The sequence below is a fragment of the Pseudoalteromonas arctica genome (genome assembly GCF_012927645.1).
Taxonomy (GTDB): Bacteria; Pseudomonadota; Gammaproteobacteria; order Enterobacterales; family Alteromonadaceae; genus Pseudoalteromonas; species Pseudoalteromonas arctica_A.
The window spans coordinates 1-57,671 of the sequence record NZ_JABBMT010000022.1 but is presented as its reverse complement, the minus strand read 5'-3'; the positions used below and the strand labels follow the sequence as shown (position 1 = coordinate 57,671).

50 protein-coding genes (1 of these 50 running past the window's edge) are annotated in these 57,671 nt (G+C 39.8%); 25 read left to right on the top strand and 25 right to left on the bottom strand.

What is annotated here, in order from left to right; all coding sequences use genetic code 11:
- The 4 genes from HHO47_RS13500 to HHO47_RS13485 form a co-directional block, all read left to right on the top strand.
- A protein-coding gene (locus HHO47_RS13500; protein ID WP_248291008.1) for a DUF5690 family protein crosses the window boundary here: on the top strand, positions 1–680 show its 3' portion. It extends 652 nt beyond the left edge of the window; the window shows 680 of its 1,332 coding nt (coding positions 653–1,332); its start codon lies beyond the left edge, outside the window; its stop codon occupies positions 678–680.
- Positions 677–1,486, top strand: coding sequence for a phosphonoacetaldehyde hydrolase (gene phnX, locus HHO47_RS13495; protein WP_169020765.1), 810 nt, complete (start codon positions 677–679; stop codon positions 1,484–1,486). Before HHO47_RS13500 ends, phnX begins: the two co-directional genes overlap by 4 nt.
- A complete protein-coding gene (locus HHO47_RS13490) occupies positions 1,486–2,880 on the top strand; it encodes an FAD-dependent oxidoreductase (protein WP_169020764.1) in 1,395 nt (464 codons plus the stop codon). The genes phnX and HHO47_RS13490 overlap by 1 nt, the downstream gene beginning before the upstream one ends.
- Positions 2,881–3,210: 330 nt before the next feature.
- Complete coding sequence (locus HHO47_RS13485; RefSeq protein ID WP_169020763.1) at positions 3,211–3,894, top strand: GntR family transcriptional regulator; 684 nt, start codon at positions 3,211–3,213, stop codon at positions 3,892–3,894.
- A 34-nt stretch (positions 3,895–3,928) separates the two neighbouring features.
- On the opposite strand, the gene phnW is transcribed toward HHO47_RS13485, so the two are convergent.
- The 5 genes from phnW to HHO47_RS13460 all read right to left on the bottom strand — a co-directional run bounded on the left by phnW (position 3,929) and on the right by HHO47_RS13460 (position 12,179).
- Entirely contained in the window at positions 3,929–5,026 is a 1,098-nt protein-coding gene (gene phnW / locus HHO47_RS13480) for a 2-aminoethylphosphonate--pyruvate transaminase (protein WP_169020762.1), read from the bottom strand.
- A 233-nt stretch (positions 5,027–5,259) separates the two neighbouring features.
- Positions 5,260–7,329 carry an alkaline phosphatase family protein gene (locus HHO47_RS13475; protein WP_169020761.1) on the bottom strand — a complete coding sequence of 690 codons (2,070 nt, stop codon included), beginning with the start codon at positions 7,327–7,329 and terminating at the stop codon, positions 5,260–5,262.
- Positions 7,330–7,519: 190 nt separating this feature from the next.
- Positions 7,520–10,339: a TonB-dependent receptor plug domain-containing protein gene (locus HHO47_RS13470; RefSeq protein WP_432651937.1), complete on the bottom strand. Its 2,820-nt coding sequence runs from the start codon at positions 10,337–10,339 to the stop codon at positions 7,520–7,522.
- A gap of 221 nt (positions 10,340–10,560) precedes the next feature.
- Complete coding sequence (locus tag HHO47_RS13465; protein WP_169020760.1) at positions 10,561–11,637, bottom strand: FecR family protein; 1,077 nt, start codon at positions 11,635–11,637, stop codon at positions 10,561–10,563.
- On the bottom strand, positions 11,634–12,179 hold the full coding sequence (locus tag HHO47_RS13460) for an RNA polymerase sigma factor (protein WP_169020759.1): 546 nt from the start codon (positions 12,177–12,179) through the stop codon (positions 11,634–11,636). Before HHO47_RS13460 ends, HHO47_RS13465 begins: the two co-directional genes overlap by 4 nt.
- A 553-nt stretch (positions 12,180–12,732) precedes the next feature.
- Here HHO47_RS13460 and HHO47_RS13455 point away from each other — a divergent pair.
- The 6 genes from HHO47_RS13455 (at position 12,733) to HHO47_RS13430 (ending at position 20,023) form a co-directional block, all read left to right on the top strand.
- Positions 12,733–13,365, top strand: coding sequence for a PilZ domain-containing protein (locus tag HHO47_RS13455; protein ID WP_169020758.1), 633 nt, complete (start codon positions 12,733–12,735; stop codon positions 13,363–13,365).
- A gap of 87 nt (positions 13,366–13,452) precedes the next feature.
- Positions 13,453–14,508, top strand: coding sequence for an agmatine deiminase family protein (locus HHO47_RS13450; protein ID WP_169020757.1), 1,056 nt, complete (start codon positions 13,453–13,455; stop codon positions 14,506–14,508).
- A complete protein-coding gene (locus HHO47_RS13445; RefSeq protein ID WP_169020756.1) occupies positions 14,505–15,398 on the top strand; it encodes a carbon-nitrogen hydrolase in 894 nt (297 codons plus the stop codon). Before HHO47_RS13450 ends, HHO47_RS13445 begins: the two co-directional genes overlap by 4 nt.
- A gap of 44 nt (positions 15,399–15,442) precedes the next feature.
- Complete coding sequence (gene mfd, locus HHO47_RS13440; RefSeq protein WP_169020755.1) at positions 15,443–18,916, top strand: transcription-repair coupling factor; 3,474 nt, start codon at positions 15,443–15,445, stop codon at positions 18,914–18,916.
- On the top strand, positions 18,916–19,752 hold the full coding sequence (locus HHO47_RS13435; RefSeq protein WP_169020754.1) for a peptidoglycan binding protein CsiV: 837 nt from the start codon (positions 18,916–18,918) through the stop codon (positions 19,750–19,752). Before mfd ends, HHO47_RS13435 begins: the two co-directional genes overlap by 1 nt.
- A 19-nt stretch (positions 19,753–19,771) precedes the next feature.
- Complete coding sequence (locus HHO47_RS13430) at positions 19,772–20,023, top strand: DUF3862 domain-containing protein (RefSeq protein WP_169020753.1); 252 nt, start codon at positions 19,772–19,774, stop codon at positions 20,021–20,023.
- Positions 20,024–20,076: 53 nt separating this feature from the next.
- Here HHO47_RS13430 and HHO47_RS13425 read toward each other — a convergent pair whose 3' ends face one another.
- The 4 genes from HHO47_RS13425 to HHO47_RS13410 form a co-directional block, all read right to left on the bottom strand.
- Positions 20,077–20,625, bottom strand: coding sequence for an HPP family protein (locus HHO47_RS13425; protein ID WP_169020752.1), 549 nt, complete (start codon positions 20,623–20,625; stop codon positions 20,077–20,079).
- A gap of 71 nt (positions 20,626–20,696) precedes the next feature.
- Positions 20,697–22,052, bottom strand: a complete 1,356-nt coding sequence (locus tag HHO47_RS13420) for a hypothetical protein (protein WP_169020751.1) — start codon at positions 22,050–22,052, stop codon at positions 20,697–20,699.
- 116 nt (positions 22,053–22,168) lie between these two features.
- The gene (locus tag HHO47_RS13415) at positions 22,169–24,760 is read right to left on the bottom strand and encodes a TonB-dependent receptor plug domain-containing protein (RefSeq protein WP_169020750.1); all 2,592 of its coding nucleotides are present in this window, start codon (positions 24,758–24,760) and stop codon (positions 22,169–22,171) included.
- Between the two features lie 656 nt (positions 24,761–25,416).
- Positions 25,417–25,839, bottom strand: coding sequence for a hypothetical protein (locus tag HHO47_RS13410; protein WP_169020749.1), 423 nt, complete (start codon positions 25,837–25,839; stop codon positions 25,417–25,419).
- A 339-nt stretch (positions 25,840–26,178) separates the two neighbouring features.
- Between HHO47_RS13410 and ccoN the strand changes: the two genes are divergently transcribed.
- The 11 genes from ccoN to ttcA all read left to right on the top strand — a co-directional run bounded on the left by ccoN (position 26,179) and on the right by ttcA (position 36,082).
- Positions 26,179–27,612, top strand: a complete 1,434-nt coding sequence (gene ccoN / locus HHO47_RS13405) for a cytochrome-c oxidase, cbb3-type subunit I (RefSeq protein WP_169020748.1) — start codon at positions 26,179–26,181, stop codon at positions 27,610–27,612.
- 12 nt (positions 27,613–27,624) lie between these two features.
- On the top strand, positions 27,625–28,299 hold the full coding sequence (ccoO, locus tag HHO47_RS13400; RefSeq protein WP_169020767.1) for a cytochrome-c oxidase, cbb3-type subunit II: 675 nt from the start codon (positions 27,625–27,627) through the stop codon (positions 28,297–28,299).
- A gap of 6 nt (positions 28,300–28,305) precedes the next feature.
- A complete protein-coding gene (locus HHO47_RS13395) occupies positions 28,306–28,491 on the top strand; it encodes a cbb3-type cytochrome oxidase subunit 3 (protein WP_169020747.1) in 186 nt (61 codons plus the stop codon).
- A complete protein-coding gene (ccoP, locus tag HHO47_RS13390; RefSeq protein WP_169020746.1) occupies positions 28,488–29,453 on the top strand; it encodes a cytochrome-c oxidase, cbb3-type subunit III in 966 nt (321 codons plus the stop codon). Before HHO47_RS13395 ends, ccoP begins: the two co-directional genes overlap by 4 nt.
- A gap of 148 nt (positions 29,454–29,601) precedes the next feature.
- On the top strand, positions 29,602–30,093 hold the full coding sequence (locus HHO47_RS13385; RefSeq protein ID WP_169020745.1) for a FixH family protein: 492 nt from the start codon (positions 29,602–29,604) through the stop codon (positions 30,091–30,093).
- Positions 30,094–30,103: 10 nt separating this feature from the next.
- On the top strand, positions 30,104–32,479 hold the full coding sequence (locus HHO47_RS13380) for a heavy metal translocating P-type ATPase (protein WP_169020744.1): 2,376 nt from the start codon (positions 30,104–30,106) through the stop codon (positions 32,477–32,479).
- Complete coding sequence (ccoS, locus tag HHO47_RS13375; RefSeq protein WP_169020743.1) at positions 32,476–32,643, top strand: cbb3-type cytochrome oxidase assembly protein CcoS; 168 nt, start codon at positions 32,476–32,478, stop codon at positions 32,641–32,643. The genes HHO47_RS13380 and ccoS overlap by 4 nt, the downstream gene beginning before the upstream one ends.
- Positions 32,636–33,307, top strand: coding sequence for a sulfite exporter TauE/SafE family protein (locus HHO47_RS13370; RefSeq protein ID WP_169020742.1), 672 nt, complete (start codon positions 32,636–32,638; stop codon positions 33,305–33,307). The genes ccoS and HHO47_RS13370 overlap by 8 nt, the downstream gene beginning before the upstream one ends.
- Positions 33,308–33,348: 41 nt before the next feature.
- Entirely contained in the window at positions 33,349–34,083 is a 735-nt protein-coding gene (locus tag HHO47_RS13365) for an FNR family transcription factor (RefSeq protein WP_169020741.1), read from the top strand.
- A gap of 92 nt (positions 34,084–34,175) precedes the next feature.
- A complete protein-coding gene (uspE, locus tag HHO47_RS13360; protein WP_169020740.1) occupies positions 34,176–35,102 on the top strand; it encodes a universal stress protein UspE in 927 nt (308 codons plus the stop codon).
- Between the two features lie 74 nt (positions 35,103–35,176).
- Entirely contained in the window at positions 35,177–36,082 is a 906-nt protein-coding gene (ttcA, locus tag HHO47_RS13355) for a tRNA 2-thiocytidine(32) synthetase TtcA (protein ID WP_169020739.1), read from the top strand.
- Between the two features lie 72 nt (positions 36,083–36,154).
- Here the strand turns inward: ttcA and secF are convergent, their stop codons facing one another.
- From secF to HHO47_RS13340, 3 genes are all read right to left on the bottom strand, one after another.
- Positions 36,155–37,081, bottom strand: coding sequence for a protein translocase subunit SecF (gene secF / locus HHO47_RS13350; RefSeq protein ID WP_169020738.1), 927 nt, complete (start codon positions 37,079–37,081; stop codon positions 36,155–36,157).
- On the bottom strand, positions 37,078–38,931 hold the full coding sequence (secD, locus tag HHO47_RS13345) for a protein translocase subunit SecD (protein WP_169020737.1): 1,854 nt from the start codon (positions 38,929–38,931) through the stop codon (positions 37,078–37,080). The genes secF and secD overlap by 4 nt, the downstream gene beginning before the upstream one ends.
- Before the next feature lie 106 nt (positions 38,932–39,037).
- The gene (locus HHO47_RS13340) at positions 39,038–39,535 is read right to left on the bottom strand and encodes a hypothetical protein (RefSeq protein ID WP_169020736.1); all 498 of its coding nucleotides are present in this window, start codon (positions 39,533–39,535) and stop codon (positions 39,038–39,040) included.
- 197 nt (positions 39,536–39,732) lie between these two features.
- On the opposite strand from HHO47_RS13340, the gene HHO47_RS13335 reads away from it, so the two are divergent.
- Both HHO47_RS13335 and HHO47_RS13330 read left to right on the top strand, forming a co-directional pair.
- Positions 39,733–40,446: a YebC/PmpR family DNA-binding transcriptional regulator gene (locus HHO47_RS13335; protein ID WP_145233481.1), complete on the top strand. Its 714-nt coding sequence runs from the start codon at positions 39,733–39,735 to the stop codon at positions 40,444–40,446.
- Between the two features lie 84 nt (positions 40,447–40,530).
- Positions 40,531–41,805 (top strand): leucine-rich repeat-containing protein kinase family protein, encoded by a 1,275-nt coding sequence (locus tag HHO47_RS13330; protein WP_169020735.1) that lies wholly within the window; start codon positions 40,531–40,533, stop codon positions 41,803–41,805.
- 34 nt (positions 41,806–41,839) lie between these two features.
- On the opposite strand, the gene HHO47_RS13325 is transcribed toward HHO47_RS13330, so the two are convergent.
- The 10 genes from HHO47_RS13325 to HHO47_RS13280 form a co-directional block, all read right to left on the bottom strand.
- Positions 41,840–42,964 carry a sterol desaturase family protein gene (locus tag HHO47_RS13325; protein ID WP_169020734.1) on the bottom strand — a complete coding sequence of 375 codons (1,125 nt, stop codon included), beginning with the start codon at positions 42,962–42,964 and terminating at the stop codon, positions 41,840–41,842.
- A gap of 119 nt (positions 42,965–43,083) precedes the next feature.
- Complete coding sequence (gene gap, locus HHO47_RS13320) at positions 43,084–44,088, bottom strand: type I glyceraldehyde-3-phosphate dehydrogenase (RefSeq protein WP_169020733.1); 1,005 nt, start codon at positions 44,086–44,088, stop codon at positions 43,084–43,086.
- An 18-nt stretch (positions 44,089–44,106) separates the two neighbouring features.
- The gene (locus HHO47_RS13315; protein WP_169020732.1) at positions 44,107–44,727 is read right to left on the bottom strand and encodes a bifunctional 4-hydroxy-2-oxoglutarate aldolase/2-dehydro-3-deoxy-phosphogluconate aldolase; all 621 of its coding nucleotides are present in this window, start codon (positions 44,725–44,727) and stop codon (positions 44,107–44,109) included.
- A 32-nt stretch (positions 44,728–44,759) separates the two neighbouring features.
- Positions 44,760–46,610, bottom strand: a complete 1,851-nt coding sequence (gene edd / locus HHO47_RS13310; RefSeq protein WP_169020731.1) for a phosphogluconate dehydratase — start codon at positions 46,608–46,610, stop codon at positions 44,760–44,762.
- A 470-nt stretch (positions 46,611–47,080) separates the two neighbouring features.
- Positions 47,081–48,094, bottom strand: a complete 1,014-nt coding sequence (locus HHO47_RS13305) for a LacI family DNA-binding transcriptional regulator (RefSeq protein ID WP_169020730.1) — start codon at positions 48,092–48,094, stop codon at positions 47,081–47,083.
- 35 nt (positions 48,095–48,129) lie between these two features.
- Positions 48,130–49,128 (bottom strand): glucokinase, encoded by a 999-nt coding sequence (glk, locus tag HHO47_RS13300; RefSeq protein ID WP_169020729.1) that lies wholly within the window; start codon positions 49,126–49,128, stop codon positions 48,130–48,132.
- Between the two features lie 734 nt (positions 49,129–49,862).
- Positions 49,863–50,918, bottom strand: a complete 1,056-nt coding sequence (locus tag HHO47_RS13295) for a lipase family protein (RefSeq protein ID WP_169020728.1) — start codon at positions 50,916–50,918, stop codon at positions 49,863–49,865.
- 125 nt (positions 50,919–51,043) lie between these two features.
- A complete protein-coding gene (locus HHO47_RS13290) occupies positions 51,044–51,328 on the bottom strand; it encodes a hypothetical protein (protein ID WP_169020727.1) in 285 nt (94 codons plus the stop codon).
- An 18-nt stretch (positions 51,329–51,346) separates the two neighbouring features.
- Positions 51,347–52,003, bottom strand: coding sequence for a hypothetical protein (locus tag HHO47_RS13285; protein WP_169020726.1), 657 nt, complete (start codon positions 52,001–52,003; stop codon positions 51,347–51,349).
- 126 nt (positions 52,004–52,129) lie between these two features.
- Entirely contained in the window at positions 52,130–53,002 is an 873-nt protein-coding gene (locus tag HHO47_RS13280) for a hypothetical protein (RefSeq protein WP_169020725.1), read from the bottom strand.
- Positions 53,003–53,331: 329 nt separating this feature from the next.
- On the opposite strand from HHO47_RS13280, the gene HHO47_RS13275 reads away from it, so the two are divergent.
- Positions 53,332–54,207, top strand: coding sequence for a WYL domain-containing protein (locus tag HHO47_RS13275; protein ID WP_169020724.1), 876 nt, complete (start codon positions 53,332–53,334; stop codon positions 54,205–54,207).
- Positions 54,208–54,273: 66 nt separating this feature from the next.
- A complete protein-coding gene (locus HHO47_RS13270; RefSeq protein WP_169020723.1) occupies positions 54,274–54,537 on the top strand; it encodes a hypothetical protein in 264 nt (87 codons plus the stop codon).
- Positions 54,538–54,858: 321 nt separating this feature from the next.
- On the opposite strand, the gene cas6f is transcribed toward HHO47_RS13270, so the two are convergent.
- From cas6f to HHO47_RS13255, 3 genes are read right to left on the bottom strand one after another with little or no spacing between them, the layout of a single operon-like run.
- Positions 54,859–55,464 carry a type I-F CRISPR-associated endoribonuclease Cas6/Csy4 gene (gene cas6f / locus HHO47_RS13265; protein WP_169020722.1) on the bottom strand — a complete coding sequence of 202 codons (606 nt, stop codon included), beginning with the start codon at positions 55,462–55,464 and terminating at the stop codon, positions 54,859–54,861.
- On the bottom strand, positions 55,461–56,489 hold the full coding sequence (gene csy3, locus HHO47_RS13260) for a type I-F CRISPR-associated protein Csy3 (RefSeq protein WP_169020721.1): 1,029 nt from the start codon (positions 56,487–56,489) through the stop codon (positions 55,461–55,463). Before csy3 ends, cas6f begins: the two co-directional genes overlap by 4 nt.
- Positions 56,489–57,559, bottom strand: coding sequence for a type I-F CRISPR-associated protein Csy2 (locus HHO47_RS13255; RefSeq protein WP_348981662.1), 1,071 nt, complete (start codon positions 57,557–57,559; stop codon positions 56,489–56,491). The genes csy3 and HHO47_RS13255 overlap by 1 nt, the downstream gene beginning before the upstream one ends.
- Positions 57,560–57,671: the final 112 nt, after the last annotated feature.

Genomic DNA, 57,671 nt, shown 5'->3' with positions numbered 1-57,671 from the left:
AAGCCCGCTGGCAATTTTTTAAACAGTACTGGTTTGGTATTAGCTGTTTAATTCTAAGCTTTTTACTGTTCACTGGCTTTCGAGATTTTCGTGATAATTTTGCAGCAGAAATTTGGCAAGCTCTGGGCTATGGGCAAGAACCAGCTATTTTTGCATACGCAGGTATTCGCATGGCGTTAATTGTGTTGATCGCGCTTGGTGCTATGGTATTAGTTAAAAATAATAAAACTGCTTTTTATGTTAATCATGGTTTTATTTTATTTGGTGCATGCATATTCGTTGGCAGTACACTGGCGTTTGAAAATCAATTACTTAACCCGAAAGCGTGGATGGTACTACTAGGTGCAGGCCTCTATATTAGTTATATTCCTTACAATTGCTTTTTATTTGACAGAATGATCTCTGCCGTAGGCTCAACTGCCAATGCTGGCTTTTTAATTTACTTAGCCGACTCTGCTGGTTATTTAGGCTCAGTGAGTATTTTACTTTATCGTACGTTTGTGATGCCTGAGATCAGCTGGCTTAGCTTTTTTATCAGTGCTTCTTATTGGGTAGGCTGTATCGCCGCATTGCTCGTGATGTGTTCACTTACCTATTTTGTACTACGCTTATCCCCTTTTAAACCCTCTCACAGGTCATTACCTGTGTCACCATCATCTTTAATAAGAGAAAAAATATGAAACACTTAGAAGCACTCATCTTAGATTGGGCTGGAACCGTTGTTGATCATGGCTCTGTAGCACCGACCACTATTTTTGTTGAAGCGTTTAAAAGCGCATTTAATTTTGATATTACACTTGCTCAAGCGCGTATTCCTATGGGAATGGGTAAATGGGATCATATCGCAACTTTAGGTAAGTTGCCTGAAATAGACAGTCGCTGGCAAGCACAATTTGGGGCACCAATGAGCGATGAGCAAATAGATCATATTTATAATACCTTTATGCCCTTACAAAAAGCCAAAGTCGCTGAACGAGCAATGCCAATCGCTGGCGTATTAGCTGTTATAAAACGTTTGCAAGAACAAGGTATGAAAATTGGCAGCTGCTCAGGTTACCCTCGCCAAGTAATGGATGTGCTTGAAGTTGCCGCAGCTGAATATGGCTATAAACCCGATCACAGTGTTGCCAGTGACGAATTGGCCGCAGGCTCTCGTCCAGGTCCCTGGATGGCACTTGAAAATGTCAATGCATTAGCGATCAAAAGGGTTGCACACTGTGTGAAAGTGGATGATTCAGCACCGGGTATTGTTGAAGGGTTAAACGCAGGAATGTGGACAGTCGGTGTTGCCCTAAGTGGCAATGCAGTAGGCCTTACAGAGCAACAATGGGATGCTTGTACAACACAAGAACAAACTGAATTAGCACGTGACGCTTACCAGCAATTACATCAAGCCGGTGCTCATTACGTGATTAACTCTTTAGCTGACATTGAGCCTGTTTTAATTGAAATTGACGCAAAGCTAGCCCAAGGAGGACGTCCTTAATGTCCTACCAACCTTTTTGGTTTGATAAGGCCCTTGATGAGGAAGAAGCCACTGCGCTTCTTCCAAAACTACCACCAAACCATCACACGGATATTTGTATTATCGGTGGCGGCTTTACTGGGTTATGGACTGCAATTCAAATAAAGCAACAGCAACCTACTAAAAATGTCACCATTATTGAGCAAGATCTTTGCGGCCAAGGAGCATCAGGACGTAACGGTGGTGCAATGCTTACATGGTCCACCAAATTGCCTAGTTTAATTAAACTTGTGGGATTAGAGAATGCGCTGTTTTTAGCCAAAGAGTCAGAACAAGCTGTGCATAGTATTAAACAGTTCACCAAAGAACATGCTATTGATTGTGATTGCCGTGTAGATGGATGCTTTTACACGGCATCAAATTTAGCGCAACAAGGTTTACTACAACCGAGTATGCACAGCCTAACGCTACATAATGCTAACAACTGGCAAGTCTGTGATAAACAGCAACTACTAGAAACGGGCTCTGCAGCCAATCTTAGTGGTTATTACAGCCCACACGGTGGCAGTATACAGCCAGCAAAACTGGTTCGTGGCTTAAAAAAAGTCGCTGAGAAACTTCAGGTTACTATCATCGAGCAATGTGCTTATAAAACACATAGCGGGCAAGAGCCAATCAACATTGATACAACGCAAGGTCAACTAAATGCACAGTCAATGATTTTTGCAGTCAATGCATGGTTGCCTAGTTTACAAAAACAATTTGCCAAAAAAGTGGTGCTAGTATCAAGTGATATGGCAATCACTCCACCGCTGCCGGAGTTACTAAAAAGAAGGAAGTTAACTCATGGCGCCCCCGTTATTGATTCACGTATTTTTGTTAATTACTACCGCACCACATCTGATCATCGCTTAATGCTAGGTAAAGGAGGTAATTACTTCAGCTTTGCCAATAAGGTCTCAGCGAAGTTTGATGAACCAAGCCGGTATAGCGACTTACTGCAGTATTCTTTGCGACACTTTTTCCAAACTGATGATGTTCCTATCGAACGTACATGGACGGGACCATCTGATAGAAGTGTTAGTGGCTTTCCATTTTTTGGTCAGTTTAATGATGGTAGCCCCGTTTATTATGGCAGTGGCTATTCTGGCAACGGCATTGTGCAATCGTATTTAGGCGGTAAAATTCTCGCAAGTTTAGTGCTTGGCAGTGATCCACAGTGGAGCAAATGCGGCCTCGTAAATACTCCAATTGCTAATTTCCCTAGTGAGCCATTTCGCAGTATTGGAGCATACACCATTCGAAATGCTATTCGCCGTAAAGAGCGTACGGAAGATAGAAACCAACAGCCATATAAACTAGATATTATGTTAGCCAAACTCAGTGGCAGTGCAGCTAAAGTTGATATTAAATAGTGAATGATCGCCATGCAGGTGATTGCTCCTATTGGCTTTTTAAAATTAAGATTTGTTCAATCCAGGTTGAACCTTCGAGCAGCGCGTGTTTAACATTGATGCGGCGTTATATACCCAAAACATGCGCTGCACGAGCTAAACAGGGAGCAATAAGGTAATTCACTAACCCTAGAGCAAAGCACATTACAACTGATACTAATTTTGAGAATACAATTTTACATATTGGCTTACTCACCTGCATGACGATTTAAGCACCAGATAAACGATTTTCCCTTATATTTTTCATCTACATAAGCTAAGCTGATTACTTACCTTTATAAGAGCTACGCTATGTTGTTATTTCAAGAGATCCGAAATTATATTCATCAATTACTTGCTGATCAGAGCATTGCCGCAGGAGATAAACTGCCATCAGAGCGGGCCTTACAAGAGCAATTTAGCTCAACGAGGATCACCGTACGAGAAGCGCTACTGCGCCTAGAAGCTGAAGGCTTAATATACAGCCAAAAACGCCGGGGTTGGTTTGTTACTCCCGCTAAATTAAAGTGGCACCCAGCAACAAAAGTAAATTTTTATGAATTGGCTAAACAACAAGGGTTTAAAGCTGACACTTTGGTTATAGATTTAACGATCAAAGCAAATTTCAGCGACAGCGGTATAAACGCGCCAAGTCTATATCATTTACAACGTGTTCGAAGTCTCGATAATCGTGCGGTAATGTATGAAGATATTTATTGTGATACACAACGTTTTGAGCAATTAGAGTCTCACAGTTTAAATGGTTCCATTACCGATATCATGGCAACTCAATACAATACCGTAGTTTGCAAGGAAAATAGTGTTATTAGTGTTACTGTATTACCCGATCACGTTGCTATCAAGCTTGAAAAAAACAGCGGCACACCTTGTTTAAAAATCATTAGAAAACGCTACGATGAATGCCACGCATTGGTCGATAACAACATTGAATATTGGTTACATAATGCGATAGAGATGATAGTTGATGGTCAATAAGGGGGCTCAGTTAATATCTGAGCCTTAAAGTGCTTTATTTTAGCCAATAGCAACATGTTGCAATGGCCGTTAATAAACCTTGTATATCTTTTTCAAACACATGACCAATATTGCCAATTCTAAAACAGTCTGCCTCGGACACTTTACCCGGATAAATCACAAAGCCTTGCTGCTTAAGTGCATGATAAAATTTCTTAAATTGATAACCAGGATCCTCTGGTGAATAGAAGGAAGTGATTATTGGTGAATGTAATTCATCATCCAGTAAAGTATTAAAGCCTAGCTCTCGCATACCTTTAACTAAAAGCTGTTGATTTTCTTGGTAACGAATGGCGCGTGCTGCGATCCCACCTTCTTCTTTTAACTCAAGTAAGGCTTGATAAAATGCGCGCACGACATGAGTTGGTGAAGTAAAGCGCCATTTCCCCCCTTGAGTTTGCATACAATGCCACTGTGCATATAAGTCCAGCGACAGTGACCGCGCAACCCCTTTTGCTGCAACAATTAATGCTTGTTTACACACCACAAACCCAAAACCAGGGACTCCTTGAATACATTTATTAGAGGAGCTGATCATCACATCAACATGCAGTTGAGCCAAATCGAACTCGATGCCTCCAAAGCTGCTCATCGCATCAAGAATAAACACTTTGTTATGACTTTTAACTAATTCACCCACATGTTGCACGGGGTTTAACATGCCCGTGGTTGTTTCGCAGTGAACCATAGCAACATGAGTAATACTTGGATCAGTATCGAGGATATCGCTGATCTGTTGTAATACAGGCTGCTCTGTTTCAGGGTAATTTAAGCTATGGTAATCAATATTTAAATAATCGGCAATTTCTGTCATTCTTTGCCCATATGCACCATTATTAATAATCAATAATTTATCATTGGTAGTCACTAAACTACCCAGTGCTGATTCAACGCTTGCTGTTCCGCTTCCCTGCATTAACACGCAAGTGTACTGCTCACTTTTGGTAGCTAAACTTACCAATTGTTTGCGAATAGACTCTACAATATCGTGATTATAGTCATCATCCCACGTACACCAATCTTTAAGCATGGCACTTTTAACGGTTGCAGACGTTGTTAATGGTCCTGGGGTTAATAATAAATAGTCATTCATGGTTATCTCCAATAGCCTCTGGTCTAGTCCAGCTATTATTCATTATATTAACTTATTGCAACAGTGAAGCTTTTATTACACCGCTTATGTCCGTCATGAAAGCGACAGCTGCTATTTTATTAAATTAATACACGCTGTTTTGGCTGCAACTTTTCTATTAAAACAATTAGCAGTTGAAAATAAGAAATTAAACAGCGATTTAAGTCTCCTTAAACCGCTGAAGAATATACTACCTACAAAATAACCCTTTGCTGTAAAGTTGCTAGTGAACGAGCCTCACTGGCAACTAATGCGTGGTTAAAAAACAATAGATCAGCAACTGAAATATCTAGCTTAGTATTTAATAAGTTATAATTTCCCTCTCCCCCCTCTCCAATATTAACTGGGAACTCAGAAGCAATTGACTTCACATTTGGCGCAGCCACTTGCGCCATTTGAAAACCAAATGTTTCATCATTTATATACAAGCGAATCTCACCTATCACTAGATCATAGGCGACTATTACATACATCCATTGATTATGAACATAAGGCAAAGTGACATCAGCTCTACCTGAACCATCTCCAATGTTAAATTTCATAGTGTTATTAGTAGCTGACAGCGTAAAGCCTGGATTAAAACCACTCTGCCAATTTTTATTAGATATAATATTTGGATCACTGCTTATGTTGCCATTTACTTTTAGCCAGAAACCAAACGAACCCTGCAAATTACTCTCTAAAGGGATTGGCGCTGATAAATAGCCATTTTGTCTATTGATATTAATAGCTTGTCCGGTATTAAATGGACCGGAGTCAAATGTCGCTAACGGTTCGTTACCGGCAATATAGTCAAAAGGTGTAACGACTGCATCAAATGAAGCATGTAGCAGCGCTTTTTTTAGAATTGAACTAATTGGAACATATTCACCCAAGCTAAAATTAGCGATTGATGTTAAACCATTTCCTGTATCGGGAACAACCTTGTAAACAATACGTTTAGTCCCTTTACCCACTGTATCAATAGAAACTAAATCATCGTAAAATTGATCAGAGGCTGCCACTTGTGCAATCTTTACATCATCGCGATACAGGGTCACTGTTTCGACCTCTTTCGCTACTCGCCAATTAAGTGTGATCATTGCCTCATCTGATCGATGTTGCTTAATTTGAATAAAGGTATTTTTTACACCCACCTTGCCAATTAACGACGGGCTAGAAAACTGTTGCTCTGGCTTGATTTGATACCCTAAAAAACTCAGCGTTGTTGGTGTAATAGCGGTAATACCGGGGTAACCCATTAACGCATTTTGTTCCTCATCAGCGAGGTTCAACTGCGTATCGTTGTTGGCAAATAATTCATTCATTAACTCTGGCTTATTTGTACCTATAAGTGATGTTCTTTCTACAACACTATCACCACCATGCCCCCCTTTTTTTACATGACCATGATCAGAGACAATCATCACCAACCAATTTTCGTTGAAGCTAAGTTCTCGATCTTCAATTGCATCAAGAATACGTCCAAGGTGCACATCTGTTTCTTTTAACGTTTGCTCATAAGCTTCACACCAACCACAAGCATGTCCGGCACCATCAATTTCATCTAAATGTGTGAAAATAAAGTCTAAATTAGAATCGGGATCAGTTAACTCACCAACTAACCTCGTTGTAATAAATGTATCTAAAGAAGTATTTTCAGGACGTTGTGAGCCAACGACTTGCTGTTTAACGTAAGGCATATCATTTTTAATATGTCCTTGATTGATAGGAGACCATGCAACATAGCTTGCCATGTCAATAGTGTTATCTTCATTATAGAGATGTGCAAAAATACTAGCCGATATTGTAGCTTGATTATTATTTGACGCAACACCATGCCCATCGATCCATTGCCCCGTCAAAATTGATGACCACGAAGGACCAGAGTAAGTAGCTTGGTGACTATGGCTACCAAGGTAACCACCATTAAACGCTTTACTAATAGTTAATCTAGAAAAGTTTTCTAGTCTTGGTTCATTAAGTTCTGAGTTATCTATGTCATCAACATAATCATACATCAACCCATCGATCCCTAAAACCAAAACTTTTTTTACTGGTTCGTCGGTTTCAATTGCTATTACCTCATCGGTTTCAATTGCTATTACCTCATCGGTTTCAATTGCTATTACCTCGTCGGTTTCAATTGCTATTACCTCGTCGGTTTCAATTGCTATTTCTTCATATTTAGCTGTATTGTTATCATTACAACCAAGCAATGATAAGGTCGCAATACTGCAAAGGCTTATAACTGCCAGCTTAAATGGAGCGGTTCTAATATTCATACATATCCTTAATTTAAGTTACTTAATCTGGTATAGACCAGATTAAGTATTGGCATAAAAAATGATAGCTTGAGGTAATTAAGTTGACATTTCGGTGACAAAACTTAAAAGCGGTACTGTTTTATTGAATTAATTATCAAAAAAAGGGCCAAACGGCCCTTCAGAGTAAAATAACGTAGGAGAAGTTATTTTAGAATCGGTATTCAGCACCTACATAATAGTAAGCACCGTTAAAGCCAAAGGGTGCTGAGCGACGTGAGTACTCAAATACCCCAGTAGAACTGACAATAGTATTACCTGATGCATCTACAATAGTACCTGCGCGTGAGTTACCAATAGTGTTTTTATCTGGGTATACGTCAAATAAATTGTTAGCTCCTATGTTCAATGACAAATTATCAGTAACAAAATAATTCACTTTAACATCTGTTAAAATTTCAGCACCGTAGGTTTGGCGGCCACCATCTTCAACAGTGTACTCACCATAGCGGTTAAGAGATAAGTTCACAGTCCAATCTTCTACACGATATAGCGCACTTAAGTTAACTCTATCTTGTGGTTGCCACTCTTCGATTATTGATGTTTCTTGGGCTGAAAACACATCTTCTACTGGAATGGTTTCAAGACCACTGCCAGCTGGCGTAAATAAGTCCACCACCTCAGTTTCTGTAAAGTTAGCTGCCAATGTAAAGTCAAGAGTGCCACCTAGCCCTTGAGTACTCCAGGTTGCTACAAAATCAATACCTTGTGTTTCAGTATCAGCGCCATTTAAGAAAAATTGCCCAGCACCTGCACCTGAGCTAACCAGTGCTGCATCTAAAGTGTCTGATAAGCCCTTCCCTAAACGATTACTGATCACAATGCGGTCATCAATATCTATTGAATAATAATCTAACGTCACATTGATGTTATCAGTCACGTTATACACAATTCCCATACTTAGGTTTTGTGATTTTTCTTCTTTAAGTTTAGGAATACCAATACTTTGCGCAAGCGTACTGTCGTTTCTAAACGTCCCGACTTCTTCGGGCACTAAAGTACTATCAGCACCCACTACAAATTGGGTGCTGATGTTATTAAAATATAACTGCTGCATCGATGGCGCTCTAAAGCCCGTGCTCACAGCACCACGTAACGATACATTATCAGTAACAGACCAGTTACCAGCAAGCTTAAAGTTTACCGTGTCGCCAAAACCTTTATAGTTATCATAGCGTAGTGCGCCTGAAATAATTACATCATCAATAATATAGGTTTCTGCATCAAGGTAAAATGAAATAACATCGCGAGATTCATCCACCGATGACTCTGGTGCAGAGCCACCAAAACCTTGCGTGCCACCCGCTGCATTTTCGCTGCCAATACCACCGCTCATACCGTCATAAATATTAACACCATTATTAGTATCGTAATCACGGTATGCGTATTCGCTGCCTTCTAAAATACGGTATTCATCGGTACGTAATTCTGCTCCCATCGCAAGTGAGAAATCATCAAAATCTTGTGTAAAATCAAGGTTAATCGTTTGTAGTGATAACTCCATGCCATACGCATACGCTTGGCGAGGGATCGTGGCACGAATATCATCAGCACTTAAACCTTGCTCATAACGTAATAAATTAGCGTATGAACCATTGATAGTGTCACTAGTAGTGTAATCGATGCTGTTTTCACCATAGGTGTATGACAAATCAAGACTTGAGCTATTATCAAACTCTTTCTTGAAACCAAAGTTATAGGAAACATCGTCAATGGTGGTATTAATTTTTGGTAAGAAGCCCATTGGGATCACTGCATCACCATCTTGTAATACTGGGTTACCACCGCCATTGGCATTTTCACGGAAAAACGCAGCTGATTCATTATCACGGGTTGAATAAGTGATAAAACCATATAACTGGCCACCAGCAAGTTCGTAACCGGTATTAACTGTCAGGGCAAATTGTTGCGAGTCTGCATCACCAATTCTAAATGTATCACGGGGTGCAGTTAGCTCACGAGGATCGCCCGCTAACAGCGTGCCATCAGTAAGTTCTGTACAACCATAAAATTGGCAAGAACCGTGTAAACCAGCGCGATTAGTCGGTGCACGATCGCGGTAATTAACAGTGGTATTTAAATAACCACTATCACCTAGCGCAAAGCCTTTATTAAAATCAACCGTAACGGTTTCGCCATCACCTTCAGAATATTGACCATAGTTAACCGCGGCTTTACCACCTTCATCAGCATCTTTTAAAACAATGTTGATAACCCCCGCAATCGCATCAGATCCATATTGCGCAGCCGCACCATCACGTAGCACTTCAATACGTTTGATTGCAGCAGCAGGGATCGCATTCATATCTGTACCTGCGGTACCACGACCTACCGATGTATTAATATGGATAATGCTGGCTTGGTGACGACGTTTACCATTGATAAGCACTAATGTTTGATCTGGCCCTAAACCACGTAACGTAGCAGGTCGTAATGCATCAGTACCATCACTGATCGATGAGCTTGAAAAGTTAAAAGATGGTGCGATAGCTTGCAGCATACGGCCGACTTCTGTTTGCCCGGTATTTTCTAGCGCTTCAGCACTTAAAATATCAACAGGTACGGGTAAGTCCTCGACTGAACGCCCTGCTACACGGCTACCAACGATGGCGATTTTTTCAATATTTTCTTGAGCGGCTTGTTCTTGTGCATTAGCAACTTGGCTATTGGTTGCCATTAAAAGTGGTATTACAGCAGCACTTACCCCTGAAAGCTTTCTCATGTTGTTATCATTCCTATTGATTTGTTTGAGTTTTATACTCAGTAAACCATTTTGATCAACAACCGCATCGAGTTCAGTATTTTTCAGCATTGTACTAAGCGCTTCTAACTGAGTGTAATAACCATACACTGATTGAGCTTGGTATTGTTTAGCTAAATCAAACGAAAAAACCACGGTTTGTTCTGTTTGTTTTGCAAACTCTATCAATGCTTGATCTGCTCGCTGCGCTTTTATATCAAATTGTACCATCTGTGGATTTGCAACCTCAGCCTGAACATTTAAGCTCAATACTAAAGATGCTAATACAATTAACCCACAAATTGGACACGTTTGGTTACCGCGCAATTTATACAAACAGTTGAAAAAGAATAATCCGCTATACAATCCTATTTTTTTATTAATTATTTTTTTACTTTTTATCTTTACCATTGTAACTTCTGACACTTTAAATCAAAGAGCAAGCATATAGCTTAGCTGTGATCACCGTGTTTTAGGCTTACGATATGTTCACCTAAACGTTCATGCTCAATGGCTAAATTGATGCGCAGGCTATCAAGTAAACCAGTAATATCACCGGCTTTAAACACCCCTGCCACTTTTAAAGAGGCTAATGTAGGATCAGCAAGTTCAAAACGTGTTGCGGTATAGCGACTTACTTCTTGTAAAGCTTCACTTAACGGCTCGCCATTAAAAATGAGTATACCTTGTTGCCATGCAAGATCCCGTTGTACATCATCGTGTGTTAACCGTTTGATCGGCTCAGTAATACTTTCTTTGATTAATGCTTTTTCGCCAGAGATAACAATACTGGCATTAATTTTTTTCACACTATCAGTATCGTTACTGGCACTTTGCAATTGTACAAAGTCATCAGCATTTACGGCAACCGAAGGATCCGTGATCATCACTTTACCTTCAGTAACGAGCAGCTCAAGATCAGATGCAGCATTACGTTGCACATTAAAAACAGTCCCCAATGCGGTAAATGACTTATCACCCGCCATCACCGTAAATGGACGTGCGGCATCTTTAGCAACATTAAAACGCCCTTCGCCGCGGCTTAAAATCAGTTGTCGGCGATTTTTTGTATACGCTACTTCTAATAAGCTATTGGTATTTAACTGCACAATCGTACTATCAGGTAATACAAACGTTGCTTGCTCACCCACTTTGGTGCGGTAAATTTTACTGTACTTGGCTTGTTCTTGTGGTGTCGTTGGCCAATGTTCAATACCAACAAATATAAAGCTGGCAACTAGCAAGGCAGCAAAGACACTTGCCGCAATCGAGAAATTAATTTCTCTATGGACAGGCTTATTGATACTGTTTTTATTGGGAAATAAGCTGCTCAACTCATTTAATACACTCAGTTCATCCCATAACTGGGCTAACTCAAATACCGCATCTTGATGGGCCTTATTTTGTTGCACCCAGTGCTGAAATTGCATACGCTCTTGTTTTGATAAGCCCCTATCCATAGCACTTATCCAACGACTGGCATCAGCTTGAATAGCATCTTTAGACGAAAATTGATGAATATTACTCATTTTCCCACCCTCCTGGTAGGTTCAATAGTAGCACTACTGTGCTCATGTTGCTGCATGTAGCGCATAGATTGTAACAAACCTTTGGCAATGTGTTTTTCAACCGTACTTTCACTTAACTTCATTTGCGCTGCGATTTCTTTTTGGCTCATGCCATATACTTTCTTTAAAATAAAACATTTTCGCACTGGCTGGCTTAGTTGCTCAGTCGCACGACAAAACAGTAAAAAGCGCTCTTTTGAGGTCACTTCATCTTCTAACTGCATAGATCTCAACGACTGCTGAGAATCATCAGAGGTATCTAATGAATCGCAATGTTGATTATCCCATTTTGCAATGTGGTTAAGCGCCAAGTGCTTGGCAGTCTTGAGCATATAACTGCGCGTATATTTAATATCTTGTTTTAAATCAGCTTGATAGCTCTTAATAAAGGTTTCTTGTACGATATCTTCCACGTCATCTGGCTGTACTATACGCGAAACAAAACGTCGCAACTGTGAAGACAGCTCAATAAATGTTGCAGATAATGCTGGCTTGCGCGTCATTATTAACTTTACCCTTGCTATTATTATTACGCCTAGGGTACGAGTTTTAGCGCCAATTACAAAGCAATTTGTTAATTTTGTGGTTATTAAAAAACCATGAAAAATAAACACCACCATATACCTGTAAAAATTTAAGGTATACACTCATATTTAACTAAGCTAAATGGGTTAAGCACCATCAAAATTATCTTTATTCTTATTTACCTCGGCTTCGTTGTTTCTACAAGGTTGTAGTGCAACACCTAAAGCCGAACGTAAAGTAAAATGATTAGTCAAACTACGTGCTGAGAAATCGATCTCACAACGGGATTACGATAACGCCAGTTCCACCCAAAATGTCGCTAACACCACGTTAGCAGCCGCGATAGTTACGTTAAAACAAGCCCAGCTGAATTTAGAAATGAACCCTGATGACATTGGACGAATTTATGATTTAAGTTCAGCTGAAAATATAAGGGCAAACAGTAGTTTGCCCTTTTTTATGGTAATTTGATAACTAGCAATTTTATGCTGTCGGCGCTACTATTAATCTATTGCGTCGAGGAGCCTTATTATGAATAGTGAAAAATTAACCGAGTTTGAGCAGTACTTTCAGATTGATGAAAGTAATCGAGTAAATTTATTTGCTGTTGACGATAACAAAGTTCCCACCACCTTAGCGCAATTAGAAGCAGATATCCCACCATTATTTAAATTAGCCAATGAGGTCAGTGAACTGGAACAAAGCTCGTTAAGACCATTGCGTAGCCTTGGTGACTTAGCGCAAGAGCTTGCCGTATTTTTACACGCACAATCGCGTAAAATCGACTTGATCATGAGTCATATATTAGCCTCAGAGCAACCTGAAGATAACGCTATTTATTGTGATAGCTACGGCGGTGGCGGTATCAAACTAACCGATACAAAAGCCTACTCTATTGGCCAAGCATTTCGCACTAAGTTATTCTTACAGCATGAAGCCTCTGCTATTTATTGTTACACCGAGGTCGTTGCGGTTAATAAGATTGACGATGAACACTACCAATACACCCTACTTTTTAAAGCTATCCGCGATACTGACCAAGAACTTGTGGTACGTGCTAGTTTACATGCACAAACCAGACAACTGAAAAAGCGTCAGCTGCTGCAGCATGAAAGCGACAACTTTGATAACCAAGACACAGCAGAGCCAACAAAACCAGAATAATATAGGTACTAGCAACCCTCATTTTGAAGTGGCTTGGCTATAGTTGAAATGCTAAACTAACTGCACCTTTGTTTGTTTATTAAATTCATGAACTTTAGACTTTTACCCGAATGGGCTGAGCAAGACGCCGTTATGCTCACTTGGCCACACCAAGCCACTGATTGGTGCGATAATTTAACCGCTGTAGAGCCTGTATACGTGCAATTATGTCAGCATATTTGTAATGCTGAGCAATTAGTGATCATCGCCCATGATGAAGCCTTAAAAACACACATTAGCCAATTATTGCGTAATCACGCTGTTGATTTGAGCCGCGTGCATTTCGTTGTTACTCCCTGTAACGATACGTGGGCACGTGATCATGGCCCATTAACTTGCGCCGCAATTGCTGATAATAGCCAACTAAAAATTGTTGATTTTATCTTTAATGGCTGGGGCAATAAATTTACCAGTGAATTAGATAATAAAATTAATGCGGTACTGGTTAAACAACTTGCCGATACGCGCAATCAATACCAAGCGCTTGATTTGGTTCTTGAAGGGGGCGGTGTAGAGATTGATCAACACGGTGTATTATTGACCACCAGTGAATGTTTACTTAATCCAAATCGTAATCCAGACCTAACCCAACAAGACATTGAACAGTGCTTACGTGAGCAACTTGGCGCAAGCGACTTTTTATGGGTTGATCATGGCTATTTAGCCGGTGACGATACTGACAGTCATATCGACACTTTAGTGCGCTTTGCGCCCAATGATACCTTAGTGTATGTAAAGTGTGATGATAAAACTGACCAACACTTCAGCGCTCTCGCTGCCATGGAAAAGCAGTTACAAGGCTTTAAAACAACAACAGGTAAACCTTATACCTTAATTGATTTACCATGGCCAAAAGCCGTATTTAATGATGATGGCGACAGGTTACCTGCCACCTACGCAAATTATTTAATCATTAATGGCGCTGTACTTGTGCCTATTTATGCTGATGCCAATGACGAATTAGCCTTAGCACAAATTCAAACGGCCTACCCTGAGCATAAAATAATAGCCGTAAACTGCTTACCAATTATTCATCAATTTGGTAGTTTACACTGCATTACAATGCAATTACCCCGTGGATTTTTAGCTGGAGCATCATTATGAGCAGCCCTGTAAATTTAACCGTTGCCTTAGTGCAGCAAAGTAACAGTGATGATGTCGCACAAAATATGGTAAAATCAATTGCCGGTATTCGTGATGCCGCAAGTCAAGGCGCACAACTGGTAGTGTTACAAGAATTACATCGCAGTCTGTACTTTTGTCAAACCGAAGATGTTGATGTATTTGATTTGGCAGAGACTATTCCTGGCCCAAGTAGCGACACTTTAGCTGAGCTTGCAAAAGAATTAAGCATTGTTATTGTTGCCTCATTATTTGAAAAACGCGCCACAGGTCTGTATCACAATACTGCGGTAGTGCTTGAAAAAGACGGCACTATTGCGGGTAAATACCGTAAAATGCATATTCCTGACGATCCAGGTTTTTACGAAAAGTTTTATTTCACGCCAGGTGATTTAGGTTTTCAGCCAATTCAAACTTCTGTCGGTAAACTTGGTGTTTTAGTGTGTTGGGATCAATGGTTTCCAGAGGCTGCGCGTTTAATGGCAATGGCCGGTGCTGAGCTATTAATTTACCCAACCGCAATTGGCTGGGATCCGCGTGATGACGAAGGCGAAAAAACCCGTCAAAAAGATGCCTGGGTAATTTCGCAACGAGCACATGCCGTTGCCAACGGTGTACCTGTTATAAGTTGTAACCGTGTCGGTCATGAAAGTGATCCAAGTGAGCAAAGCGAGGGCATTGTATTTTGGGGCAATTCATTTATTGCTGGTCCACAAGGTGAGCTATTAGTAGAAGCAAATAATACCGATGAACAATTATTAATTGTAGAACTTGACCAACAGCGCTGTGAAAACGTACGACGCATTTGGCCGTACCTACGCGACCGTCGTATAGATCATTACCACGACTTAACCAAAATATATCGCGATTAAGAATAAATTAGCGCCTCAGTTACGGCGCATTAAAGGAGTAGTAAATGGCGTTTGCGCAATGGGCAGCCTTGCCTTGGGTAAAATCTCAAAAAGATAAAATTCAATGGGGGCAACTCACCGGTAGCGGGTTAAGTATCGCTATTGCCCAAGGGGTGAAACAACAAGACAGCTTAGTGCTGATTGTTACCCCAGATACACCCAGTGCGCTGCGCTTAGAGACGGAACTTGATTATTTATTACCTGATCACCCAGTGATGGTGTTTCCTGACTGGGAAACCCTGCCGTATGATCACTTCTCGCCGCACCAAGATATTATTTCGTCACGTTTAGCGACCCTTAATACACTAAAAAAAGAGCAACAAAGCGTATTAATTGTACCTGTATCTACGTTAATGCTGCGTACAGCCCCGGCCTCGTTTATTTATGGCTCTACACTTAATTTTAAAGTGGGTGATATTCTCGATACCCATCAACTGCGTAGTAATTTAGAGCAAGCAGGCTATTTACATGTGCAACAAGTCATGGAGCATGGTGAATACGCCATTCGAGGCTCGATTGTTGATTTATATCCAATGGGCAGTCCGCATCCATTTAGACTCGATTTTTTTGATGACGAACTGGATACCATTCGTTTATTTGATGTTGAAAGTCAGCGCTCGGATGAAAAAGTCGATAAAATTGAATTACTACCTGCTCATGAGTTCCCAACTAATGAAGCTGATATTGAACGCTTTAGAATAAACTACCGTGAAAAATTTGGTGCCAGTTCATCGCAAGATTCCGTGTATATGCAAGTGACCAAAGGCAATTGGCCTGCTGGTATCGAATATTATATGCCGCTGTTTTTTGAGCAATTAGCCACCATCTTTAATTATTTACCAGTTACTACAACAGTGATGCAACTGGGAGATTTAGAAGATGCTGCAGAGCATTTTTGGCATGATATTAATGTGCGTTATGAAAACCGTCGAGTCGATCCACTGCGCCCGTTACTTGAGCCTGTTGCACTTTATCAACCAATTAATGAGTTATTTGAAAATTTAGGCAACTTTGCTCGCATTCGTTTATCGCAAACAAAACTTGCAACAAAAGCAGGTAATAAAAATCTAGTCACCAGCGAGTTACCCCCAATACGCATTGATCATAAACTACATGAATCTTATCAAGCATTTATAAATTATGTAACAGCGCAAAAGAAACAAAAAGGTCGTATTTTATTGTCGGTTGAATCCGATGGTCGCCGTGAATCTCTGCTCGCTATACTTAAACCCAGCGGCTTAAAGTTTAAAGAGTTTTCATCATTCGATGAATTTGTAAATAGTAGTAGCGATGTTGGCTTAATTGTCAGTCCACTAGAACAAAGTGTGGTACTTGGTACAAAGCCCGTATTATCCATTGTTACTGAACAAGAATTACTTGGCATTAAAGTATCCCAGCGTCGCCGTCGTAAACATAAATACGAAGCCAGCCAAGATGCGCTCATCCGTAACTTAGCTGAACTTAAAGCAGGTCAACCGATTGTGCATCTAGATCACGGTGTAGGTCGCTATCAAGGCTTGCAAACGATTGATGCGGCGGGTCTGATCACTGAGTTTGTAACCATTACCTATGCCAATGAAGCAAAGTTATATGTGCCAGTGTCAGCCCTGCATATGCTCAGTCGTTATTCTGGTGGCGAAGAAGCCAGTGCCCCGCTACATAAACTGGGATCTGATGCGTGGGAAAAAGCGAAAAAACGCGCTGCTGAAAAGGTACGTGATGTGGCCGCTGAATTACTTGATATTTACGCCCAGCGCCAAGCAAAAGCTGGTAATGCATTTGCCCTTGATGGTGCTGCTTATCGGGTATTTAGTGATGGGTTCCCATTTGAAGAAACTGACGATCAACGTAACGCTATTGAAGCCGTTTTAGGTGATATGCAAAGTAACCAAGCAATGGATAGGTTAGTGTGTGGTGATGTTGGCTTTGGTAAAACTGAAGTTGCCATGCGCGCCGCCTTTGTGGCTGTAAATGACAATAAACAAGTAGCCGTTTTAGTACCAACTACCTTGCTTGCACAGCAACACTTTGAAAACTTTAAAGACCGATTTGCCGACTTACCTATTGAAGTCGGTGTTTTGTCCCGCTTTAATTCACCTAAAGAGCAAAAAGACACGCTTGAAAAAATGGCCAAAGGCACCTTAGATATTGTCATTGGCACACATAAACTGATCCAAGCAGATATTATTTTTAAAGATCTCGGCTTGCTTATTGTCGATGAAGAACACCGTTTTGGGGTACGTCAAAAAGAAAAAATAAAATCGCTGCGTGCCGATGTTGATATATTAACGCTCACTGCAACGCCTATCCCACGTACTTTAAATATGGCGATGAGTGGCATGCGCGACTTATCAATCATCGCCACACCGCCTGCCAAGCGTTTAGCGGTGAAGACCTTTGTTCGCCAGCGCGACGCAGATTTGATCAGAGAAGCTGTATTACGTGAAATTAAACGCGGCGGACAAGTATATTTTTTGCATAATAACGTTGAAACTATTGATCGCGTAGCAGCAGAAATTAGCGAATGGGTGCCAGAGGCAAGCGTCGCTTCTGCCCATGGCCAAATGCGCGAACGCGATTTAGAGCAACTAATGAGCGAGTTTTACCACCAGAAATACAATGTACTCGTATGTACTACCATCATCGAAACGGGAATTGATATCCCCACAGCCAATACAATTATTATGGATAGAGCCGATAAACTGGGGTTAGCACAATTACACCAACTTCGCGGCCGTGTTGGTCGCAGCCATCATCAAGCTTATGCTTATTTATTAACCGGCAACTCTAAAGGGCTGTCGAAAGATGCGGTAAAACGCCTTGAAGCCATCGAGTCGCTGGAAGATTTAGGTGCCGGCTTTGCACTCGCAACCCACGATTTAGAGATCCGTGGTGCTGGTGAGTTACTTGGTGATGATCAATCAGGACAAATGCAGACCATCGGCTTTAGCTTATATATGGAAATGCTTGAGCAAGCTGTAAAGTCGCTTCGTGAAGGCAAAGAGCCGACTCTTGATAACTTGCTACAACAACAAAGTGAAGTGGACTTAAAATTAGCCGCTTTACTCCCTGAAGATTATATTCACGATGTAAATGCGCGACTTGGTATTTACAAACGGGTTGCCAGTTGCGCTAACCTAGATGATATGGACGAATTACAAGTCGAGCTGATTGATCGCTTCGGCTTGCTGCCTGATGCCACTAAAAACCTCTTTAGCTTGCAACAACTGAAACTCAAAGCCAGCGAATTAGGCATCAAAAAAATTGAAGCAAATCCAAAAGGTGGCTATTTTGAGTTTAGTCAACATACTAAGGTTAACCCTAGCTTCATTATAGGTTTGATACAAAGTGCACCTAAGGTGTATAAAATGGATGGTGCAAATAAGTTGCGCTTTGCGATCAATGAGGCGAATGCCCGTGAACGCTTAAAAATGGTCACTGCAATGATTGCAGATTTCGAAAAAAAGGTTAGCCATTAATGTTGCTTAAAAAATCTCTTATCCTACTGTGTTGTGTATTTAGTAGCACAGTATTTGCAGAACGTTGGTTTGAAGTAGAAGTATTGATATTCAAACAGCGCCCTGCCCCTTATTTGCAAGAAGATTTTAGCTTAGAACAAGAGCCTATCAAGGCAAAACGCAGCCTTGATTTGCTGACACCACTCTATACTGCGCAAGCTAAACAAGAGTGTATTAACGGCGACTCTCGCTTTAATTCACAGTCATTAACCGATTCTGTGATTCGTGCCAGTCGGTCTAATTTATGTAATGACAGTATTGACTACCTACACAGTTACTCAGCACTGCCACTGAGCCCATTGGCACCAGCTAAAGACGATATGCAGCAAACCTACTTACTTGCTCCCGAACAGCTACAGTTTATATCACAACAGCAAACGCTGGCGCGAAAAGGACTCAAACCGATACTTCATACAGGATGGCGTTTTGAAGGCGCGAGCCGATCTCGCTCTGAAAACATTAAACTGTTTGGTGGTAAATTATTACGCGTACCTGTTATTGCACAAACACCCCAGTATACAAATAATGACTTTATTAGTGTCGTCAATCCCAAGCAGCGCATTACCCCTGCAATTGAGAAAAATGCAGATAAATGGGAATTAGATGGCAGTTTTAATATTTACTTGCGCCATTATTTATTTATTAATGCCAGTTTTGATATCAATGAAATTCAAGCCACTGGTGAGATCCAGCACGCTCGGTTCTCACAATTCAAACGGGTGATAAGTGGCGATATTCATTATTTTGATCACCCTAAAATGGGCATGATTGTACAAATTAGAAAATTCAAACACTAACATAAAGGAAGATAAGCAAATGAAAAAGCTTTTAATCATTGCGGCAACACTTAGCCTTGCGGCTTGTTCAAAAGTCAGCTTAGAGAATTACGAAAAAATCGAAATTGGCATGGACAAAACCGAAGTAGAAGCTATTTTAGGCAGTGCCGATAATTGTGTTGAAAAAACCCTACACACAAATTGTACATGGGGCGATGACAGTAAAAAAATTGAAATAACCTTAGTGTCAAACAAAGTATCTTTATATAGTAAAACCGGTTTAGAGAAATAAACCTATTACAGGCTCAGGTAGTAACAAACTTACTACCTACTGATTTAACGTCCTTACCACCAATAAACTGGATAATGACGTTTAGGGTTACGTGATAAATTATTAACTAGCAACCCAACTAACAGCATAATTATCGCACCAACCAACACAGGGCTAAGCACATAGTAATATCCCAATTGTTGTATGCCATTACCACCAATCACCGCAATCAATGCAGTAGCGCCACCTGGAGGATGCAAAGTACGCGTTAAGTGCATAACAGCAACTGATAATGATACCGCCAAAGCACTTGCCAACATTAAATCGCCAGGTAGCAAGTTTGCCACAGTAACACCCACCAACGCACTGAGAACATGACCGCCAATAAGATTGCGCGGCTGAGAAAACTCCGCCAATGGCGCGCCGTAAATCAGCACAGCCGTTGCACCTAAAGAACCAATCAAAAATAAATTAGTTAACGGATCAAACTGTAAACTTTTGCCAATTAAAGCAACCAAATAAATACCCAAAAATGATCCGAGTAAAGACCACATGATTTTTTTCATTGGTTTACGTGGTGGACATTGGCTCGTTGCCGTCATTCTGGAGATCAATAAGCGCATTCAGCTCCCTCTTAAAGATTATAAAAAGAGGGAGATAATACCTGATAGGCTACGAAAATCGACTATAATATCTATTCCATTTCATTATAAATAAGTTCAATACTAACAATTTTACTTCTATTTAAAGTTATCTTATAACGCTGATACTTTATCTCTTCGCCATTCTGATATGAAAGCACAACATTTAGCTGATAACGACGCTCCACACTTTGTTTAGATATTTTATTATTATCAAGGTGATAAATTTTTCCTTCACCTTTTTTTAAGTTCCGCGCAAACGCCGCTAAACTAAACTGTAAGGTCTGTTGTAAGCTATCATAACCAGGTAAAAACTCTTTTGCATTAACCCGTATTTCACTGGCAAAGTGCAGCCATTGCGCTGCTTGTTTATTTTGTTGACGTCGTTTTGAAAATATCTTTCGTACGTTATCTGGAATATGTTTAAATCGGGTATATTCAAGCCAGATGTATTGTGTAGCTATTTTATCTTTGGTAACACTATTTCGAAATTGAAACCGCCATTTAGGGCGTCCTTTCACGATTGCTCGCCAAATAATACGAGTTATATCTTCTTTAAAAATTTCCCGCATACCATAAATAGCGCCCAAAATGATCACTAATGTTGCTGTCACTTCAGTAAATGAGATCCGCGCATTCAGTACCACAAGCATAACAAGCGCCATTATAATCGCAGTAACAGTTCCTTTCACCAATCGTTTTAAATAACTATTAAGGTAACGAGTATTACGGTTTAACACCACACCATGCTCAATCAAACGTTGTAATAGTCGCATCTTATTGGTGATCCGGTTGGCATCCTCAAGGGTTGATTCCGAGTTATATTGCAGCTCATGTCGATACGCTTGCTCGGCTTTACAAAAATTCATCAGCTCATTACGCTGTTTCGCGTGATCACTGCTACGAGCCCCTTCGGCAAGTAATTTTAAAAACGACTGCTCAATATGCCAACTTAAATAATTATCAGCATTGGTATAAAACGAAATTAATTTTTCATCATCAGGAGTATAACGTCTTAGCTTTCGAAGTAAACTTTGACTTTGTTCACATAATTCAATAGCACGTTGATAAAACTCATCAACTTCTTCAATCTTTAATGTATCTTTGATATCAGTATCAATCGCTAGCCGGACTTGGTAACAATACAAATTGAGGTTTTGCCGATAGTCTTGTTGTTCACCTTTATTTTTACTAACAAAGCGACTGCGAACTAAAGGTAAATGGATATTATTGGCGTTATACGCTAAATACGATTTGAAGTGGTTATTAAAATACGACTCTTCTGTTAACGTTTGCGGATTGATGCCCATTTCATTCGGTATAGAAAAATACATATCAATGCGCTGTTCAGAGCGTGGGCTCAATTCAGGTTCAATAATAAAGGATAAATTTTCATCCTGTTTTAACAATCAGCTCTCCTAATAAATAAAAAAGATACCTCTAGTTTACTGCCACACTTTCATTTGTTCAATAAAAAAGGCCCAGTAAAAACTAGGCCTTAGATAGCTCCAAAGTTACTTACTGATTAGAATTTAATATTCACACCAGCGAAGAAACGACGACCTAGTACATCGTATGTGTACGGGTCAGTGTTTGAATCATTATTACCTGTAAAATAAGGGGCTTGCTTGTCAAATAAGTTATTTACACCAGCAGATACTGATACAGTATCGTTTATCACGTATGAGCCACTCACATCGTGATATATAACAGTACCAACGTCTGGAACTAAACATTTGCTATCTTCCGCTAGACAAGAATAGCTATCTAAACCACTGATATAGCGTGCTTGGTAACGTGCATCCCAGTCATCACCCGCTACATTTAATGTAAAGTTAGACTTCACATCTGCATAACTACCAATACCAGAAGTAATAATGCCAGTATAATCAATTGTACTAGTGCCCGTATCAACAATATATTCATCAAGGATTGTTACATCAAGACCCGTACGCCATGCAAGGCCTGCGGCATCAAATACATATGTTAAATTAAGGTCATAACCTTTAGTTTGCTCAGAACCAATATTTTGTAATTGGTTGTTAAAGCTAATGCGACCTGTACTTTGGTTAAATTTAATATTTGCAGACTGACATAATGTACTATCAGTATTAGTATAATCACCAGTAGCAGAATCAAGACAACTATCAACAATATACTGATTATTTACATTTGAGATAGAGTTCTCAATTTGAATATCGTAGTAATCAACAGTCATTGAGAAACCGTCAAACCATGATGGTGCATATACAAAGCCTGCTGTTACTGTATCAGCAAGTTCTGGTGTTAATTGGTCATTACCACCAACAGTTACTTCAGCTTGATCTTGAGCACCAGGGAAGTTCACATTTTCAAATGATGGTGATTTCCCTTGGTATAGCTCGTTTACAGTTGGTGCACGAAATGCTGTTGAACGAACTGCACGAAGCATTAACTCATCGTTTACACGCCAAGTTAAACCTAGTTTCCACGTTTCATCAGAACCAAAAGTGCTGTAATCAAATGCACGTATAGCGGCACTTAAATCAATATTATCTGCAAATGAAGTATCCGCAACTAGTGGAATAGCTAATTCAAGGTAAGCTTCATTAACGTCAAAACGACCACCTGTTGGTTCAACACGCGGATCATTAGCAAGACCTTGTGCAGTTAAAGAGTCTGGCACATACCAAGCTTTTTCTTCGCGATGCTCAACGCCCGCCGCAAACCCCACATAACCTGCAGGAAGTTCCATAACCTCGCCATTAAGACCAGCAGACACAACAACTAACTGACTACCACCAGAGTTATTTTCGGTGTAGTTATATTGCGCTAAATTATCAGCAGTCCAATGAGCTTGATCTAGTGGATTGAATGTCCCTTTACCAATTGCATCTTGGATTGACCCCATATTTAACAAGTTTGTAGCACGGTCAACAGCATCATTACGACCGAAAACAACTGAAGTGTCCCAGCCAAAACCATTATCTAAGTCACCTTCAAGGCCTACAACAGTTCTAACAGTATCAACTACTTGCTCATAACCGCGAGGGCCAATATCCGACATACGACGACCATATGAGATAGCTTCACCATCAGCAACACCATGAGAGATTAATGAATCCCCCATAGTTTCCTGATCATAGGTAAAATCAAACCATACTGGCTGAGGTGCCATTTGTTGATTAGACCAACGCTTTGAATAGGTAAACTCAGAAAATAAACGTGTATCATCAGTTAATTCAAAATGACCAATACCCGTTAAGTTCAAACGGCGCATCGGTGTATATAAGTAACTATCTGGAGCAAAGTTATATGCGTCATTTTCAGCAACAAAGTCATGCCATCCACCATCAGCTTGGCCTTGTAAGTCAGCCGTCTCGCCCCAGACTCTGCCATTAGGGCTGTATGTTGAACCTGAACAAAAGGTGCTGCCATTTTCAAAATCTTCTGCAAGCGGACATGAAGAGAAATCACGATCTGCTTGAGACGCCTCGCCACGGTCAGTGTATTGAATACCAATAACTACGTTACCACGGTCAAAACTTGAACCCATAGTGATATCAAATGAAGTTTCATCGGCATCGCCTTCACCTGTGATCGCACCATTAAGGTTCATATCTAGCCCTTCAAAGTCATCTTTTAAGATGATATTTACAACGCCAGCCACTGCATCAGTACCGTAAACCGCTGAAGCACCATCTTTTAGTACTTCCACTTGTTTGATCATTGAAACTGGGATGGTATTTAAGTCAACCGTAGATGCTGCACCAGTACCAGAGTTGATCATACGACGACCATTTACTAACACTAAAGTACGTTGTGCACCTAGACCACGCAGATCAACGCGTGCATTACCACCTGAACCATTATTTACTGCTGGGTTAGTCATTGCACCACTGGCAGCTGTCATTTTTTGTAATACGCTATCGATGCTAGTTGCACCCATCGCCTGAATTTCATCTGCACCAATTAAAGTAACTGGGCTTGACGTTTCCATGTCTGTACGTTTGATACGAGAACCCGTTACTTGGATTTTTTCAATTGACTCTGCGGCTTCGTCCGCAGCAAAAACTTGAGTGCTTGATAGCATTGGAATAGCAGCAAAAACAGCTAAACTAAGAATTGATTTTTTCATTTTAAACCCTACTTGTTGGAAAAATACCTTGCTCAGGTAGCGCTCGTTATTATTAGAATCACGAGTCAGCGAGGGCAACTTAGGCGGGTTTAACTGAACAAAAACTGAATGGTTGAACTAGAATTATACCGCACCTTATTATGTTAACCAATATAGGTAAAAAGGTTAACGGATGCTTCCTTGTTAATTAATTAATACCGTTTAAATTCAAGGTGTTAATGATATATAAAAACAATTTAAATACGTCTGAAATCAAACTAATGGACTTTGTAATCATATGCAATTAAAGTGTTAAAATACTCATATTAGAAAATTTCACAAGTTAATCACATCATTTTATTAAAACTGCAAAACTGACCAACAACTGCTAACTATAGTTATGCAATAATTTTGCGTATTTAAGCTCTATGCAACTTTTTTAATAGCAATATAATGCTGTTGAGCTTTGTTCATGGCAGCTTAATGTCAAAATAAGGTGGTTTTATGCGCACTCTATAAATTTAACTGAAAATATAATAAAGCGAGCTAATAAAAGGTGGCAAAAATGGAGTGTGGGTAGGTAGTATAATCGATAAAGGATGTCGTAACTAAAGAACCTGAGCTTGGATTATAAGCCTCTTAACTAACACTCAGATTTAATATGGATTAAACAGATATCAATAAGTCGCATCAAAGTAATAATATACATGCTTAATCTGGCCTTGTTGATTTTTAACTTCGAGTGTCAACTTCCAGGTCATATTGCGCTCGGAACAAATGCCAACCATACTTTGTGCCACTAAAATATCATCACGCGGCTCAAACATCACCGGTATATATCCCATATACATAGTGATACCTTCAAGCTTAGCACTGTGAACTAACAATGTGCTTGGTAACGATAAATGTATTTCAAAAGGCGTCTCTGGTGTTATTTGTTGCTCAGTTAACCAAATTTTCACCTGATTATCATACTCGCATAACTGGTTTGGCCGACAACTTGCACCTTGGGTTTGCTCTTCTATACTTAGTGGTTGTGGGTCACATGCCATTAACATATTCAATGTACTTAAAAACACAACTAAAAGCTTAATTGGCATAGTATTCCTTAGATAAATTAAAGGCCGATACTAATCAGCGTACCGTTAAAATACAACCACTGAGCAAAATTATTACGCAAATGTACAAAAGTGTGTCAAAAAACAACCAACTGCATGTGAAAAATTGATTGATGTCATAATTTTATGCAATTGACCTATCTTTTTTAGGCCAAAAATTTTATCATTTCCTCGCAAAAATAAGGGTTTCTCGAGTTTGTTTTCTGAAGCGGTCAAGACATTGAGGGTTTTTTGATAACATACTTGAGAGTAATAGTAGGCCCCACTTTATAAAGTGGGTAATTCATTTCTAAACGCATTTATTGCAGCGGAAGCCAGAAAATGAGCCAAACAGTAGCATCACAAACTGAGTACAACTATAAGGTTGTACGCCAATTCGCTATTATGACAGTGATTTGGGGCATCGTTGGCATGAGTATTGGGGTACTGATTGCTGCCCAATTAGCTTGGCCAGCACTTAACTTTGATACACCATGGTTAACATACTCTCGACTACGTCCGTTACACACGAACGCAGTTATTTTCGCATTTGGTACAAGTGCACTATTCGCGACATCATATTACGTCGTGCAACGTACTTGTCAAACGCGCCTCCTCTCAGATAAATTAGCGGCTTTTACCTTTTGGGGTTGGCAGTTAATTATCGTACTTGCCGTTATCACTCTTCCATTAGGTATTACCAGCTCTAAAGAATATGCAGAGCTTGAATGGCCAATCGATATCTTAATTGCTGTGGTATGGGTTACCTATGCCGTTGTATTCATGGGCACCATAGCTAAGCGTAAAGTATCGCACATTTATGTAGCTAACTGGTTCTATGCTGGCTTTATCATTACCGTAGCAGTATTGCATATTGTTAATAGTATGGCCGTTCCTGTATCATTAACTAAATCATATTCAATCTACGCAGGTGCGGTAGATGCGATGGTTCAGTGGTGGTACGGTCATAACGCTGTAGGTTTCCTATTAACCGCTGGTTTCTTGGGTATGATGTATTATTTCGTGCCTAAACAAGCTGGTCGTCCAGTTTATTCTTACCGTTTATCAGTTGTTCACTTTTGGGCATTGGTATCGCTATACATTTGGGCTGGCCCTCACCACTTACACTACACTGCACTTCCTGATTGGACGCAAAGTTTAGGTATGGTGATGTCTATCATCTTATTTGTCCCATCTTGGGGTGGTATGATCAACGGTATCATGACATTATCCGGTGCATGGCATAAACTACGTACTGATCCAGTACTACGTTTTTTAGTTGTATCGTTGTCTTTCTATGGTATGTCGACCTTTGAAGGCCCAATGATGGCTATTAAATCAGTAAATGCGTTATCTCATTACACTGATTGGACTGTTGGTCACGTTCACTCTGGTGCGTTAGGTTGGGTTGCGATGATTTCAATTGGTGCTATCTACCATCTGATCCCTGCGTTATTCTCACAAGGACGTATGTACAACATTAAACTAGTTAATACACACTTTTGGTTACACACTGTTGGCGTTGTACTTTACATTGTCGCAATGTGGATTTCGGGTGTTATGCAAGGTCTAATGTGGCGCGCAGTAAATGCTGACGGTACATTAATGTACAGTTTTGTTCAGTCACTACAAGCATCACATCCTTTCTATGTTATGCGCTTCTTAGGCGGTGTGTTCATCGTCGTAGGCATGCTAGTTATGGCTTATAACGTTTACCGTACGATTACAGCGAAAAACGATTCGTTGAAATTAGACGCGCAAGCACAGTTAGCATAACGGAGTGGGATGATGAGCAATAAAAATTCACAAAACAAACATGAAATAGTCGAAAAAAATATCGGCCTAATGGCTATCTTGACTGTTTTTGCTATTAGCTTCGGCGCACTAGTAGAGATCACTCCACTGATGTTCCAAGATGATACAACAAAGCCAGTAGATGGGTTACGCCCACTCAACGCGCTGGAAATGGAAGGCCGTGATATCTACGTACGTGAAGGTTGTTATAACTGTCACTCACAAATGATCCGCCCTTTCCGTGATGAAGTAGAACGTTACGGTCATTACTCTGTTGCTGGTGAGTCAGTATGGGATCATCCATTTCAATGGGGCTCTAAACGTACTGGTCCTGATCTAGCTCGCGTCGGTAAACGCTACTCGGATGACTGGCATTATGCACACTTAGTGGATCCACGAGCTGTGGTTCCTGAGTCAAACATGCCCGGCTTTCCTTGGTTAGCAGAGGATCGCGTTGATACCAGCCTTACTCTGAAAAAGCTTAAAATTTTCCGTGATACATTTGCTATCAATCCACAGAACCCGGCACACCCAGGTTTAGGGTATGGTAGTGACGAAGAACTAATCGCTGATGTTGCTAAAGTTGATGCAATGAATGACGGTAAAGGTGCGACAGAAATGCAAGCCCTTATCGCGTATTTGCAACAACTTGGCACACACTTGAAGTAATTTATTATGGATTACGGAACATACAGAGGCATTTTAACTCTGGTAATTTTAGTATTATTTATTGTCATTGTTGTGTGGGCATATAGCAAGCGTAGTAAAACTCGTTTTAAAGACGCCGCTAATGCCATCTTTGAAGATGAGAAAAAACACAACGATACAATCTCTAACGAGGAAAAGGAGTCTGAGAAATGACTAGCTTTTGGAGTATATGGGTTATTGTATTAACCCTATCGTGTCTTTTCATTTTGTTTGGTTTACTAGTATGGAACTTAAAAAACTATGCTGGCGTTAAAGAAGGTGAAAGCTGCGGACACGTATATGATGGTATTGAAGAACTAAATAATCCCCTGCCAAAATGGTGGACTTACATGTTCTTTGCAACATTTGCTTGGTCAGTTTACTACTTAGCAGCATTCCCAGGCTTAGGTAACTGGGAAGGTTTAGGTAAGTGGACAAGCTCGAATCAAGGCGTTACCTCTTTAGCTGAATCAAAACAAGCTGTTGAGAAAGCACATGCTGATGGCCGTTTTGTGAAGCTTGATGCTGAGTACCGCGCTGCAGATGAACGCTTTGGCCCAATTTTTGCCGCTTTTGCTAAGCAAAATATCGAAACGCTTGCTACTGATGAAAAAGCACTGGAAATCGGTCAGCGTTTATTCGCACAAAACTGTTCACAGTGTCATGGCTCTGATGCTCGTGGCGCCCAAGGCTTCCCTAACTTATCTGACAAAGATTGGTTATATGGCGGTACGCCAGATAAAATAAAAGAAACGATTTTACATGGTCGTATAGCTGCAATGCCACCTTGGGGCGCAGCACTGGGTGAGCAAGGCGTTAAAGAAATGACCGCTCATGTACTAAGTTTGTCTGGCCGTACAGTTAACCAAAAAGACGCCACCGCTGGCGCCACTAAGTTTGCAATGTGTGCCGCGTGTCATGGTGCAGATGGTAAAGGTTCTGTTGCACATAACTTACCATTTGGCGCTCCTGACTTAACGGATAACATCTGGCTTTATGGTGGTTCACAACGCGCAGTTGAAGAAACCATCATTAATGGCCGTGCTGGTGTAATGCCAGCATGGAAAGACATTTTAGGTGAAGAAAAAATTCATCTATTAACTGCATACGTTTATAGTTTATCGCTAGATAAATAACTAAAACGTTAATAGAATGTTTATATTTTAATGTTTTAATTCAATAGATTAATTCAGATCAAAAAAGCCTCCATCTGGAGGCTTTTTTTTAGTCTTTTCAACTTAAATCCTATAAAATGCCCTTATCGTAAACTAATTAAGTGTACTTATGAGCCCTACTCCTTGGTATAAAAATTTCTGGCCTTGGTTCTTAATATTTTTTCCGCTAGTTGCCATCATTGGCTGTATTTCTTTGTTTATAACAGCGATCGGCAATGGCCCTGATATGGTGGTTGATGATTACTATAAAAAAGGTAAAGCGATTAACTTAGAGTTAAGTAAGTTCAATAAGGCCAAAGCGTTATATCTACACGGTGAATTAACTGTGGATAGCGACAAGATAAGCTTTAAATTCAATAAAGGTGATAGCAGTAATATACATGCATTAAAGCTGTCATTCTATCACCGCACAATTCAAGATCATGATTTTGCTATTCATTTAACACCTAATGCGAATGGTGAGTTTACCGCTATTATCGCACCATTTATTAATGGCGCTTATACAGTATTTATTGAGCCAACCGACGGTAGCTGGAAGTTAAAAGAAAACATCACTTTGCCACATGAGCAAAGTATTGCCATCAGTCCTGAATATAAGTAGTCACGCTATCATGTCTAATAACTGCTTTCATTGTCTTGAAAGTGTACCAACTGGTTTCAACACGACTGTTATTATAGATGGTAGCGCAAAACCAATGTGTTGCATTGGCTGCCAAACTGTCGCTGAAACAATTGTCGCGCAAGGCATGACTGATTATTATAAATTCAGAACAGTGACTGCCGGTAAAGTTGAGCAGCTTATTCCTGAGCAGCTTGAATGGATCAAAAGTTATGATAATGAAGATATTCAAGATGAATTTATCGCCACAACGGATGATGTGAGCGAAGTATTACTGACCGTTGAGGGTATTACGTGCGCCGCGTGTGCATGGTTGATTGAAAAGCAACTATTAAATATACCCGCAATCAAACGCGTTGACGTAAATACATCAACAAACCGCGCGATGATCCAATGGCATAAGGATCAGACACCATTAAGCAATATCATCAAATCGTTATTGGAAATTGGCTACAAGGCCTACCCGTTTCAAGTCGATATTGAAGCAAGTCAAAAGCAACTTATAGCCAAAGCATATATTCGCAGACTCGGGGTCGCTGGTTTAATGACCATGCAAGTGATGATGTTTGCATTCGCCATGTACTTTGGTATGTTTTCTGGGATGGAAGAAAGCTTTGAACAGTATTTTCGATGGATCAGCTTAATACTCGCTTCACCGGTTATTTTATACAGTGCAATGCCCTTTTTAAGTAATGCAATTAATGGCTTAAAAGCCAAACAGTTAAACATGGATCTTCCTGTATCCATGGCTATTTTTGGCGCATATGGCGCAAGCAGTTATGCCACCGTGATGGCCGTGGGCGAAGTGTATTTTGAATCAATTTGTATGTTTACCTTTTTATTATTATTAGGTAAATATTTAGAGTTTAGGGCTCGACTTAAAGCCAGTGAATTCACTGCTAATTTACAAAAGTTATTACCACTTACAGCCCGAACTTTGGATGAAAATGGCCACGAACATATTATTGCAGCTAAAAAATTAAAACTCGGCGATCGCGTACTCATTAAAGCCGGTGAAACCATTCCGTCAGATGGTATTATTTGCTCAGGCAGTACCACTGTTGATGAAGCAATGATGACAGGTGAACATTTACCAGTTAATAAGTACATGGACCATCAAGTTTTTGCCGGCACCGTGAATCATGATGGTGTGATTGAGATCCTCATCAATAAAATTGGTCAAAACACTCTTTTAAACCAAATAATTAAACTGCAGCACAGGGCGCTTGTCACCCGTCCTAAACTGGTGGAGATCACCGACAAAGTAGCACAATGGTTTGTTGCCTGCCTGCTGGTATTTGCCTCACTTACCGCTATCGGTTGGTATCAAGTTGACCCTGAACATGCCTTTTGGATCACTATTGCGGTCCTTGTTGCAACTTGCCCATGTGCGCTAAGTTTAGCAATTCCAACCGCCTTAACCTGCGCTGTAGCAACATTGACCCGCAAAGGGATACTCATTAAACAATCTCATGTGCTAGAAACACTACCACAATTAACGCGTGTTGCATTTGATAAAACAGGCACGTTAACGCAAGGGCGTTTTAGCCTAGATGCTGTGGACTTATTAGCAGATTCTTTATCTAAAAAACAGGTTTTGGCTCTTGCAGCGCAACTCGAAAGTTACTCCGAGCACCCTATTGCGACTGCATTTAATGAATTTACACCCGCACCGCGCAACTTAACGAATATTAAAATTCACCCTGGCTGTGGCATCACTGGTAAAGATGACAATCATAACTATGCAATTGGTAAAAGTGGTTGGTTCAACAGTAAGAAAAGTAATGCTCAAGCAACGTTCTACATTGATCAACAACCGGTTGCTAACTTTTACTTTGTAGATGAAATAAAAAGTAATGCGGCAAACTTAATCTCCTCTTTACAACAGCAAGGCTTGAGCTGTCACATGCTAACCGGGGATGCTTCAAATGCAGGGCAAAAAATTGCTAAGAAACTCAAACTTGATAGCTTTAAAGTAGGTTGTCTGCCAGAAGATAAACAAAGCGAAGTAAAGCGGTGGTCAAGCCAAGGTGAAATTATTGCTATGGTAGGTGATGGTGTCAACGACAGTCCAGTGTTTAATAGCGCACATTTATCTATCGCGATGGAAACCGGTGCTGATATTTCCAAAAACACCGCCGATGTGGTATTACTCAATAGTGATTTAGCTGCTATCGAACATTTATTAACAGTATCAAAAAAAACACGTCGAATAATAAAGCAAAATTTAGCGCTATCATTGCTTTATAATAGCTCAATCTTACCACTTGCGGCATTAGGCTTAGTTGCACCTTGGATGGCTGTGATTGGGATGTCTGCCAGTTCCATCATTGTGATCAGTAACTCACTAAGGTTATTAAAATTATGAGTGTCATTTATATCCTTATTCCAATTGCAATTTTATTTGTACTGATCGCGATTGGGGTGTTTTTTTGGGCCGTTCGCGGTGAACAATTTTCAGATTTAAATAAACAAGGTCATAGCATTTTGTTTGAAGATGATAAAGATCAGCATAATAAAAGCAATGATTGACCCCTTATTTGTCAGCGCCTTTATCATGGGCCTGATTGGCAGCGGACATTGCATTGCAATGTGTGGTGGTATTGCCAGCTCCTTACAATTAGCCACAGATAAAACCAGGCCATTGCAGTACTCCATTGCATATAACATTGGTCGTGCCGCCAGTTATATGCTCGCAGGGGCACTCGTTGCTGGGATCAGCAGCCATTTTGCCACGCAAAGTCATTGGTTCGCGCTAACTTTAGCGTTTTTAAGTGGCCTGTTTATGATTTTGGTTGGCTTATACATCATGCGCTTAGGTGTAACTTTACAATGGCTAGAATCATTCGGTAAAACGCTGATATGGCAGCACTTGGTAAAACTAAACCGTTTTATAATGCCAATCAACTCATTACCTAAAGCCATGGCTTATGGCGCATTATGGGGTTGGTTACCGTGTGGTTTAGTTTATTCGGCGTTAACCTGGGCAATGACCAGCAACACTGCCCTTGATGGCGCTCTAGTGATGCTATTTTTCGCCCTTGGTACTTTTCCTGCTATGCTAAGTATCGGCATGGGCGCACAAGTATTGCATAAAGTATTAAATCACCCATGGGCACGAATAGCACTGGGCAGTGTACTTATTTGGTATGGAATTTATTTACTTATCATTGCAACTGACAAGCTGCTGCATTAATCTTAACGAATTAATGTGACAACATTTACTGGACTGAACTAATGGATTTATATCAAAACAAAGCTAAAAATAATTGCACCATCAGCTGCAATGACTGCAGTATTAGTCAATTGTGTTTACCTTTTACCCTCAATGGGCAAGAGATGGATAAGCTTGATGAAATCATTGAGCGTAAAAAACCATTACATAAAGGTGATTTTCTTTTTGAATCAGGAGCGCCACTGAACGCTATTTTTGCTGTTCGTTCTGGTTCGTTTAAATCTTACACCCTTTCTGAGCAAGGTGACGAGCAAATCACTGGCTTTCACCTAGCAGGAGATTTAATCGGCTTTGATGCAATAAATAAAATGGCACACCAAAGCTTTTCTCAAGCGCTCGAAACCTCAATGGTATGCGAAATCCCATTTACAACACTCGATGATCTAGCCGGTAAATTACCTAAACTACGCCAGCAGATGATGCGCCTGATGAGCAGTGAAATTAACTATGACCAAGAAATGTTTTTATCACTGAATAAAAAATCAGCCGAAGAACGCTTAGCCAGCTTTATCTACAACTTGTCAAATCGCTTTGGTGAACGCGGGTTTTCACGTAAAGAGTTTCGCTTTACCATGACCCGGGGTGAAATCGGTAATTACCTTGGTTTAACCGTTGAAACTATTAGTCGTTTACTGAGTCGTTTTCAAAAAGCAGCTTTAATCAAAGTGGAAGGTAAATTTATCACTATTCTAGATAGTGATGGGTTATCAGCAGCTGCAGCAATCCACCCAAAATAAATTTGATCTAGTGCAACAAGTTGTTAGCTGTTACTTTAACTACTCACGTTATACGTTACACTCTAACTATACAGTAGTTAAAGGAACAGCTTATGAACACTATCAAACAAATACTCGCCATTATTGATCCAACCGCTGAGTCTCAGCATGGTTTATCTCGCTCTATTGAATTAGCCAAAAAATCCGGTGCCAGCATCACCGCTTTTATGAGCATTTATGATTTTTCCTATGAAATGACGACCATGCTTTCTGGCGACGAGCGTGAAGCAATGCGCAATGCCGTCGTTAAAGACCGTCAATTATGGCTGGATGAAATTTTGCAACTTTATCCAGACGTCGAGATTAAAAGCCAAGTGGTTTGGCATAATCGCACTTATGAAGCGATCATTAATACAGTTATTGACCAACAGTTTGATCTGGTTGTAAAAGGGACTCACCAGCACGATACACTTAAGTCAGTTATTTTTACTCCAACCGATTGGCATTTAATTCGTAAATGCCCAGCCCCCGTATTATTGGTAAAAGAACACGCTTGGCCTTCGCAGGGCAATATTTTAGCTGCTGTCAACGCCGTAAGTGAAAATCAACAGCACCTTGATTTAAACCATTGTATTATTCAAGATGCGCAGTTTTTATGTGAACTGGCTAACGCAAGCCTCAGTATCGTTAACGCCTACCCTGCTACACCGGTTAATATTGCGATTGAAATCCCGGAGTTTAACCCCAGTATTTATAATGAGTCCGTAAAAAAACACCATATAGAATCGACCCATGAGTTAGCCGTTAGTCATAAAATCGCCCAGCAAAACTGTGTCATAGAAGAAGGTTTACCAGAGGACGTGATCCCTGATGTCGCAAAGCGCCTTAATAGTGAATTAGTGGTGATTGGTACGGTTGGCCGCACTGGATTAAGCGCAGCCTTAGTAGGTAACACCGCAGAGCATGTCATTGACAGCCTTGATTGTGACGTATTAGCCTTAAAACCCGATGGCTATGTGAGCCCGCTGGCAAAAGATTAAATAAATTTTGTTGATTGAAACTTTAGGCATATAATACGCCCCTTTATTTTACCCATCGTTCTAAAGGGGGCGTAATGTCGCATTCTGTTCAAGCCAAAGCTCAACATAGCTTATCTAAGTTACAAAAACGCTTACGTCGTCAAACCGGTCAAGCGGTGATGGACTTCAACATGATTGAAGAGGGCGACCGTATCATGGTGTGCCTCTCTGGCGGCAAAGACAGTTATACCCTACTCGACATGCTGCAACATTTGCAGCGTGTTGCCCCTATCAAATTTGATTTATTTGTGGTTAACCTTGACCAAAAGCAACCTGGTTTTCCTGAGCATGTGTTACCAGCATATTTAGACACACAGAATATCGAATATAAAATTGTTGAAGAAGACACCTATAGTATAGTGACCGATATTATTCCTGAGGGTAAAACAACCTGTTCGCTGTGTTCACGCTTACGTCGCGGCATTTTATACCGTACTGCAAATGAAATGCAGGCTACTAAAATAGCCTTAGGCCATCATCGCGACGATATGATCGAAACCTTATTCTTAAATATGTTTTATGGTGGCAAACTGAAAAGCATGCCAGCTAAATTAATGAGCGATAACGGCGAGCACATGGTAATTCGTCCATTAGCCTACTGTAAAGAAACAGATATTGAACAATATGCTATTGCTCAAGCCTACCCTATCATTCCATGTAATCTGTGTGGTTCACAAGAAAACCTGCAACGCAAACATACCAAAGCAATGCTTGCACAGTGGGATATTGAGCACCCTGGTCGTATTGAAAGTATTTTTACTGCAATGCAAAATGTTGTGCCTTCGCATCTAGCAGATAATGAGTTATTTGATTTCACCAACTTAAAAACCGGTGAAGTAATTGATGGCGGCGATATTGCGCTTGATAAGCCAGACATCCCAAAACAACCTGTGTTTAACGATGATGAAACAGCTGACGTTGTGACAATTAATTTAAGTTGATCATTGCCAACGTATAATTAATAAAATGCCGCGTTAATCGCGGCATTTTATTTTACTACAAAACAAAGTGAATTATGGCATATCCATTAACGCTTGGCTTTGCTCATCAATCTTAACTTGATAGTTTTCATGTCTTAAACCAAGTAGCTGCGGTAACGTTGCGGCAATACAAATTGACGATAATGTTCCCACAACAATTCCTACAAATAGTGCGATAGAAAACCCCTGTAACGGCGCACCAGCCAGTAACCATACACTCGCCACTGTAGCAAGTGTAGTGCCTGAGGTGATCAAAGTACGGGTCAAAGTGCTCTTAATTGATTCATTGATCACCGTATTCACGCTAGTTTGTTGTGTTGTGATATCTAAGCGCAGCAGCTCGCGTACCCGATCCCCAACAATAATTGAATCATTTAATGAATAACCAATGATTGCCAGTAAACTCGCTAACACGGTTAAGTTAAAATCAAGCTGTAACCATGCAAATAAACCAACTACCACCACCACGTCATGCATTAAAGCAACAACCGCTCCCAACGCTAAGCGCCACTCAAACCGTAGCGCTAAATAAATCATCACGGCAACCATTGCCGCAAATAATGCTAAACAGCCTTGTTCAAATAATTCATCGCCAACTTGTGAGCCTAAGTAAGAAGATGACAACACTTCTGCACCCAGTGTCTCATCTTGCGTAAGTGTTGCTAACCAAGCCGACGTACTGGCTTGCTCTGCCTCTCTTAACTGAAAGTGCTGGCTAGATTGAGCGCTTAAAGTAAAGTCATCAAGGTGATAATAACTAATTTTTTTCGCCAGCTCTGCCTCACTAATCGGCACTGCAGTGGTAAATTCAGTTAAATAACCGCCAGTAAAATCAAGGCCGAAATTGAGTCCTTTTGTAGCAACCCCGATTACAGAAAGCAGCACTAGTAGGATAGATAAAACCAACCCCGATAAACGTAAGCGGGTTGTGGTGCTCATTTTTTCACTTAAATTACTCATGCACTAGCTCCTCGCTTGTTTGCCAATTTTAAATACAAAGTCTGACTCAACGCCTTGGAGACATACACCCCGGTAAATACGCTAGTTATTAGCCCTAACCCCAGCGTAATTGCAAAGCCTTTGATTGGCCCATAGCCAATACCATACAAAATAATTGCCGTGATCATGGTCGTAATATTAGCATCAAAAATTGTCGCAAATGCTTGTTGGTAGCCCTGCTCTATCGCTTGATATGGCGCTCGGCCTTTACGGCGCTCTTCTTTGATCCGCTCAAAAATAATAACATTAGTATCAACAGCCATACCGATTGTCAGTACCAGCCCGGCTATGCCTGGTAAAGTTAACACCACGCCAGGCAGCAGTGACATTAATCCTACTAAAGCTGTTAAATTCAATAATAAGGCAATATTTGCCACCAGCCCTAAACGGCGATACCACAGCGCCATAAAGGCTAATGTAATACCCATTCCCAACATTAAGGCCGCGAGCCCATTATGTATATTATCTGCGCCCAAGCTTGGCCCAATGGTTTGTTCTTGTACGATTGTCACCGGCGCAGTTAATGAACCTGCACGTAATAGCAATGCTAAATCCTGCGCCGCTTGTGGGCTTTGCATATTAGTAATACTAAATTGGCTACTCAAATGTTGAGCTATATTGGCAACATTAATCACTTCACTTTTTTTAACTACTTCACCTTGGGCATTTTTATAATATTCAGAATACACCGTTGCCATTGGTTTACCGATATTACGTTTTGAAAATGCCGACATCGCCTCGCCACCTTGGCTATCAAGGCTAAGTTGCACTAGCGACTTGCCCCATTCATCGCGCCCGGCATGAGCATTATTGATGTGTTGTCCTGAAAAAATAGCAATTGGGTCTAAAGTGATCGAGCCACCATTTTGCAGAGTAAAGGTTTTTCCACCAATTTCTTTAAGCTGATAAAAATCAAGCGACGCTGTTGCACCTATAATGCGCTTTGCTTCACTTGGATCTTGTACACCGGGTAACTCAATACGGATCCGTTGTTTACCTTGGCGCTGGGTAACTGCTTCAGTAATACCTAACTCTTCAATACGTCCTCTTAAAGTAGTTAAGGTTTGACTCATTACTTCTTTATCAAACATATCACTACCTTGTTCACTAAAACTAAATGCCACGGTTGTTAAATTACCCTGTGAATGCGCAGTTGCGATTAAACGCTCAAAACGCTTTAACACGTTCGCCTGTACTACAGCTAAATCACTTTTAGCAGCTGGTAATGCGTGTAATTCAAAACCATGGGTATTTTTTTGTACGCGAATACCTCTGGCTTTTTGATCCCGAATAATTGTTTTAGTTTGTTCATACGCACTATCAAGTTGCTCTTGTTGCGCTTTCACTAAATCAACATCTAATACAAATAACACCCCACCATTGAGATCAAGACCTAATTTTATAGGTGCTAATCCTAAGCTTTGTAACCAACCGGGACTGGTTTGATGTGTAACTATTTTTGCATGCAACTGCGTAAATTCACTTTTTAACGCTTGTTGCGCTGCGGCACTTTTGGTTGGCTCTTGTAGTAACACATTTAATGAAAGGCTATTTTGCGCCACTTGAATTGATTGCTCAACCAAAAACCCGTGTTGATTTAAAAAATCAATAACAGATTGTTGCGAAGGAGTATTCGCTAGTAATTGCTGTGAATGTGACTGGCTCTGCGTTGTACTCAGATGCAGCCACGATTTTGCTGGATATAAATTTGGTAAGGCACTGATCGCTAATAATACCAGCGCCAAAAACATCGCCATATAGCTGATTTTAAAACGCAATAGCCGCGGTTTTTTTGATGAATTTTTTAACATATTTCTTCCTTTAAACCAATGCAAACATCGGTTTCACGCCACATCGGCGCAGTAATTTATTTGCTTTAGTTGAGTGACTAAAACACCGAAAAATTAGTAGGAAGAATTAACTGTAATAAGTAAGCACTGCACGGTATTGTAAGTTGGCGTCTTTCCAACCACTAATCCGTGATTTTTTACTTTCGTAGGCTACAAACCAAGGTAATGTTATTGGCGGTTCGAGGGGTTGTAAGTAAAGTTGCCGCGCAAGGCTAGGTACAAAAAACTCAAATATTGCCACATAACTTGGCTCAACTTGGTTTTGATACAGAAATAGTGATGAATTACTCACTGCAAAGCGTAGTTGTAAAGACTCAAACCCCGCGCCTTCAGTTTGTTGATCAGCCGCCGCAATTGGTACCTTCTTGGTAAAAGGAGTGATATCTGATACTGAAGTATCAAATACCTTCACCTCTAAAGCACTCAAATCAGCTAACATCACCGATTGAAAAATAGCGCTCGGCTGGCTCACATTAGCCTTAGCGTTGCTCACAGCATTAGCCTGCACACTAAAAAGTGCAGTAAACAGCAGTAATACAGTAAGGACTAAGCGAAAACGGATCATTTTATTATCTAAATAGTAAGCTGCTCTTATAAATGGGGAGTAATTGCCCTATTTCAATAGCTAATTTGCTATTTAACAAAAAAACCGCAAATAAAACTACTTCCGGCCAGAAATCACAGTCGATAATTAAGCGAGTTGGGTATAGAATACATCACTATAAAATTTATACATTTAAAAATATTTAAGGCGAAACGCAGATGGGAAGAGCTTACCAAAACAAAAAAGATTCAATGGCTAAGACTGCGGGTGCTAAAACTAAAGTTTACTCAAAGTACGGTAAAGAAATTTATATTTGCGCAAAAAATGGTGGTATTGATCCTGATGGCAACTTATCGCTACGTCGTTTAATTGAACGCGCTAAAAAAGATCAAGTGCCAGCACACGTAATTGACCGCGCAATTGATAAAGCCAAAGGCGGCGGCGGTGAAGACTACTCAGCAACTCGTTACGAAGGCTATGGCCCAGGTAACTGCATGATCATTGTTGATTGCTTAACTGACAACAACAAACGTACCTTTGCTGATGTACGTGTCTGTTTTACTAAAGCAAACGCTAAAATTGGTGCACAAAACTCGGTATCTCATTTATTTGATCATTTAGCTATTTTTGTATTTGATGGCGATGATGACGAAGCCGTGCTTGAAGCACTCATGATGGCTGACGTTGATGTCACAGACGTAGAAGTTGAAGCCGGTAAAGTCACTGTTTTTGCTCCGCATACTGAGTACAACAACACCCGAACCGCACTTGAAGAAATGGGCGTTACTGAGTTTGATGAAGATTTGATCTCATTTGTGCCACAAGTTGAAGCACCCATTGCAGGCGAAGACGTAGAAGTAATGGAACGCTTTTTAGCCATGCTTGAAGATTGTGACGACGTACAAAACGTGTACCACAACGCTCAATTTTAATTAGAATCGTTATAACTTAAAAAGAGGCCAACTATGTTTGGCCTTTTTGATTTTTAAAACATAGTTAATAAACGGAATTGTATTTTGAACACCTTAGAACAGCTTCGCAGTGGTCAGTTAATTGGCGCAAAACGCTTACAATTAGTCGAACAGCTAGAAACATTCCCAGACGAAATTTTTACCCTTGCAGATACCCTTGAAGTACTCGACTTATCAAATAATAACTTATCTGATTTGCCCGACGAATTTGCTAGTTTAACTAAATTAAAGCGGGTGTTTTTATCATTCAATCAGTTCCAGCATATTCCTGCTGTATTGGCAAAATGTCCCTCCCTTATTATGATTGCATTTAAAGGCAATAAAATCAGTGAATTTGCCGAGCATAGTTTGCCGCTTTCGACTCAATGGTTAATTTTAACTGACAACCATATTGAACAATTGCCAGACTCTTTTGGTGAACTTACGCAACTGCGTAAGCTTGCCCTCGCTGGCAATCGGCTAACGACTTTGCCACACAGCATGCAGCAGTGCCAAGCGCTTGAACTCGTGCGTTTATCTGCGAATAACTTAACTGATGTTAATGATTGGCTGTTTGAATTACCAAAACTCAGTTGGCTGGCTTTTGCAGGCAATGACTTTAATAAAGCACAAAGTTTACAACAAGTTCAATTAGCAGCCGTACAACTAAACGAGTTTTCACTTGTTGAAAAAATTGGTGAAGGTGCGTCTGGGATTATTCACTTAGCACAGTGGCAGCACAATAATGTGGCGTTAAAACTGTTTAAAGGCGCGATCACCAGTGATGGCTATCCACTTGATGAAGTAAACTGTTGCTTGCAAGCGGGCGAACATAAAAACCTAATAAACGTTCTCGCCTATATCGATAACCCAGAGCAACTTGGTCTGGTTATGGAGCTTATCAGCAAGGACTATCAAAACCTCGGCTTACCGCCGTCACTTGATACTTGCACCCGCGATACCTTTTTTGAGCATACACAGTTTACTGCTCACGCCATTAAACACATTGCTAAGCAAATGGTCAGCACCCTTACCCACTTACATATCAATAACGTAAGTCATGGCGATGTATATGCGCATAACACCATGATAAACGATGAATACACAGTATTGTTTGGTGACTTTGGCGCAGCAACTAACTTAGACTCTCTGACCGACTATCAGCGCCAACAAATGCAGCGTATTGAAGTCAGAGCGATTGGCTGCTTAATTGATGATTTATTAAATGTATGCACTGATGACATAAGCGATAAAACACCGTTAATAACACTTTCGCGACAGTGTATAAATGCCGATATGACGCAACGCCCTTCATTTGATATTTTAAATCACGACCTTTAGGTCGTGATTTATCACAAAAGAGAACAAAAATTGGCTACTTTTGCTTTTTAAACGGAAATAGCTGCTGCTTTAACATACCTGTTGGTACGTAATCCCCTACTACGCCATAGGCTTCGGGCCATTCTTTTTGGCCCTTAACAGCGGTTCCAAATAGGTAATCTAAAAATGAGAAATGCGCAGCATAGTTACGATCAATGGCTGCTTTATCAGATGAATGATGCCAATGATGAAACTGCGGTGTCACTAATACATACTTTAACCAACCGAATTTAACCTGTACATTGGCATGATTAAACACCGCCTGAAATCCAACGATGATCACATATAAGCTAATCACTTGCTGTGAAAAACCTAATACAAAAATAGGTGTTAGCACTAGGCTGCGAGTCACCAATATTTCTAAAATATGTTGGCGAGAGCCTGCTAACCAATCCATTTCTTTTGCACTGTGGTGTATGCCATGAAAACGCCATAAAAAAGGCACTTCGTGATAAGCCCGGTGCACAAAATACTGCATTAAATCAGCCACTAAAATAATTAACACGACTTGTAAAATAAATGGCAATTGATTGATATAGCCCTGTATTGTACTCGACACAGCCCAACCAAAGCCATAATGCACAAAGTGATTCGTCACCAATAATACAAAGCCAATAATAAGGTGATTCACAAAAAAGTGATTTAAATCGCCTCGCCATTCACTGCGCAATATTTTTTGTGTTTTACGGTGCGGCAACAGCTTTTCAATCAGAATAAAGATTAAGGTCGAGCCTAACAAATCTAATATAAACCAATCTAGGCCAATATAAGGTGTATTATCGGCAAAATCATTGACCTCAACATTAGGGCCACCAAAGGCAATAGCCAGCACAATAAAAAACCACGCAGTTGCCCCTAAACGTTTATTTTTATTACGCACAAAGTTAAGCAAACCCAAGCTTCCAGCCATGATAAGCGCACCGAACATCAGCTGACGTAAAAATTCGACACTGTAGTTTTGCCTTAATTCGGGCGTGGTAAGATACTCTGGGAAATGAAAAGCGAGCACGCCTAAACAAGACAGCATCGCTAAAAAGCAGCCGATATAACCGCTAATATTACCTTCACCTATTTGTAGGTGGTTAGTACGAAATACGCGACGGGATAAATGACTAAGCATTGAATTATCCTTGTTCAATTTTTTGCTAGAATAACATATTCAATCGATAAAACTAAACGCAAAAAAGCCACGATAGTCGCGGCTTGGTTGGATAAAGCTAAATTTTTACGGGGTACTTCTTACAAGTACTGAGCTAATGCTTTTACTTGATCTAACATGCGGTTTGAGAAACCCCATTCGTTGTCGTACCACGCCATTACTTTAACCAATTTACCATCAGCACGCGTTTGCGTTGCATCAAAAATAGATGATGCTGGGTTATGGTTAAAGTCGATAGAAACAAGCGGCAGCTCATTGTACTCTAAAATACCTTTCATAGAGCCAAACGCAGCATCTTTAACTACTTGGTTAATTTCTTCAATGCTTGTGTCACGCTTAGCAATAAACGTTAAATCGACTAACGACACATTAATTGTTGGTACACGTACCGCCATGCCATCTAGCTTACCGGCAAGCTCAGGTAACACTAAACCAACTGCTTTAGCTGCACCGGTTTTAGTTGGGATCATTGACTGCGTTGCACTACGCGCGCGGTATAAATCAGGGTGATAAACATCTGACAAGTTTTGGTCATTCGTGTAAGCGTGGATTGTCGTCATGCTACCTTGCTCAATACCTACTGTATCGTTAATTGCTTTGGCAATTGGTGCTAAACAGTTAGTTGTACATGAAGCATTGGAAATAATGTTGCTATCTGCGTTAATCACTTCACTGTTTACACCGTGAACAACGGTTGCATCTAAATCAGTACCTGGGGCTGAAACGATTACTTTTTTCGCGCCCGCTGTAATATGCTTTGCTGCATCTTCACGCTTAGTGAAAAAACCCGTACATTCTAAAACGATATCAACGTTTAAAGCTTTCCAAGGTAGATTAGCAGGATCGCGTTCCTGAGTTAGGGTAATAACGTCATCACCAATCAACATAGTGTTATCAACAAGCGTTACTTTCTGAGAAAATTGACCATGCACTGAATCATATTGTGTTAAATGTGCATTAACATTAGCGGGTGCTAAATCGTTAATAGCGACAATTTTAATTTCGTTATTTTGTACAGACTCATAAAGCGCGCGTAAAACATTGCGACCGATACGGCCATAGCCATTAATTGCTACATTAATCATTTTAAAATTCCCCTTAAATTATTTAACTTCACTTGCTTGGCGAGCAAGCGCTTCAATGGCTTGCCAGTCTTTATTTTCAATTAATTTTTTATCTAGCATCCACGTACCACCAACACAAATTACATTGCTCAGTGCAAGGTAATTTGGTGCAGTAGCTAAACTAATACCACCGGTTGGGCAAAAAGTTACTTGAGGTAGTGGACCACCGATAGATTTAAGCATTGCAGTGCCTCCGGCAGCTTCAGCTGGGAAGAACTTTAAAAACTTAAAACCATGGTTTGCCAACTTCATCACTTCACTTGGTGTTGCGGCACCTGGTAAAAATGGAATATCTGATTCTTTTGCAAGTGCTAAAAGTTCATCATTGATCCCTGGGCTCACCATAAAATCAGCACCTGCGGCAACGGATGTATCAAAGCTTGCTTTGTCTACCACAGTACCGGTGCCAACATAGGCTTCTGGTACTTCGGCTTTCATTAGCTTTACAGCTTCAGCAGCTATTGGTGTACGCAATGTAATTTCTAACGCTTTTAAGCCACCGTTATAAAGTGCTCTTGCAAGCGGTGCTGCATCTTCTAAATGTTCAATCACGACCACTGGCACTACCGGTGCCAATGATAATATTTTTTCTATGCTCATTGTGTGTTCCTCATACCCAGTTTGGCGGATTATTATTCTATTCCAAAGGCGCTAGCGCCCATGTCTGCACTACTTACGATATTTCTAAATCCTGTGAACAACTCGCGCCCCGTACCAAACGTTAAGCTAGGTGCACTCAGTTGTAATTCACGTTGTGCTAATTCCTCATCACTTACGTGTACTTTTAAAATACCTGCTGGTGCATCAAGCGTGATTAAATCACCTTCGTGTATTTTCGCGATGATGCCACCTTCAACCGCCTCTGGCGCTAAGTGAATTGCCGCAGGCACTTTACCTGACGCACCTGACATACGACCGTCAGTCACAATCGCTACTTTGTAGCCTTCATCTTGTAGCGTTGCCATTACAGGGGTTAACTTGTGTAGCTCTGGCATGCCTTTCGCTTTCGGGCCCTGCTCTTTAAGAACCGCAATAAAGTCTTGGTTCAACTCACCGCGTGTATAGGCTTCTTGTAATGCACTTTGTGAAGCAAATACTTTTGCAGGTGCCGTAACAACTTGATGCTCAACCGCAACCGCAGACACTTTGATCACGGCTTTACCTAAGTTACCAGTTAGTAACTGTAAGCCTCCTTGTTTACTGAATGGATTATCAATTGGGCGCAGTACATCTTCATCTAATGAATTATCTGGACACGACACCCATTTAATTTTACTTGGGCCGGTTGCGCTCGTCATGATCAGGTTACTATCAGTATCTAAACGTGGTTCTTGGGTATACGCTTCGAGACCTTCGCCAACAATAGTTTTAACGTCATTGTGCAAGAATCCTGCACCAACCAGCTCTCTCATAAGAAAACCCATGCCGCCTGCGGCTTGGAAATGATTTACATCAGCAGAACCATTTGGATAAATACGTGTTAGCAGCGGCACCACTTCTGATAAATCCGACATATCTTTCCATGTCAGCTCAACGCCTGCCGCTTTGGCAATTGCCACTAAGTGGATTGCATGATTCGTAGAGCCACCGGTTGCTAACAAACCAACCAAACCATTAATAATGGTTTTCTCAGTTACAACATCCGCCAAACAATTCGCGTCTTTACTTTGAATCAATTGTTTAAGCATGGTTTCTACCGCATTACCGGTTAGACCATCACGCAATTCTGTATATGGGTTGATGAACGAGCTACCAGGAAGGTGCAAGCCCATAATTTCCATCAGCATTTGGTTACTGTTTGCCGTACCGTAAAACGTACAAGTACCCGCGCTATGATAAGACGCACTCTCCGCTTCTAAAAGCTCATCACGGCTTACTAAGCCTTGAGCAAACTTTTGGCGAATACGGGCTTTTTCTTTATTTGGAATGCCTGACTGCATCGGGCCTGCTGGCAAAAAATACACCGGTAGATGGCCAAATGATAAAGCACCAATCAATAAACCCGGAACAATTTTGTCACACACGCCTAAGCAAAATACGCCATCAAACACATCGTGTGATAATGAAATTGCTGTAGACATCGCAATTACATCACGAGAAAAAAGCGATAACTCCATGCCATCACGGCCCTGAGTTACGCCATCACACATGGCTGGCACGCCGCCTGCAACTTGAGCTGTGGCATCGTACTTTGCAGCAATGTCTTTAATTAAATCTGGATAATCTTTATAAGGAACGTGCGCAGATAACATATCGTTATATGAATTAATAATCGCTAAGTTTGGCTGCTCATCTGCTTTTAAACGTGCTTTATCATCGCTACTACACGCAGCCATAACATGGGCGATATTGCCACAACCTAAACCAGAACGAACTCTTGTTTGTTTTTTTGCATGATTGATACGTTCTAAATAGGCTTGGCGAGTAGCTTTACTGCGTTCGATGACGCGTTCGGTGACTTCTTGAATACGAGGATGCAACATAAAATTCGACTCATCTCTAAGGTTAGAGGATAAAGGCTCAGTGGCAAATGCATACTCCACGAATGTACTTGCACTGAGCATCTTTGATTTACCCGTTCAAAGGTATACGGTGTCAGGTTGTCTCTCACAACCAACCTGACACCGGTGTCACTGTATTAACGCATGACTGTGACACCGGTGTCAACCCTATCCAATAAATTTAGTTTAAATATTTTAAATGACCAAATAATGAACGGAAATGATTTTTCATTAGGGGATCTGGCTTGGTCGCAAAATTGTGTTGCTGGAGTGCCGGAGAATATGAGGGGTTATTGCTTTAATATATTGATTACAATATGTTTTAATAATCTAAATCGTACATCCCTCTGAGCGGTTAATAAAACCCATATAGCAACAACATGCAGACTGTGTTGTTAAGCAAAAAATGCCCGAGTAAGCGTCACTCAAACTCGGGCAACTGTGAAAAGCCTTTATTTAACTTGTGCAGTAGACTCGCGTGTAATTAATCGCGCTTCAAGGGTAACCTGATACGGTTGCTCTTGCGGATCACCAATATGCTCAATCAATTTAGTAACCGCTTGTTTTGTCATTTCTTCCACCGGTTGCGCTATGGTAGTAAGACCAGGCCAAATATGACGCGCAATTGGTGCATTATCAAAACCCGCGATAGAAATATCATTAGGTACTTTTAATTGACGTTGTGTTGCCAATTTTAATACCGCCGCAGCCATGTAATCATTTGATGCAAATACGGCGGTTGGACGTGGGGTTAAGTCTAAAATGCTACGCGCACTATCAACCCCTGAGTGATAACTAAAGTTACCCTCTTCAACTAAACGTTCATTAAATTCGATGCCGTGCGTGCTAAGTGCTCTGCGGTAGCCTTTAAAACGTTGCTCAGTAGCACTGTGATCTGGGTGACCCTTAATAAACGCAATCGCTTTATGACCAAGCTTAATTAAGTGCTCAGTGATCTCAAATGCCCCCTGCTCATCATTACTGCGTACTGAAATTGAATCGTCTTCAAGCACTGCTGATGCAACGCGTGCATACGGTATTTTTTTTCTTTTTAGAAAATCAACTAATACCTTAAAATCTGAAAACGGCGGCGTCAATACCAAGCCATCAAGACGAGAAGAGTGTAGTAAATGCTCAATATTACTGATCAACGCATCACCACGTAAATCACATGGATGAATCAACAAGTTATAGTTGTTTCCTTGGCACGCAGCAAGTGCACCGGTTTGCACCCGGGTGATATAACTTTTACTCGGGTTATCGTAAATACAACCAATAATAAAACTACGATTTTGCGCCAAACCTCGGGCGATCGGGTTAGGGGTGTAATCTAGCTCTTTAAAAACCTTTAGCACTTTTTCACGGGTTGCATCACTAACATTAGGTTCATTATTTAAAACCCGCGATACGGTTTTTTTAGAAACCCCAGCATAACTTGCAACACTATTTATGGTAACTTTCTTCATCCAACCTTCCCAATAACACCTCTATGAGCGATGTATTATGACTGCTCATTGACGTGCAAGCATGCTGCAGCACCAATAAGTGGAATATTATCTTGTGTGACTAATGTCACTGGTATTTGGCTAACATATTGCGACATGATCCCTTTCGCACCAAAACGTTCAACAAAACGACTTGCAAGTAAACGCGCTTGCATACGTGGTAAAATACCGCCACCAATATACACACCACCTAACGCACCAAATGCCAGTGCTAAGTCGCCTGCAACACTACCAATCCAATCACAAAACTGATTTAATGTAGCATCGCAAATAGCACATTCACCGCTATTTGCTAATTCGCTAATTTGTGCAGCTGTTAGATTTTTAGCATCGATACCTTTTGCAGCTGCCATTGCTTGATACAAATAAGCAATACCCGGCCCTGAAAATACCGTTTCAACCGATACATGTGGCAATAGCTTACGTAATTCAATGATCAGCTGAGTATCTAGTTCGCTTACTGATGCCAACGTTATATGCCCACCTTCACAACTCAGAACAGCACTTGATTGACTAGTGCGCACTAAACACGCAGCACCAAAACCAGTACCAGGGCCCATAACAGCAATATTTGCATCAGTATCGGCTTGTCCTGCTTTAACTGCAATGTTTTGTTGTGGATCTAAATAAGGTGCAGCATAAGCAAACGCAGCAAAATCATTGATCACTTCAAGTTGAGTTAAGTTAAACTCAGCTTTTACTTGCGCCACACTAAAGTGCCATCCTAAATTAGTTAAATGTACTTGGCCGGCTTTTATCGGCCCAGCCACGGCTAAACACGCACGACGAGGTTGAATATGACTAACTTGAGATAAATAATGCGTTATTGCCGCTTCCAATGAACCGAAATTAGCACTGGGAAAAGTGATATTATGCTCAATAACAAATTGTTTTTTTTCTTGATTAAAAGCAGTAATTAAAGCAAAACGGGCATTCGTGCCGCCGATGTCGGCCACTAAGATAGGATCGAATTCTGAATTTGGCTTGGAGTTCATCGTGTTTTCTCTTTTGTCTAAGCGGTTTATATACTTAGCTATAACCGTGCTTATTATTGTAATTTCAATGGTCTTGCTATCGCTATGAGATAAACTTTGAGCTCTCACCTCAAAGTAGTTACTCTAGTATAAAAATACTGCCCAACTAAATGGGCAGCCAATACGTTTTGACAACAAAATGATAAAACATTCACATTATGACACCGGTGTCAGGGTTGAATCAATAAAAATTTTAAATTACTGATAAATAGCTTGTAAAAATCAGCAAATAACACGAGTTTTTGCACTTCAACTACTTGAAATAGTGTAAATTTTATCAATGTTCGATTCACACCAAAAGTATGATGAAAAAGTAGTATTGGTGATTTTTAGATTATTTAAAAGGGAAATTCACAACACCCAAATGTTGTTTGAAGTATAAGTTGGCATAAAAGCATACGCTTTTACTGAGCTACAGCACCGTAAGTGAAGTATAACTTGGCATAAAATTGAAGTAATATATGACATAAAGTTACCGAATTAAGCTCAAGCATCGAGATTAATAAAGTAAAGCATACTGGCTTGCGATGTGTCATTTTGAGCTGTAATAAATTTCACTAGAGAGTCAGACATCAAGCGTAGATATTTTTAAACAAAAGTAGGAGTAAATTCATGTTTAATGAGATCGTACGTTATTAATTAAAGGGTCGTTTTAGACCCTTTAATTGAAGCCAAAATATAATTACGCTTCGAAATTAATTTCTATTTAGAGCAACAAATGCAAGCTTTGAGCGGTATACTCTCATGCTGTGATCAGTACCAAATTTCTTCCAAGTAAACTGTTTTCTCATCCAACCTTTCAGCCGATACCAAATATCTACGTGAGTTAACAAGCGAGCTTTATAATACTCTCCAGGCTTAACATTGGTTAGAAAGCGCATATCGCCACCATGAATATATTGACCAAACTTTTCGCGAAGACCAGACTTTAGCTTATCTCCTATGGCGGGAATAAACCCTAAAAACCAAGAGGTAGTTGTGATAAAAACATCTGCGGGCGGGACCATAGTTACACCATCTGACGAATTTACAATTCTATAGATAGGTGTTTTCATTGTCATAAGCCAATGATCATCTGATACTCTAGGAGAGCCAAATGTATAACACGCTGCATTACCTCCTTTGTGGTTAATCCTCTTTGCAGCTATTGTTGCAAGCGCCCCACCAAGTGAATGACCTGTAATAAAAAGAGGTAACTCTTTGAATTGCTCAAGTGATTTATTAATATCCATCTCAATGAGGTTGTAAGCATCATGGAAGCCAGAATGCACCCTTCCTTCAGTCACACACCTCGTCAAAACAGCATTTGCATCCGATTTTATATCTTTTAATTCAGTTGGCTCAGTACCACGAAAAGATAGCACAACAAATTCATTAGTTTTAATTAGAACTGCTTGGCTTCCTTGAGCATTAAAAGTTGATACAAGCTCAGCATCTATAAGTTTTAGCTGATTTTCGAGTAAGATTTTTTCTTCATTGTGATCATAAGTAAACTTATCAACAGCTAATTGGATTGCACCTTTTAGAAGAGTGTCGCTATTTTTACTTGAAGAAAAAATCTTTTCTAGTTTAAGTCTGAGAACATCATTAATAACTGGAGGGTTAAATCTAACATAGGCCAGCTCAGCAAAACATGCCATTAACCATGCTGTTCTATCACTATAGGCCCTACGGTACATAGGCACTGTTTTACTTAATAAGCTTTTAGCTTGTTCTAATTCGTCAGTAGTACTTATCATTGGTTTTGACATTATCTCAATTCCTATTAATTTCTAAATAAAACTTGGTACAACTTGTTTTAAACTGTAATTAGAACAAGACTGCTGCTGTCTAAGAGTGTTTATAGGCTAAACTTAACCTTCTATTTTTGATTCACTTAAGCAAATTTTTGTAAAAGGGATAAAATCACACCGCCCAACTCTTCAGATTTAGCAACGATATTATTAATCTTCTCGTTTCTATTTTGCGAAGATTTAACTATTTTCATTAATTCGGTAAGTTTTTTTACATCTGCTGGGCTAGGAAATAACTCCTTAACTTCTTCATCAGTCATTCGAGTAATTGAAGAAATACTTGATGCTAATTTTTCATCTGTAGCCTCAGCAGAATTTTCGATTATTAAATCGATCTCACTATCAAATTCATCCCAATTTATCGTCATTTTAATCTCTCCCCTTAATTAAATAGAATCTCGTATTTCTCGGACTTTACCTAAAAATTTTTGTGAACGTTCTGATTTATCTTCCAAAATATCTTTCTTTTCAATAAGAACAGAAACCGCATCATCTGTTTCGTCAATCAACCTTCCTATGCTAGCATCGGTTGTATTAACCATTTCTAAGTATCGATTCCTATTATCTGCGACCTTAGATGCGGATAATAAAAAACTAGTAATACTATTATTGATCGCTCTAGCCTGCGTATATTCCTCTCTAATTTTTAGCTCGATACGTCTTTCAAGGGCATCAAGGGGCTGAATTAGCTCTAGTCTTTTTTCATTGATTTTCTTTATAAGTCTTGGGCCAGTTTTTACTAAAAACAGTAATCTTTGCTTTTTATCATCTTCACTAACAATCGTTTCCCAAGCATCAGAAATTGTTTTATTGGAAAAGAAGTGATTTGCAAATTCAGGAACCCATTCTTCCTCTATAAACTTATCCACTTCTTTTCGCTTCTGATCAAAGAATCGATTTAAAAGTGTGATATTTGATTCTTCAATTGCAGCAATTCGCTTACCTAACTCAACTGATAATTCTGGAGCTTCTGATGGAATTGATACACACCCCGTGACTGCAATAAGTACAGATAATGTTGTTACTTTAATTATTTTAAGCATCTTGCAACTCTCTTCTTTTTTATTCTCAATCGTATTTAAGGTAAATTAAGCTGGTTTAATTTACTTCCAATTATAGAATTACATCTCGACCACCAACCAAAAACATAAATAACAACAGGTTATAAATTAAAATAAATGTTCTTTTCGCTCAGGAGCCATTAATCCTAAACTCCACTTAGCAATAGGGGATCTTTTATCCCACCATTCACATTGTCTTCTGTGGAGCATATCAGCAATAAACTCTGCAATTTGAGGATCAGTTTTACCAGGTAGTAAATTTTCTTTTTTGATCGCTAAAAAGAGAGATTCTGCATATTTTTGACGACTTTTTATGTCCGACTTTCGAGTCATAATAGACATCACGGGATTTAAAATAAAAATCATCATAATAAACATTACTAAACAGAAACAAACTAAAGCACCTATGAATATCAATAATGACTTCTTACTTATAGTCTCTTGATATGGGCTATTATTTATATCGAAATCTCTTATTCCAACTCCTTTAGCAAAAGCTCTAATGTTTGGTTCCTCTGTACCTTCAAATAAAATTCTAAGTTGAATACCGTAGTCTGATTTTTCAGTCCGATTGATGGCTGAAACTTTGAAGGAGAAATTAAACGAGTTACCATCAAATTCCATTTTTTTTGGCTCTTTAACGAGGTCATTTACATCACCATGCCCTACCACTGAATAAGCTAACACCTTAAAATTAGATAGTTCTTTAGGTGTTAATTTAAAATTTATGGGAATATCCAAGTAATCTTTAGCCGTATAGTTAAGTAGTGAGATTTGCAATAAACCAATCTTTTCTTTTTCTATCTTATTCACAGTGAGAATTATATCATCGGAAGGGAATTTAGGTTTTGAGAAGTAGTTATCGTCATAATCTTTGTGTAAATCTAACTTTGATATTGCTAAGCTCTCAGAATAAAAGTAGTAACTACCTGCAAACGTAAATAATGCACTCAATGCTGCGACTAATATATTTTTCCACATCTTTTCATATATTCCTGATTTAAATAAATAGCTCTAAAGCGATAGTGCTCTCTCGTATCATCAATACTACTAACCTCAGTACTCACTACTGACCTGATGAGTCAATCCAGCTATGACTCAAACAAATCGTTAGAATTCTGTAATTAAGGTGCGGTCAAAACACAACCACGAACAGTATGATTTATAAACTACAGTATCATTATGATTCGGTCAATGTATTTTTGTGGTTTTCTTTTTGTTCTTTAAAGGTTCATATTGAATCTCAATGTTGTACCATTGATTACTCTGTGATATTTGTAGGGGAACACAAATGTTGGAGTCATTTTAGTATGATTAGCCTCAAGCACTTACCAGCCGCACAAGTTTCAAGATTAACTTATATAGAATTTTGTTTAAGATTTTTAGGTAGTTTTTCTCGAGCGGATCTTGTTAAGAAATTTGGAGTAGGAACAGCTGCTGCAAGTAGAGATATAGCGGAGTATAAGAAGCTAATGCCTAATAATATCTCGGAAACATCAAGCTCTAAAAGTTATGTACTTAGCGATAGTTGGCAGCCACTGTTTAACTTTAAATCCTCTGAAGTCTTAGCTCAACTAACTGGTAAAGAAATCCAAAGCTTCTCTCATTCATATGTTTCAAATGAAACACTTGATATCATTGACGAGCCGGATCTTAGGATTGTTACTGAAATAACAAAAGCAATTCTTTCGCAAAGAGCTTTAGAGGCCGAATACTTTTCCAATTCTAGCGGCTCTAGTACCAAGAACTTAGTCCCGCATTCATATATGTATAATGGATCAAGATGGCACGTGCGAGCATTTGATAGATGTAAAAATAGGTTTGGGGACTTTGTTATATCTCGGTTTCTCGGCGCAAAGATAATTGAAAAAGAGACACCTAATAAGCTTGAGCTTAAAACAGAAGATATTCAATGGAACAGACAAATTGATCTTGAAATAATTCCCCACCCTAGCTTGGAAGACACTCGCGGTGTAATCAATGAGTTCAATATGATCGACGGGGTATTAAAAAAGAGGGTTAGAGCTTCTTCAGCCGGGTACTTTTTAAAAAACCTCTACGTCGATTGCGCGAGAATTCCAACAGCAGACAAACATTTCCGATTAAGGTTAAAAAACAGGCTCTCTTTATATGGAGTCGGAGGACTAAACATGGCTCCATACTTCGATGGATTTGAAGAAGAATAGTTGTATTTATAAGCAACTTAATAATATTATTAGAATATGACACCTACTTATACTTTAGAGTTTAATATGGCTAAAACAATAAAAGCCAGCAACACCATAGATAAATCGGCGAATTTCGATTGCGAAAATGTAAAAGCTGCATTAGATGGTCGGCTGTCCGTAGATGATCTCAGCGCAGCTGAACAATCTGTATTTATGGATAATTTTGATGAAGCTATAAACTCTAATTTAGAACAGGGTTTTTCTAAGCATTTTGAAAAACTGAGCGGTAACGAAAAATTTTATGGCTTAGATGATAAGGATAAAATTATCTGTGATAACAAAAAATAGCTTATACCTTAATTAAAGTTAAATAAAAAGACCCCAGCGTTTGCTGGGGTCTTTTTATTTAGCCTCTGCCTTTTCGGCAGTTAAGAGTCACAATTTGTGGTTGTTCAATTCCTGGCCTAATTTCAGCTGCCTACTCGGCAGTTCACATCCACATAACAACTATTGCCAATGCGCTTGAATTTCCAGCTGCCTACTCGGCAGTTCACTGTTAAAAATAGTTTAAATTTCTATAAATACCAAACTGTTAAACGAATTTAAATTATTTACCCTTATTTTTAATTAACCTGATAACCCATTGAAAATAAGAAGAGTATTTTATGACTACTGAAAAATGGGATTCAAAGAAGGAACCGTACCTAGAAATGTTTGATTTGTAGCAAAGCCATAATTGTTAAAGTGATTATTTATGGGTTTAGGTTTTTCGACTTTTTGTACATGCAAAACATAACTTTGACCATTGCCTTTGCTTGATACGGGTATTGAATGAAAGTGGCCTATGGCTTTTTCCTCAAATTTATATTCAGGGTTGTAAACCTCGCCTCTAGCTTCAGCTCGCTTTTTAGCGCGTTTCAATCGTCTTTGCTTTTCACCAACAAATGCTTTGGCTACTGATTGGTTGCGAACAAACATGACTTCGCTTTGATTTACTGGTACTTCGAGTATTTTTGATAAGCCAAATAACTTATCATGAGCCATCATCTCAAAATAGCTTTGCTGAGATAGGTTGGTTAATTGCTTTTTATCTGTCGATACAAACGCTAATTCATTACCTATAGTTTGCTCATTCCATTTAGGAAAGCACACACCAATATTACTTATCTCGCGTGAACTCATAAACCCATGCAAAATACCAATGCAACGCCCAGCAAGAAGGCTTACATCACATTTTTTAGGTAAATAAGTAATGGTAAAATAATAGCGCTTCAACCTTTACTCCTTTGGAACAAGCCGCCTTTGATCAGCACTGCCGCAATAAAGTGAACTGCGTTTGATTGTTCACTTTGCTCTAAACCATGCTTTTCCATGTGCTTAATATGCAAAGCAATACGCGGGAGTAATGAATAAAAGTCTGAATGGGTCTTAGGTGTTCTGTGTGCAACTAATATTTGCTTATCTGCACCATACTCATGGGTGCGCAAAGGTTTGTAGCCTCCCTCATACCAATCATCAATAGTTTGAATAGCAGCCCCTACTTTTTGTGAGTTTAAACTTGCTGCTTTTTTATCGCCTACTTGAGTGTATGTAAGTTGTTTAGATGACATGCCCTGTTCAACAGTATCTACAAACTTTTGACTTGGGTGAACCTCCTGGCTAAATGCATTTTTAATTTTTGCTGTTATATCTAAATAACAGTAGCTTTGAGGGTTACTAAGCCCTTCTTGAATAGCTTCTGATAATGTTATTAGTGCTGTTTGATTATTTTGCCAATTGCCCTCCCACTTTAATTTTTGTGCACCTTCAACAATTATTGGGTCTAAATGTTCTGTAAGGATTTCAATATCAACATTTGGTGATTGGCGGTTGCGCCAAAGCCAATTGCCCATCAGTATATTTTTAGCGTAACGTGTAGCAACTTCATTAAGGCCATTGTGCTTTTTATAGGTTTCAAAAAAACGTTTTAACCAATAAATAACTTTAGGATCATCACAAGCATGTGGCTCATTACTATTGGCTTCAACCCTGAGTGAAAAACGACAAAATAGCTCATTTACCGTTGGAGGCACATAGCACACATCAATTGTTTGAGGGTTACCAAAAGCGAGATCTTGTGGCGCTAAATTTTTAGCCACATTTTGCTTTTGATACGCATCGCCAAACCCTGATTTTTGCCCAACTAATTTATTTTGCTCTATTTGTAGCGGTTCAAAATCAGACTCAGGTGTTTTATAAAAAAAAACCGCTTTACTGGGTGAGAGTGAGCGCGTGTAACTTAAGTGCCGAGGTAATTGCATTATTCATACTCAAACTTAGACTTTTTCATAAGCATAGACTCTTTTTGAACATCCATAACCCAAAATGCGTCATGAAAGAACTGCTTAGCCCCTGCGAACTTAACTGATGTATTGCTAACACACTCTAACAACCCAATTACGGGCTCGGCATAACAATGGTGTTCATATAAGGCTGCATCTCGTTTTACGGGTTCTTCAAGCGTAGCAAAGCCAATTGCAGCGGGTCTTAAATTAAAGTTACCGTTAAGGGCATCAATCAATTGTTCAAAACTTTTGATTACTCTTTTTGAAGGGTACAACCAACTGCCATTTAACGATTTTGCCTTTATATTTTTAAACAGCTCACTCGGTGTAGTATGTACATGGCACCAGTCAATATTTTGATATAACGAAGGTGGATGCATAGTCCCACCTGCAAATGTAGATGGTAGCGCGGGCTTTATAAGTTGACTGTTTAATTTATTAAGAACCTCAATATTTGGTACAAAAAGTCTAAATATTAAATCGAGTGTTATATCGCATTTAGGTTTATCGATAATTCCTGATCTTATTACATGACTACGGCCAGCAACTTGTTTTAACTTACTTGGTTCAGGTAATGGTTTACCTGTATGTAATTGATAGTTTTCAATGTAAATAGCACTGCCAATACACTTAATTGAAGGGTCTATAAAGTTTTTTAGCTTACGCTCAAAGTTATGAGCAAGCCCATTTAAAGCAGTAAGTGACGGCATGCCTTGAATATACGGATTAGCCATTGCCTCAGCATCAAACACTCGCATATCTTGGCAATGTACATACACTATCTGCTCATCATTTAATATTTCTTGTTCAGCTGCACAGTGAGTAAATACATAGTTTAACTGCGCTTTAAACAGTCCCATTAAATTAGGGTGATATGCAAAGCGGTTGAGCTTACTTAAATTACCAAGGCTTTCATTTAGTATGTTACTAAATTGGCTAATACAGTTAGTAATACTCTGATCTAAGTAATGCTTTGCCCACTCAGGGTAAACTTGCTCTTGCGCGTTATTTTTAGCTTCCAGAATGTTATCCCTGTTGTTCCGCACCCCTAATTTGAATTAAACTCGCTCATTAAATAGCCACTTGATTTGCTTTTGTAAATAAAAGCTTGACGCAGAACCCTAGGTTTGATCTATTACTCTCTTTTGAGAGCCTAAT

Bases quoted from the DNA above. Each gene is read 5' to 3' on its own strand.
- HHO47_RS13335 (WP_145233481.1), top strand. From the start codon at position 39,733: ATGGGAAGAGCTTACCAAAACAAAAAAGATTCAATGGCTAAGACTGCG.
- HHO47_RS13430 (WP_169020753.1), top strand. From the start codon at position 19,772: ATGAAAAAGCTTTTAATCATTGCGGCAACACTTAGCCTTGCGGCTTGT.
- HHO47_RS13280 (WP_169020725.1), bottom strand. From the start codon at position 53,002: ATGTGGAAAAATATATTAGTCGCAGCATTGAGTGCATTATTTACGTTT.
- ccoN (WP_169020748.1), top strand. From the start codon at position 26,179: ATGAGCCAAACAGTAGCATCACAAACTGAGTACAACTATAAGGTTGTA.
- HHO47_RS13465 (WP_169020760.1), bottom strand. From the start codon at position 11,637: ATGAGTAATATTCATCAATTTTCGTCTAAAGATGCTATTCAAGCTGAT.
- edd (WP_169020731.1), bottom strand. From the start codon at position 46,610: ATGTTGCATCCTCGTATTCAAGAAGTCACCGAACGCGTCATCGAACGC.
- HHO47_RS13395 (WP_169020747.1), top strand. From the start codon at position 28,306: ATGGATTACGGAACATACAGAGGCATTTTAACTCTGGTAATTTTAGTA.
- HHO47_RS13295 (WP_169020728.1), bottom strand. From the start codon at position 50,918: ATGTCAAAACCAATGATAAGTACTACTGACGAATTAGAACAAGCTAAA.
- HHO47_RS13435 (WP_169020754.1), top strand. From the start codon at position 18,916: ATGTTGCTTAAAAAATCTCTTATCCTACTGTGTTGTGTATTTAGTAGC.
- HHO47_RS13460 (WP_169020759.1), bottom strand. From the start codon at position 12,179: ATGACGCGCAAGCCAGCATTATCTGCAACATTTATTGAGCTGTCTTCA.
- HHO47_RS13410 (WP_169020749.1), bottom strand. From the start codon at position 25,839: ATGCCAATTAAGCTTTTAGTTGTGTTTTTAAGTACATTGAATATGTTA.
- HHO47_RS13340 (WP_169020736.1), bottom strand. From the start codon at position 39,535: ATGATCCGTTTTCGCTTAGTCCTTACTGTATTACTGCTGTTTACTGCA.
- ccoS (WP_169020743.1), top strand. From the start codon at position 32,476: ATGAGTGTCATTTATATCCTTATTCCAATTGCAATTTTATTTGTACTG.
- HHO47_RS13325 (WP_169020734.1), bottom strand. From the start codon at position 42,964: ATGCTTAGTCATTTATCCCGTCGCGTATTTCGTACTAACCACCTACAA.
- HHO47_RS13475 (WP_169020761.1), bottom strand. From the start codon at position 7,329: ATGAATATTAGAACCGCTCCATTTAAGCTGGCAGTTATAAGCCTTTGC.
- mfd (WP_169020755.1), top strand. From the start codon at position 15,443: ATGGCGTTTGCGCAATGGGCAGCCTTGCCTTGGGTAAAATCTCAAAAA.
- ccoP (WP_169020746.1), top strand. From the start codon at position 28,488: ATGACTAGCTTTTGGAGTATATGGGTTATTGTATTAACCCTATCGTGT.
- ttcA (WP_169020739.1), top strand. From the start codon at position 35,177: ATGTCGCATTCTGTTCAAGCCAAAGCTCAACATAGCTTATCTAAGTTA.
- phnW (WP_169020762.1), bottom strand. From the start codon at position 5,026: ATGAATGACTATTTATTATTAACCCCAGGACCATTAACAACGTCTGCA.
- secD (WP_169020737.1), bottom strand. From the start codon at position 38,931: ATGTTAAAAAATTCATCAAAAAAACCGCGGCTATTGCGTTTTAAAATC.
- HHO47_RS13490 (WP_169020764.1), top strand. From the start codon at position 1,486: ATGTCCTACCAACCTTTTTGGTTTGATAAGGCCCTTGATGAGGAAGAA.
- HHO47_RS13455 (WP_169020758.1), top strand. From the start codon at position 12,733: ATGAATAGTGAAAAATTAACCGAGTTTGAGCAGTACTTTCAGATTGAT.
- secF (WP_169020738.1), bottom strand. From the start codon at position 37,081: ATGAGTAATTTAAGTGAAAAAATGAGCACCACAACCCGCTTACGTTTA.
- HHO47_RS13485 (WP_169020763.1), top strand. From the start codon at position 3,211: ATGTTGTTATTTCAAGAGATCCGAAATTATATTCATCAATTACTTGCT.
- HHO47_RS13380 (WP_169020744.1), top strand. From the start codon at position 30,104: ATGTCTAATAACTGCTTTCATTGTCTTGAAAGTGTACCAACTGGTTTC.
- gap (WP_169020733.1), bottom strand. From the start codon at position 44,088: ATGATTAATGTAGCAATTAATGGCTATGGCCGTATCGGTCGCAATGTT.
- phnX (WP_169020765.1), top strand. From the start codon at position 677: ATGAAACACTTAGAAGCACTCATCTTAGATTGGGCTGGAACCGTTGTT.
- HHO47_RS13425 (WP_169020752.1), bottom strand. From the start codon at position 20,625: ATGCGCTTATTGATCTCCAGAATGACGGCAACGAGCCAATGTCCACCA.
- uspE (WP_169020740.1), top strand. From the start codon at position 34,176: ATGAACACTATCAAACAAATACTCGCCATTATTGATCCAACCGCTGAG.
- HHO47_RS13290 (WP_169020727.1), bottom strand. From the start codon at position 51,328: ATGACGATAAATTGGGATGAATTTGATAGTGAGATCGATTTAATAATC.
- HHO47_RS13270 (WP_169020723.1), top strand. From the start codon at position 54,274: ATGGCTAAAACAATAAAAGCCAGCAACACCATAGATAAATCGGCGAAT.
- HHO47_RS13445 (WP_169020756.1), top strand. From the start codon at position 14,505: ATGAGCAGCCCTGTAAATTTAACCGTTGCCTTAGTGCAGCAAAGTAAC.
- HHO47_RS13415 (WP_169020750.1), bottom strand. From the start codon at position 24,760: ATGAAAAAATCAATTCTTAGTTTAGCTGTTTTTGCTGCTATTCCAATG.
- ccoO (WP_169020767.1), top strand. From the start codon at position 27,625: ATGAGCAATAAAAATTCACAAAACAAACATGAAATAGTCGAAAAAAAT.
- HHO47_RS13385 (WP_169020745.1), top strand. From the start codon at position 29,602: ATGAGCCCTACTCCTTGGTATAAAAATTTCTGGCCTTGGTTCTTAATA.
- HHO47_RS13450 (WP_169020757.1), top strand. From the start codon at position 13,453: ATGAACTTTAGACTTTTACCCGAATGGGCTGAGCAAGACGCCGTTATG.
- HHO47_RS13470 (WP_432651937.1), bottom strand. From the start codon at position 10,339: ATGGTACAATTTGATATAAAAGCGCAGCGAGCAGATCAAGCATTGATA.
- HHO47_RS13305 (WP_169020730.1), bottom strand. From the start codon at position 48,094: ATGAAGAAAGTTACCATAAATAGTGTTGCAAGTTATGCTGGGGTTTCT.
- HHO47_RS13285 (WP_169020726.1), bottom strand. From the start codon at position 52,003: ATGCTTAAAATAATTAAAGTAACAACATTATCTGTACTTATTGCAGTC.
- HHO47_RS13275 (WP_169020724.1), top strand. From the start codon at position 53,332: ATGATTAGCCTCAAGCACTTACCAGCCGCACAAGTTTCAAGATTAACT.
- csy3 (WP_169020721.1), bottom strand. From the start codon at position 56,489: ATGCAATTACCTCGGCACTTAAGTTACACGCGCTCACTCTCACCCAGT.
- HHO47_RS13365 (WP_169020741.1), top strand. From the start codon at position 33,349: ATGGATTTATATCAAAACAAAGCTAAAAATAATTGCACCATCAGCTGC.
- HHO47_RS13370 (WP_169020742.1), top strand. From the start codon at position 32,636: ATGATTGACCCCTTATTTGTCAGCGCCTTTATCATGGGCCTGATTGGC.
- glk (WP_169020729.1), bottom strand. From the start codon at position 49,128: ATGAACTCCAAGCCAAATTCAGAATTCGATCCTATCTTAGTGGCCGAC.
- HHO47_RS13315 (WP_169020732.1), bottom strand. From the start codon at position 44,727: ATGAGCATAGAAAAAATATTATCATTGGCACCGGTAGTGCCAGTGGTC.